We start from the raw sequence: 55842 nt of genomic DNA, 5'->3' as shown, positions 1-55842 counted from the left end.
TCTATTGGAAACCCGATGCGGATCCGACAATTGTTGGTGTAGCAGTGGGTACTTTGGCTGACCCAAATTTCCCGGCGCCGACGATGTCAGTTTTCGAGCAATCAAAACATCATTGGGTGAGTTTTGCCGAAGGAACCGACTGTTTCCAGGCAAGTCCGGTGTAGGATTGCAATTGGCACGTCGACGCCAAAAACAACCGGGCGACCGTGCGGCGTTCGTCCACACTCAACTGTACAAGAGCGAGATTGCTCATCTGCAATTTCCTGGATGTCGTATGGTCCGGGGAGTGTGACATTTCAACTTTACAGAGCGCCTACACTTAAGTCGCATAAGATAGATTATGGAACTAATGGGATGACCAAAACCCAGCTATGACGCGGTTTTGCTTGATCAAAAACCTTGATTAATGCATCGAGATCTAAATTGTAATGTCAGCAATATGCGCTTTGGCGGCTGTTGCCAGCCTGTGTGGTTCACATGGAAAAACAAAGTTCGTTCCACCTGCTGCTGCCCACACAATATCAAACTGCATCAGGCTTTCATCTGCATATGTCTGGATTTCGATCAGATGGCCCAATGGCGATACTCCGCCGATAGCAAAGCCCGTTTCCTTGCGCACATATTTCGGGTCGGCCCGATGCAATGGCTCGCCTGTCAGTTTGGCGGCCTTGTCGAGGTCAAGCTTGCGCGGCCCGGATACAAGGAAGAGATAAAGACTATTGCTGTCTGCACCCTGAAAAACCAAGGATTTGACGATTTGCGCTACCGTAACGCCGCATTGTACTGCCGCATCTTCAGCCGTATGCGTTGAATCAGCCATTTGGCGAATTTCGATGTCGAGACCGGCGGCTACGGCGGCCTGCCGGACACGTTCAACGCTCTTGCTCACAATTCGACCTCAAAAGACAGCCCGTCATAGGCCGGTTCGACATTATCTGGAGTTTCGCGAAGCATAGTTCCATAATCCAGGGGTATATGCATATGTGTAAGATATGCTCGACGAGGTTTCAACTTATCAATCCAATCCATTGATTCTTCGAGTGAAAAATGGCTTGGATGTGGACGATACTGCAAAGCGTCGATGATCAAAGTATCAAGGTTGAAAAGCTGAGCTGCAGTTGTGTCGGGAAACGCATTCACATCGGAACAATAAGCAACATCGGCGATCCTGAAAGCCAGGGAAAGAATGTCGCCATGTATCTGAGGCAAAGGTAAAAATCTGATTGGTCCGCCCGGCCCGTCAATTTCGAAGGCTTCGTGATGGGTAATCTCATGCGGTCGCAAGATCGGCGGATAGCTTGAGCCTTCCGGTGTTTTGAAACAGTAAGAAAATCCCTCCATCAAGCGTCTTTGCGTCGCTGCGTCGGCATAGATATTCACAAGATCGCGTCTGTCGATGACAAAGGTGCGCAAGTCATCGAGCCCATGAATATGGTCGGCATGGGCGTGAGTATAGACAACGGCGTCCAGCTTGCCGTGACCAAAATCGATCATCTGCGAGCGGAAATCCGGCCCCGTATCAACAATGACTGTTGTGGTGCCATGATCGCCAATACGCTCGACAAGCATCGATGCGCGCCGGCGTTTGTTTTTTGGCTCGTTCGGATCGCAATTGCCCCAGTCACCATTAAGCCGCGGCACGCCGGGCGACGAACCGCATCCAAGGATAGTGAAGCGCAAGCGATCAGGCATGAGCTGGCCTTGGCATCTTTGTAAACAGGCGGAACACATTGTCAGACGTTATATTGGCGATTTCAGCCTCGCTTACGCCAATCGTTTCGGCCAGAACAGCAGCCGTATGGCGAACGAAGCTCGGCTCGTTGCATTTTCCGCGATGCGGCATGGGTGCAAGATATGGAGCATCGGTTTCGACCAACAGCCGGTCGCGCGGAACATTTCGTGCAATCTCCCGAATTTCGGGCGAGTTTTTGAAAGTCAGAATACCGGAAAATGAGATATAGCCACCAAGCTCTACACCCACTTGTGCAAGTTCGGCACCGGACGAAAAGCAATGTAGAATGAAAGGGAAGGCGCCCTTCCCTGTTTCTTCACGCAAGATCGAGATCATGTCTTCGTCGGCGCTGCGCGCATGGATGACCAATGGCAGCTGCGTTATTCTGGATGCCGAGATATGTGTCCGGAAACCCTGATCCTGCGCTGCGGGCGGCGCATAATCATAGTGATAATCAAGTCCTGCCTCGCCAATGGCCACGACCTTTGGATGTTTTGACAACTCGACAAGCTCGTCAACCGTCACATCCAGCTCTTCGTGGGCATTATTGGGATGCGTGCCAACGGAGGCGTAAACGCTCTCATAGGCCTCCGCGATCGCAATGATGCTATCGAAACGGCGAACACGCGTGCAAATCGTTACAAGGCGCTTGATGTCATTATCAAGCGCCCGCTGAACGATGGCATCGCGTTCCTCGGCGAAATCTGCAAAATCCAGATGGCAGTGACTATCAACAAGCATCAGTCTATTCCGCTTTGTCTGCTTCGACGTAGCGAGGGAAAATAGGCTGCGGTGCAGGCAAATCGCCACCCGGAACAAGTTGGCTTTCCACGAGGTCAGTAAAGTTGCGCTCGTGGGCCGGTACCGCCAGAATATCGAGCAATTTCTCAGCCGAACCCGGAATGAATGGCTGGCAAAGAATACCGACACGCCGGATCACTTCTGCTGTCACATAAAGAACAGTTTCCATGCGGGCTGGATCGGTTTTCTTCAGCGCCCAAGGCTCCTGCCCTGCAAAATAGCGGTTTGCTTCGGCCACGACGCCAAAGATTGCCGCCAAGGCCTGATGCAGTGCCTGAACGCCAACAGCTTTGCGTGCCGTATCCAATGCCGCGATTGCCTGATCGAGAATTGCCTTGTCGGCTTCAGTCAATTCGCCAGGTTTTGGCACTTTGGCCTCGCAATTCTTGGCGATCATCGACAGCGAACGCTGCGCCAGATTGCCAAGATCATTGGCAAGATCGGCATTTGTACGATTGACGATCGCTTCATGGCTGTAATTGCCATCCTGACCGAACGGTATTTCCCTCAGCAGGAAATAACGCAACTGATCAAGCCCGTAATGTTCCACGAGCGCAGTTGGATCAATCACGTTGCCAACCGATTTCGACATTTTCTCGCCGCGGTTAAAGACAAACCCATGCCCGAAAACCCGCTTAGGCAATTCGATCCCGGCAGACCAGAGAAATGCTGGCCAGTAAACCGAGTGAAAGCGGATAATGTCCTTGCCGATAATATGCACATCAGCGGGCCAATAATGCCAAAGATCTGCATTTTCGTCCGGGTAACCTGTTGCCGTGATGTAATTGGTCAGGGCATCCACCCATACATACATCACATGCTTTTCGTCGCCGGGAACAGGGACGCCCCAATCAAACGTGGTTCGTGAAATTGAAAGGTCTTTCAGTCCGGATTTGACAAAGGACACAACTTCATTGCGTCGCTCATCGGGTCCGATAAAGCTTGGATTCTCGCTGTATAGTGCAAGCAGGCGGTCCTGATAGGCTGACAGACGGAAGAAATAACTCTCTTCTTCAAGCCATTCCACAGGCGTGCCCTGCGGGCCGTAACGCACATTGTCCGCACGCAGCTCCGTCTCTTCTTCCTGATAATAGGCTTCGTCGCGCACGGAGTACCAGCCGGCATAACCGCCCTTATAAATGTCGCCCGCATCGGCCATTTTCTGCCAGATCGCTTGCGAAGATTTATAGTGGCGCTCTTCCGTCGTGCGAATGTAGTCATCAAACGAAGCATTCAAAAGATGCCCCATGTCACGGAAAAGTTTAGCATTTCTATCAGCGAGTTCACGCGGGCTGATGCCTTCTTTGCGCGCCGTCTGCAGCATCTTGATACCGTGCTCGTCCGTTCCACTCAGGAACATGACATCCTTGCCGTCATGGCGGTTGAAGCGTGCAATAGCGTCGGTAGCAATCACCTCATAGGCGTGACCGATATGCGGGCTTCCGTTTGGATAAGCGATGGCAGTCGTGATGTAGAATTTTTCGCGGCTCATGGGTACCTGACTCTGTCTCTTCTTTCCGCATCTTGGGAAAAGTTGACATAACGCAAGTCAGACGTGATTGCCATAGTGGGCGGGTTCGCTGTGCGGCTCTAATTGAATGCCCGCTGGCTACGCTCAAGAAAAATCAATACGGTTTGTTTGCGATCAAGATTGAAGGCCGCAGCATCCCTCGCCTCATTCTGGATTTCCCGCCATAGCAATGACCAGCGATTGGCTTCGTCGGCACTTCCCCGCTCGGCGGCAAGTCGTGCTTTTACGGCGATCCGCGCCAGCAAATCATCGAGGAACAAGTCATATTGAATCTCCGCGTCACGGCCCGAGAGGGCTGTTGCCAGAGCGTGAGCCTTTGGCACGTCAAAAACGCGTTTTGCCAGTATGCTGTCCACCGCCGCCGAGATTTCGAGCCCGCCAAAGGCGAGCAATAGCGCGGCCTTGCGCACGCTGCCATCCGCATGAGCCATCAATTGATCTGCATCGGGCAGTGTTTGGGTGTCGAGATTAATCGCCTGTAATGCCGCTGATAGATCCTCGTTCGCCAGTGGTTCGAAACGAATCGATTGGCAGCGCGAACGAATTGTCGGCAATAGCCGCCCTGAAGAATGCGATATCAAAATGAAAAGTGTTCGTTTGGGTGGTTCTTCAAGAGTTTTTAGTAAGGCATTGGCAGCATTACGATTCATGTCATCAGCTGGATCCACGATTACAATGCGCCATGCGCCATCATGCGATGTCCGGTTTAGAAAATGTCCTACGCGCCGAATTTCTTCAACCGGTATTCCGGTCTTGAATTTTCCGCCTTTTGCATCAAATGGCCGGCTTATATGCAGAATGGAAAGATGCGTTCCGGTCGCAATTTGCCTGTAGGGTGCGGTTGCGAAATCAGGTGTTGCAAGCGTCAATGGTGCGGTTTCAGGCTGGGGATATCTCAGCATATGTCCAGCGAGATGAAATGCCAGCGTCGCCTTGCCAACACCTGTAGGACCTTCAAGAAGCAAGGCGTGGTGCATTTGGCCGGACTGATAGGCTTGAGCCAAAAAGGCTCTTATCCCCACATGACCAAACAGTGCTGGATTTGCTGAAGGCGACGGAACGCCATCAATAGCGTCATGTGTGGCTGGTACGTCCAGAACTGGCTCGCTCACTTCGCCGCCTCAACTGTTTGAGTGTCTTTGTGCTTGTTTGCAGCCCTCACCTGATCAACATAAGCGATGATCTCGGCCGATATTATATCGATAGGCCGATCCGCAGCGATAACTTTGCAGCGCTTCGGCTCTGCATTGGCGATAGCAAGATATGCCTCGCGCCGTTTTATATGCAGTTCCACGGTCTCTTTTTCAAAGCGGTCCGCAATGTCAGCGCCGCGCCGCTTATTGGCCCGCTGAAGGCCAAGTTCCGCAGGCAGGTCGAGAATGATCGTCAGGTCCGGAATCAGGCCGTTAATAGCTGTCCGTTCTATGGCACGCATAAGCTGAGGGTCCAGATTTCCCGTAACACCCTGATAAACGCGGCTTGAATCAATATAACGATCGCATAACACCGTGCGCCCAGACTGCAATGCCGGACGGATAACCTGCTCCACGTGGTCATTTCTCGCAGCGGCAAACAAAATTGCTTCCATTGCGGGCCCCAGTGATTCTGCCGCACCGCTCAGAATAACGTGGCGGGCAGCTTCAGCTCCTGGCGTCCCGCCGGGCTCGCGCGTTACCAGCACGTCTTCGCCGTCAGAACGCAAATACTCGCTCAACCGGGCAATCTGGGTGGATTTGCCAGCGCCCTCGCCGCCTTCAAATGTAATGAACAATCCCTGCACGCCTCGATCTCTTCGTTACTGGCATGAACCACGTACTGCAAACATGCAATATGGCATGTCTACTGATATTGGGAGGCAATTGCCAAGAAGTTTAAAAGTTCAATCGACGCATCCAGCCCGTGGTCAGCTCGAATACCGCATTCAGCGAGCGTTCCGTGAGATCGCCGCTTTCTACGGCTTCCGCTGTATAGACCGGCGTTTCCTGCACGAGCGCATCGCCAATCCAGATACGTAATGTGCCAACTTTTTGATCCGCTTCGAGCGGCGCCACCAATGGTCCATTATAGACCACATGTGCCTTGAGGCGGTCGCGGTTTGCCACGGGAACAAGTATGCTCACTTTCTCATGCGCTTTTAGTGGAACGCCGGACTTTACGCCGCCAAATACGCTGGCCTCGCCAACAGATTCGTTGGGTGCGAAAATGTCGACTTCTTCAAAGGCCTGATAAGCCCATTCAAAGATGCGCTTGGCTTCCTCGGCACGTTCTTTGTCTGTCGCAAGGCCGCTCAATGCAACGATGTAACGCCGACCGCCCCGCTCTGCCGCACCGACAATGCCATAACCGGATTGCTCGGTGTAGCCGGTACCCATGCCGTCTGCGCCAATATCAAGCCTCAACAGCGGATTGCGGTTGCGCTGAAAAATGTTGTTCCAGGTAAAATTGTCCTGCGCATAGGTTTTGTAATATTCGGGGTATTCCTTTTTTATGTGTCGCGCCAACTTCACAAGATCGGTTAGCGATACCCGCTGCTTTGGGTCCGGCAGCCCGGTGGAGTTGACGAACGTCGAAGTGGTAAGCCCTATTTCCTTGGCGCGCGCGTTCATTAATTCGGCAAATTTCGCCTCTGAGCCCGCAATTCCTTCCGCGAGAATGATGCAGCCATCATTAGCCGACTGCACGATGACGCCTTGTACCAGATCGCCGACCGCGAGCTGGGATTTAAGTTTGGCGAACATGGTCGAGCCACCGGATGGCGCGCCGCCCGTGCGCCAGGCATTCTCGCTGACAGTATATTGCGTCGTCTGCGAAATCCTGCCCGCCTTCAACTCATGAAACACCACTTCCATCGTCATGAGCTTTGCCAGAGCCGCCGGCTCGATCAGCGTGTCGGGCGATTTGGCGAATAATATTGTTCCGGTCTGGTCTTCAACCATAAGAGCCTGTTTGGCTTTGGTGTCAAACAGCGCTTCCTCGGCATTGGCAACCAAGGGCGTGAGCAAAATACCAATACTCAAAGCACAGGTATGAATATGCTTTGTCAGATAAGAGAATGTCCTGCCGGGCTTAGCTTCTGTCATCGCGAACAACAAATGCGTCTGTTGCGCCAGCCTTCCAGGCTGCCTGTAACAATGCATCAGTCTGTTTTGCGGTGTCAGCCTTCGCGGCGAGCGCGATACGGCTACCTGCCGGGCTGGCGACTTCGGAAAGTTTTATTTTGCCAAGTGGCGCAAGTGTGTTCATCAAGCGCGTGGCTTCTTCCTTGTCGGCAAAAAGGCCAATATCAACATACTCGCCCTGGAATGCGCTTTGCGAGGCGCTCATTGATTTCCAAGCGCTTGTTACAGCTTCCGGCGTCAACAGCATTTCCGTCGCTGCGGCAGGCGCATGCGCCATTTCTATACGCTCGCTGGCATAGGAATTGACGAAGGGTGAGGATGTAGGCTTCTGGGCCTTATATGAGCCTACGAGTACCGCAGGTTTATCGGCAATAAATGGCCCGATCAGAGGCAGAACCGGATCGATATCCGTGTTGAACGACAGGCCCGTGTCATCGACCAGACTTGGCTGGGATTGCGGCATCGCCAATTGGTTGGCCTGCTCCCCTAAAGAAACTGGCTGTGTGCCAAGGCTCGCGACCTGAATACCGGCTGGTTCAGGACGCACCATACCGGGAACGGGCGTCTGCTTTCTCGCTGTTGGCGTGGTGCCATTCATTGCGATCATGACGCCGGATGCCGGTTGCCCCCAAGGATCAGATGCGCCTGGTCCGCGATAGGATGCCATGAGAAAACGATCATCATCGCCCTCAAGCGGTGCGCGGCCAACATATTCAACTTTTACATCCGCTGTGCCGGTATGCTGATAGTCCAGCATAGTGGCAGCACGCTGCGACAGATCGATTACCCGGTCGCTATGATAGGGTCCGCGATCATTGACGCGCACAATAACTGACGCGCCATTTCCAAGATTGGTGACGCGTGCATAGCTTGGCAGCGGCATAGTTGGGTGCGCTGCGGAAAGTTGTGCCGTGTCATAGACTTCGCCATTGGCGGTCAAGCGCCCGTGAAATGCCGAACCATACCATGAGGCCCTGCCCTTGCGCACATAGCCCGGCTCTTCCTTGGGGTAATACCACTTGCCTGCAACCTGATATGGACGTCCGACCTGATTGCGGCCACCGCCGCGTGTGATCTTTCCGCCGGTCCAAACGCGCGGGCTTGCCTTCACACCATATTTGGATTCGGCAAAATATTCCTTGCCGTGGGACTTCTTGGCGATTTTGGCCTTTGGCGAAGCGCAGGCTGTCATGAGAACACCCATGGCCACGACGCCCGCAATGCGGCTGAACTCGAAAACTCGGAAGGTTTTGGCTTTTGGCAATGCAAACCACCGGCCTGCACGGCCGTCCCCACAATTTTACATCAAGGCATAAATACCAGATTGAAACATCTGCGCAAAGCCGAGACACATAACCGGATTTGTACGACGTCCATCAATGTCATCCAGAGGTTGATACGTTGTTAACAAATGCTTTGCGGGATTGATAATATTACGCATGTTTATGGATGGATTTGCAAGCGTAAGGCAGGTGATCTTGAGCACGCGCCCCGACGTCTAGGCGATGGCCTCCAGACTGCCATCTCCATAAACAATTGTTAATGCTGTTCCCAACTGAAAATGACGTCTGGTCGCATTCTCCCAATGACGACAACCCTTTTCCAAGCGTTGCAGTATATTTCTGAGAATCTGAGTGCCCTATGTCAGTCTCTTCCGCCCCGTAATCATCGCTGCGACGAGATTTTCCTTGTGACGAACACTGGCGAGAAGGACGCCGGCCAAATGAAGCGCCACAAGAAAAATGACACCGTTGGCAAGAAACTGGTGCACATCTTCAAGTAACTCTTCGCCAAAGAAACGATCCGTTGTTAACAGCCAGCCGGTCAGCCCTGTCATGCTTATGGTGAGCAATAGCGCCAGGATCATTGCGCCACCGGCAGGATTATGCCCGATATGACGCTCTTCTTTTCCCCGCCAGATTTGCTTGAGATACCCAACTGTCTCGGCAGGTCCTTTCACAAAGTTTGTAAATTTGACAAAGCCACCATCCAAAAAACCGGCAAAAATACGGATGGTAACGATGGTAACGGCGCCATAGCCCAGATATTCATGAACCCAGCGGATATTCTCGGACATTATCCAGGCGCCCAATACACAGGATGCGAGTGTCCAGTGCATGGCCCGGATATATCCGGGCCATGTCTTGATGGATTGTCGCTCTTGCGACGCTATTTCTGATAGCTCACTTGTCATCGCCCATGGCCTTGAAGCTTACTGGATCAAAGAACCTTTCCAGTTTCTCACCACTCGCTTTGGTCGCATAGGCTTCATAGCAACCATTCTCTGTCTTGATCTTTTTGACTTTCCATCCCTCACCCTCAAGCTGTTTCTGCAGCGCCTCTTTTGGCTGCCACTTCTCTTTAGGGGTATCGCATTTGGGGGCAGCCATTGCGGTGCTGGCAACGAGAGAAAGTGTCAAAGCGGCAAAAATGGATTTCATGGTCTTGTCCTTCTTCAGGTTGTGACGTGACCTGTCTGAAGGCAATTGCTGACACGACACTGAATGGTGAGCGCTGGTCCCTTCATAATTGAACGTGCTGATTTTCGCCGATTTTTTTTGGAATCAGAAAATTCGTCAATAGTGAATTAATTACTGGAACCAATCGTGCGGAAATGGATTTTACTAATATCAGGACGGCATCGAACATGTTTCGGAAAGCATCCTGATAGAGGCTCAGTATCGTCCATGAATAAAATCATGCGGCAATCTGGGCCTCACTTTTGTATGGTTTCAGTCCCATCTTGAGAGCCTGACATTGTTTCCCATTTGGGGCTCGTCTGGCCTTTATTCACATCTAATATCGCCAATGCAAATAGTCGCTGCAGAACAGGTTGACGCGGCAATCCGAAAGGCTATAAAGGCCCCCGAACAACATTCGGCAGACAAGTAATTGCAATTGCTTTATCCCCGAAATGACCCTGAACCAGGTCATCAAGTGTTTTCAACAGGTTGGAGGGGTGGCCGAGCGGTTTAAGGCACCGGTCTTGAAAACCGGCGTAGGTGAGAGCCTACCGTGGGTTCGAATCCCACCCCCTCCGCCATTTTATTGCAGTAAATGATAAAAAGGCAGGTTAGCGGACAAAGGCAGAGTTTACTTTCGTTCGGCTTTTTCTAATCGTTCCAATCCGGCTGCTACCTCGCGCGCGAAACATGCGCTGCCAAGTCGAGGCAACGGCAGGCATATCCCCATTCATTGTCATACCAGGCAACGACCTTGGTCAGTCCGCTTTCAATCTGCATGCCGGCGAGCGCGTCGATGATTGAAGAATGCGGATTACCGCGCATATCGGTAGAGACGACAGGCTCATCGCAATAAGCGAGAATGCCATGCATCGCGCTTGCCGTCTGCTCGCGGAGCATCGCGCAAATGTCCTTATAAGACACGCTTTCCCTAAGCCGGCATGTAAGATCAATCATCGAGACGTCCGACACCGGCACGCGCACCGCCATGCCGTTGATCCGTCCATTCAGCTCGGGGATAACTTTGCCCACCATGCGCGCCGCACCGGTGGTCGCCGGGATGATGTTTTCAAGGATGCCACGCCCGAAACGCCAATCCTTGCGCGCCACGCCATCGACCGTGTTCTGGCTCGACGTTGTCGCGTGAACCGTAAGCATCAGCGCTTCCTCAAGGCCGAAAGCGTCATTCAGTGCTTTGGCGAGCGGCGCTACACAATTCGTCGTGCATGACGCATTCGAAACAACGTTTTCACCGGCGTAGTTGACCGCATTGACACCCATCACAAAGACAGGTGTGTCGTCCTCTGGCGGTGCGGAGAGCAATACTTTACCTGCACCGGAAGCAAGGTGTCCTTCCACGGCCTTTTTTGTCAGGAACAGACCGGTGGACTCAATGACGAGATCGACGCCGACGTCGCCCCAACGGATCGCGCCCGGTTCCCGTTCGCCGAAAGCCCTGACCTTGCTACCATTGATATCGAGGGCGTTATCCGCAGCGGCTAGACTGGCCCCGAAGCCGCCATGCACGCTGTCATATTTGAGGAGATAAGCCAGATGATCGATTGGCAGCAGATCGTTGATTGCCACGACCTCGACGTCGTCGCGCGCCATGGCAGCCCTTAGAACTGTCCGGCCAATACGTCCGAACCCGTTAATGCCGATGCGGATTTTATCAGTCATGGATTGTCCTTTTCCGGGGCGGTCCGCCGCTTGCGTATGCGGCCTGAGCGCTGCAGGGCGAAATGCAAGCGCCTATTCGCCCGACTTCTTCCAGAGGGGTGTTTTTTCCGAGTCACTTATTTTATACTAGTTCGCATAAAAATATGGCGCAACGAATTTATTGCGATACGGTACAAAAATGAATGAGAAATCCACCCGTGGGCGTCCACGCAAATACGACACCAGGGCAGCGCTCGACGCTGCGCTCCTGGAATTTAGGCGCCATGGCTACACCGCCACGTCGCTGGATCATCTGTCGGAGGCCACGAAAATGGCGCGGCCGAGCCTTTATGCCGCCTTCGGTCACAAGCGCAGCATCTATCTGCGGGCAGTCGGACAGTATGTCGAGGACAAAGCCGTAGACTGGAACCGTGCCCTCTTCGACGAACCTTCGTTTGCAAAAGCGCTCGAAGCCTATTTCCTTATACTTGTTGCTATCTATTCGGAAGGTGATGATCGCCCGCTCGGTTGCCCCATGCTCAGCGTCATAGCCGGCGAAGCTACGGCCGATCCTGTGATGAGCGCGGAACTGTCTGCCGCTCTCGAACGCACCGACGCGCGGTTTCGCAATCGTATCGCGGTGGCACGCGACGACGTTCAGTTACCGCCTGAAACCGATGTAGATGCCCTCGCCGACCTGCTCGCCGCCTTGCAGCACAGTCTTGCATTGCGCGCCCGTGCCGGGACAGAACAGCCGGAACTTGAGCGCATCGCACGCAACAGTGTTGCGCTGATCCTCAGGTCCGCAGGCGCTATCCCAGTATCAGACTACGCTACAGTCGCCCCTAATCCTTGATCGGTTCGCCGAGGGTGTGCATCAGGCGGTTGGCCCAGCCGAAGATTGCGGATGAGAGAACGAGGTCAAGAACTTCGAGTTCGTTGAGCCCGACATTCGCCAGAGCCCGCACATCGGCCGCTGTTGCCTCGGGCGGTGTCGGCGATAAATGTGCTGAAAAATCAAAAATGGCTTGTAGATGCTCGTCAATCGTTGCGCTCAGCCCATCAGCGAAGATCGCGTCAATTACGTCGCTGCGTTTCGTCTGGGCGGTGAACCGCGAAGCGTGGACGGCGGCACAGTAGACGCAGCGGTTAACGATGGATGCCGCAACTGCGCCCAGCTCGCGCTCGCTGGATGCCAAGCCGTCTTTTCCATACATGATCAGGTTGAACAAGGGCGAGCGAACAGCCAGCGTTTCAGGATCGTGCGCCAGGGTAAGCACATAGGGCGAAATGCCCTTGTTCGACGGCGTTGTCTGCATCGCCGCATGCTGCTCTTCTGTCGCGGTCGCGAAATCCACCGGGACAACATAGGGCTGCCAGCGCGGAACCGTTGTAGTAAAAGTATGGACAACCTCGCTCATCGCATTTCTCCCATCAGTTTCAAGCCTGCAAGAACACGCACCTGATAATTGACAAAGGCCGCAAGCTCCGCGAGCCGAACGATATCGGCGTCGGTGACGCCGACCTGACGCAAAGCCTCGATATGAGCCTGCGTCGCATCTCGTGGCGCCACTGTCAGCCGGTCGGCGTGGCGGACAATCTCCGCGACACGTGGTTCGGTAACGGTGGCTTCGGGATCAGCAAGCGGGGCCGTGGCCGGTTCGGCAGCGCGCGCAACCAGCGTGTCATAATGGTCTGCGAGCGCGGCGTTGCGGTTCTGCCGCGCCATTCGAGCGGCAAGTGCTGCCCTTAATCCAAGCGAAAGACCACCTGGATCACGCGGTAGGACAACGGCGTCGTGCGCTGCTTCACTGAGGCGCAATATTTCTGCGCGTTTCTCCATAGCGTCCGCCAGGGCGGTGCCCGGCCTGACGGAGGCAAGGGTTTCGATGAGTGTCAAAACTAGCTCCTCATATTGATGGCTGGTGTGCCATGTAATTAGGCACGACCTGTTATCATGTCAATTTATCATGATACATCGGTAATGATGCGGAATAATAATCCAATTTCGTGACTAAATTGAGCATCATTATACTGTACGTGCATTGAGATGGGTGCTTAATATAAAATATGCATTCTAGATTATTTGACATTCGGCAACTTGAAGCATTCGCAGCAGTCATGTCTGCTGGTAGCGTGACCGGGGCAGCGAGGCTCCTTGGCCGCTCGCAACCTGCCGTCAGCAGATTGATTCAAGATCTAGAAGCCGATCTAGGCTACGCACTGCTCCATCGCAGTGGACCGCGCATCACGCCGACGTCGCGAGGCTTGCAGTTTCATGCGGAAGTCGAACGCCACCTTGCCAGCCTGACGCATATCCGCGAGCGGGCAAACGCTATTGGTCTTGATGAGCCAATCTCGCTCACCATCGCTGCCACGCCCTCGCTTGCGGCTGGCGTTCTTCCGCGGGCACTTGCGGCTGTCTCGCCGGATCTCATTCCTCGCCATCTCCATATCCAGGCATTGGCTGCCGAAAATGTCGTGCAGGCCGTTCTCGCCCGCTCGGCGGACTTCGGCATTGCCAGTCTCCCTTTGGAACATCCGGGCCTGGATGTGCACTGGATTGCCGATGCGCCATGCGTCGTCGCTCTTGCCGTAGACGATCCTCTCGCAGGAAATGACGTGGTGAGTCTCGCCGATCTTGCCGAGCGCCGTATCATCACTTTGGCCAATCCGTTCCGATTGCGCCATCGCATTGACGAAGCTTTGGCGCGGGCGGGCGTCGCGCCGCAGCGGATTATCGACGTTAATTCTTCCATGACGGCACTCACGATGGTCCGCGTCGGACTTGGGGTGGCGCTCGTTGAACCAGCGACCGTTGTTGGCGTGCCGCTGGAGGGGATCGTGATGCGAACGCTCGACCAAACTATCCCCTTTCTGTTCGGCGCGATCTCGCCTGCCGCACATCCGCTGAGCCCGACCGTCGCCGCCGTGATTGACGCCGCCCGTGCCGTCGCACTGGCCATGCCTGGCTGTCGCCTGCGCGAGTTGGGTGGCGACGGGGCATTGGCCGAAGCCATCTATGGAAATAGCATAGTGCCGGAAGGAACGCTGTCATGAGCGAGCCTTCCATTTTGCCAACCGGCCTCGATGCATTGGAGGCACGCCTGCGGCAGGATCTTGCCTGGCTGGAGCTACCTGCCAAGTCCTGGGTTCCTCCGCGCATGGCAAATGGCAAAGCAGTTGTCGATGTCGTCATCATCGGCGGCGGCATGGCTGGCCTTGTCGCCTCCGGTATGCTCAAACGGCTCGGCGTTGCCAACCACGTCGTTCTCGACAAGGCACCTGCTGGACAAGAGGGGCCGTGGATCACGTTTGCGCGCATGCGCACCTTGCGCTCACCCAAGCAATTGACCGGACCCGCCATGGGGCTGCCTGCCCTCACTTTCCGGGCATATTATGAGGCACGCTATGGTATTGAGGCCTGGGCTGCTCTCGACCGGGCACCGCGCGAAATCTGGATGGACTATCTGATCTGGTATCGCCGGGTGCTTGAACTGCCGGTCCGCAACAATATCTCGGTGGATGCAATTCTTCCGCGCGACGACGGCATGCTCGATCTGATTTGTGAGCAAGACGGCCGCACCGAAACGATAGTCGCCCGCCATGTGGTGCTCGCGACGGGTCGAGATGGTCTGGGCGGTCCATATGTGCCCCCTATCGCCGACGGCATTGAACGGAAATTCTGGGCTCATACCGCCGATGAGATTGATTTTGCGGCGCTGAAAAACAAGCGTGTCGGGGTTATAGGCGCTGGCGCATCGGCGATGGACAATGCTGCGACAGCGCTTGAAGCTGGGGCGGGACGCCTGGACATGTTTGTGCGCCGCAAGGAACTGCCACGGATCAACAAGTTCACCGGCATTGGCAGCCAAGGGGTTGTGCACGGATTTGTGGGCCTTCCGGATGAGTGGAAGTGGCGATTCCTGGACTATACGATGGGCCAGCAGACGCCGCCGCCCCGCCCGAGTGTTCTGCGGGTCAGCGCGTTCGCGCAAGCTCATCTTCACCTGGGAAGCCCCGTCACCTCGTTGGAGAAGCACGGAGACCATATCGTGGTGGTGACTCCGAAAGGGCGTTATCCCCTCGACTTCCTGATTTTCGGGACCGGCTTCAGGATCGACGTGATCAATCGGTCGGAACTCGCTGCGGTCGCACCGTCTATCCGCTTGTGGCGCGACAGGTTCCCCGTCCCGGCAGATATGCAAAACAACGAGCTGCAGGCGTCGCCCGATCTTGGAGAAGCATTCGAATTCCTCGAAAAAGAACCCGGTGCATGCCCGGCCCTGTCAAAGATTCACTGCTTTAATTTCGCGGCGACCCTGAGACACGGCAAGCTCACGGGCGACATTCCCGCAGTCAGCGAGGGCGCCGATCGTCTCGCGCGCGGCATCGTAAAAGCGCTCTTCGTTGAAGATCGCGAGCGTCACTTCGCTGATCTTCAGGCGTTCGACACACCCGAACTAAATGGAGACGAGTGGGTCGACAGCGAAACCTTGGCGGATGACTGCCCGACGAATTGTGCAACACCTTCCGAAAGGACATTGATCTGAAATGCTTGAGCTCAAGAACCTAAAGCTGTCCTACGGAAAGACGCAGGTCCTCGATGGCGTTGATCTCGTTGTCAATCGCGGGGACGTGGTTTCGATCATCGGCCCCAGCGGCACCGGCAAGACCACGCTCCTGAAGTGCATCAATTATCTGGCAAAGCCGGCATCCGGCACAATCGCCTTCGATCAAATCCGCATGGACTATGAAAAACCGGATAAAAACGCGATCCAGGCGATCCGGCTTCGCACGGCCATGGTTTTTCAGCAGTTCAATGTCTTCAAGAACATGACGGTCATCCAGAATGTGATGGACCCGCTCATAGTTGTACAGCGAAAGTCAAAAGACGAAGCTCATGCCATTGCGCTGCAAGAGCTTGACCGTGTGGGCCTGTCCGACAAGATCGACAGGTATCCATCCCAGCTTTCAGGCGGGCAACTTCAGCGTACCGGCATTGCGCGCGCGCTCGCCGTCAAGCCGGATGTCATGCTGTTCGATGAACCAACGTCATCACTCGATCCTGAGCTTGTCGGCGAAGTTCTCAAGGTTATTCGTGACGTCACATCGTCTGGAATCACCTCGCTCCTTGTCACCCATGAAATGCAGTTCGCCAAGAATGTCTCGAACCGCATCGTGTTTATGGATCGCGGCGTCGTCGCATCTCAAGGTAGTCCGTCCGAAATTTTTGACGCGCCGTCAAATCCGCGTCTTACGCAATTTCTCAACTCTGAACACGCCTTTTAAAGAAAGGATACCCCGATATGTCTTCATTCCAATCAATCTCCCGTAGAGCCTTTGGCCTTGCCGTAGCTGGCGTCGCAATTGCCGTCGTTACCACTGGCGCAGCTCTTGCCCAGGATGTTCGTACGATAAAGATCGCCACTGCAGCGGAATCCAAGCCGCTGTCCTGGGGTGCAATCGGTGTCGAGCCGCAGGGTTACGAACCTGATGTGCTCAAGGCGATCAATGCCAAGCTGCCTCAATACAAGTTCGTCATGGAAGGCGCTGCAGACATTGCGCAAGAGACCGGCCTCGTCACCGGCAAATATGATATCGCGACCGGCGGCTACTACCGGGCGCCCGCTCGCGAAAAGCAGTTCCTCATCCCTGAAAGCCCAATCGGCGCAAGCCTGATTAAGATTTACAGCCGTAAGGACAGCGGCATCAACGAGATGAAAGATCTGGTCGGCAAGAAGATCGTGCCCGTCACGGCTGGCGGCGGCATCTACAAGTTTGCCACGGCGTGGCAGGAAAAGAACCCCGACACCAAGATCGAGATCACCGCATCCAGTGCCGGCATCCCTTATCCTGACCGTCTGAAAGAAGTCGAGAACGGCAAGTATGATGCCCTCGTCCTGCCTTCCAATCTCGGTGAGCAGACTGTGATCGACCAGCAGAAGCTCAACATCAAGGCGAGCGAACCAGTTGCGATCAACAACACCTTTATCCTGATCCATCGCTCCGAAGAAAATCAGGCTCTCTCCGAGGGCATCGACAAGGCTTTGAAGGAACTCAAGGCGGACGGCACACTCGCCAAGCTGTCGCAGAAATGGTTTGGCGAAGACATCACCACCTACATGAAATAACGCCGCGCCTGACGGTCAAAGCCCAAACTGAAAGAAGGAGTGCAAGGTGGATCTTTCGATAATGGTTCCCGAGTTGTTGAAGGCATTGCCGCTGACGCTCGCGATAACATTCACGGCCATGATCGTCGGCTTCTGCCTGGCGTTGATCGCAACGACGTTCCGGGTGCGCAGGATACCAGTGATCAGCCAACTGGCTGACCTTTACGTGTCCTATGCCCGGAGCGTCCCTGTGGTGCTCCAGTTGTTCGTAGCATTTTACGGGCTTCCTCTGGTGGTAGCCCTATTCGAGGTTGAGGATTTCGTGTCACCGAACGTCGCTGCGATTGTCGGTCTCAGCCTCTATCACGGAGGTTATCTGTCGGAGGTCCTGCGTCCAGCCTACCTCGCCATTGACCGGGGCCAGCATGACGCAGCCGACAGTCTCGGCTACACATTTCTAAAGAAGCTTTTGCGCGTCGTCGGCCCGCAGGCTATCCACATCGCCCTGCCCGGCTACGGCAATGCCATCATCTATCTCATCCATAACGTGGCACTGGTCATGTATATCGGCGCGGCTGATGTGATGGCGACGGCGCACCTTGTCATGGAGCGGGACTACAACCAGTACCAGTTCGAAACCTACCTCGTGCTGGCGGTAATTTATTCGCTCTTATGCCTGGTGGCATGGCTGATCGTACGCTTTTTTGAAGCGCGAAACGCAAAGTTTACCTCCAACACCACGCCGGCCGCAGCCACACTGATGCCAAGCGTCTGATTGAAGAGAAGTTCATCACATGTTCGCTTCCGAAGTCCTCCTCCCCGATCTGTACGACATTCTTGGCGCTGTTCCCGTTACACTCGGCATGGCGCTGATCATCTTTGTTTGCTCAACGATTATCGGCAGTCTGTTCGCGATGATCGAATACCGACGGATTCCCGTACTGCGTGAAATTGTGGTCGCCTATAAGGTCGCCTTCAAGGGTGTCCCAATGGTTATCGTGATCTTCCTCGCCTATTACGGGCTCCCGCCAGCCACGCGTTTCCTCGCTTCCCTTGTCGGATTAGATTACAATGGCCATGCAACTCCGAACTGGGTGACGCTCATTGTCGCCTTGACCGCTTGTGTTGCAGCATTTCAGGCGGAGGTCGTGAAGGGTGCGCTGAATTCTTTTGACACTGGCCAAGCTGATGCGGCCTACTCGTTGGGCTACAAGAAGAGCCAGGTGTTTCGGCGTGTCATGCTTCCGCAAGTGATTGTTGCGGCCATCCCGGACCTTGCCAATTCAATCATGGTGATCATGAAGGCGCTATCCCTGGGGTTTGCAATCGAGGTTGTCGATATTTTTGCCCAATCACAATTGAGCGCTGCGCTGAATTTCTATTATCTGGAAGCGTTTCTGATCGCCGTTGTGGTTTACATGGTCATTGCCTATATCGTCACATATGCAGCAGACCGAATGGAACGTGCCCTTAGGGTTTGGGCGTAGCGACCAAAGATTACAGGGTCGAGGGTGTTGCGCTTTCGCGCATGCGCTGACGCTCTGCGACCACCAGCATGTCCAGAAATGCCTTGACCTTGGCGGGGCGAAACCGGGCGGCAGGAAATACGGCATGAATACCTCCTTGCGGCAATGACCATTCCGGGAAAAGTCGTACGAGTTTTCCAGCTTGCATATCGACCTTGGCCAAGTAGTCGGGAAAAACCGAGACTCCAATTCCTGCCAGCGTGCAGGCATAGGCTGACGGTGTCTTGTCCGCCATCATGATGGGACGAATTTCAACGGTCAAAGCTTTCGTTTGTCCGCGTGAAAACGTCCAGCGAAAAGGGTTCTTCAAAGCCCCATTGGCGATCCATGGTAGGTTGCCTGCGTCTGCTGGGGTCAAGTCAGCTGGAATGCGAGCGGCAACAGACGGTGTTGCGGCAAGTATCTGTTCAAACGTGCCAATCCGACGTGCCTGATGACTGGTATCGGTTAGCCATCCGACTCGAATCGATAAGTCGATTTGGTCAGCGATCAGATCGCTCACGCTGTCGTCGAAGATCACGTCGACCCGCATCTGTGGATATGCCTGCATATACGATGCAATCGTGGGTGCTACGACAGCAGTGCCATAGTCGAGCGGGGCCGTTAACGTCAGCGTTCCTGACGGCTCCGTGCTGCGAAGCGACAATTCCCCGTAGGCGGCTTCCGCCTCTCTTAAGATGAGTATGCAACGCTTATAGAACAGATTGCCCTCTTCGGTTGCATGTAGACGGCGTGTCGTACGCAAAAGCAGCGTTACGCCCAGTTCCTCCTCAAGGCGCGCGATTTGATGACTGACGACCGCCTTGGCGACGCCGAGACGATCAGCAGCCACTGTGAATGAGCCCGCTTCGATAACCGAGGTAAAGAAGATGAGCCGGTTCAGATTGAGAAGATCACGCATGTTTGTCTCATTAAATCGTACAGTCTGTATGATTGATTGATATTTATTACCGCATCAAGGCGTGAAATAAAGCGGGAAGAGAAATCAGCCTCGGGAAACATCTCATGATCACGCGCCGCGAAACCTTTAAGCTCGCCGCTATTGCCGGCTTGGCGACAGTCCTGCCCCTCGCCTCCGCTCGCTCTAGCAGCAGTGCCCTTGCATGGACGTTTTTCCAGGCAAACGAAGCTGGATTCCGCCGCACGCCGGTGCTTTTGACCGGTGAGAAAGACGCAATTCTGATCGATGGTGGTTTCACTCTTTCCGACGGTAAAGCCGTCGCGGCTGCCATCAAGGCGACTGGCAAGAACCTGACAACGATCTATGTGAGCTGCAACGACCCGGATTATTATTTCAGCCTACGCCCGATTGTTGAAGCCTTTCCGAAGGCGGCGGTCATTGCCAAGCCGGTCACTGTCGCGGCGATCAAAGCCAATGTTGAGGCCAAGCTGGGTGTTTGGGGACCGCAATTAAAGGAAAACGGTCCGCAGACACTCGCAGACGTCGTGATTCCGGAAGCATCGAGCGCTGCCTCGCTTGACCTTGAGGGAAATACGATCGAGATCGTTGAAATCCCGGACATGCACGACCGTCGCTATCTGTACGTTCCCGCACTCGAAGCGGTGTTCGGCGGCGTGCTGGTCGATTCCGGGAATCATGTCTGGATCGCAGATACAGCAACGACCGAACTGCGCGCGGCATGGGTCAAGGCGCTCGACGGAATCATCGCGCGCGCACCGAAAATCGTCGTTCCTGGACATCAGGTCGAAGGGGCCCCGCAAGGCATTGATGCCGTCATGTTTACGCGTGATTATCTTATTGCTTTTGACAAAGAAATGGCTCGCACGAAAAACAGCGCGGAACTGATCGCAGCCATGACCAAGCTTTACCCGAACCTCGCCGATGTCTCTTCGCTCGAACTCGGCGCGAAGGTGGCAAAGGGCGAGATGAAGTGGGGCTGAACCTCTATTATATTCATCCAATATTCATCTGAAAAAGCTCATTCTGGACGCCTCATTCAGGAGGAATAAGCATGAGGAAAATAGTATCTGGAATTTTCGCAGGCGCTTTAAGCTTAGCAATGGGCGTCACCTCCATCATTCCGGCATCGGCGGCTCCATTTGTCCCTGCCCCGCTCGAAATCAAATCGAGTGTCGAGCAGGTTCAATACCGTCATGACAGGCGCTGGCGTGGCCATCATTGGCGGGGCCATCGCGGTTATCGCCACTCCCGTCCAGGCTATCGCCGCCACAATGATGGCTGGTGGTATCCATTGGCTGCCTTTGGCGCGGGTGCGATCATTGGAGGTGCAATCGCCAATCAGCCTCGCCGGGTTGCCCCGGCCCGCGGCAGCGCCCATGTGGAGTGGTGCTATAACAAATATCGCTCGTACCGTTCATCGGACAATAGCTATCAGCCCTATGGCGGCCCGCGCGCCCAGTGTTATTCACCCTATAATTGATAGCGATGCGTGAGAGGCGGCTTTTCGAAGCCGCCTTTTCCTTTGTTTTCCTCTCGCAAATACCTCCCCGACGAGACCATTTGTTGAATATAGCCCCTGCCCGCCACATATGCGGATGACTGCCGGAAAATGACCAGAATCATATTGGCAGTGTGATTGATGAATTTAATCCCCAATCTGGAGACCGGTTTGACAGCGAAAAGAGCTTTGGTTCTGGTGAACCCCTATGCACGCCGTGGCAAGGCCGGCATTGTTCAAGTCCGGCAACTGCTCGATCAGGCTGACATTGATGTCATCGAAGATACGCCCAGCCGCGGCCAACCCCTTTCCGACCTTATTCACAAACATTCCGGAAACATTGATCTGGTGATTGTCGGAGGCGGTGATGGTTCGCTGAACGACTGCGCCAAGGCTTTGCTCGATACCGGTCTTCCGTTGGGTGTCCTACCGCTCGGTACCGCCAATGACTTTGCCCGTACAATTGGCATTCCTCTGGATATTCCCGCTGCCATCAACAGCATCGTCAAGGGCAAAACGACACTGGTCGATCTCGGCGACGCCAATGGATTTCCGTTTTTCAACGTTGCCAGCATTGGTTTCAGTGCAGATCTGGCTATGTCACTGACAGAAAAAGCCAAGAAATATTGGGGCAAACTTGGTTATGGTCTGGTTGCAGCGCGGCTTCTGGCGGACTCCCGCCTTTTTACCGCAACTCTCGAACATGATGGGATAAGCGAAGAGCTGCGCACCTTACAGATCGCGGTAGGCAATGGCAGGCATTATGGTGGCGGCATGACTGTTCATGAGGATGCGACGGCGACCGACGGCCTGCTCGATTTTTACAGTCTTGAGGTTGATCACTGGTGGCGTTTGCTCACTCTGCTGCCAAGTCTGCGGAAAGGCACCCATGGTCAATGGGATGATGTGCGGGCCTTTTCCACCAAGGATCTGACGATTCGCACACGCAAACCACGTCGCGTTAATCTCGACGGTGAGTTGAAAACAGAAACGCCGGTTCGCTTTACCATCCGTGAAAAGGCAATCGCCGTTTTTGTGCCCTGAGCCGGCCGCACGCCAGTTAAGGCAGAACCAGCAATACCGGCAAATGGCCGGATGCGTGCAGCGCTTGCAGCAATAGCCAGTGGCGCAATCCGGGAATGAATCGCCGGACGTGCCGCCTGTAATATTCATATTCGGTACCGTGCAAGTTAGCCAGAAAGCGCTCTTCTCTGGCGATTTTCGATGAAAAGATCATCATTGCTGTGAGGCCCGCAGCAAAGCCATGACATATTTCCCCCGACCACTATGAACTACACAGTCAGATAGAGCTGTCAGATTGCGCTTGCATTACGCTGAAGCGATTGCGCCTATCAAAAAGCAATGTTATCCATGCGTCGAACATTGAGTATTTTACCAAGAAAGGAGGGCTGCACATGAACGGACCATTTCACCAGCATCGTCGGCGCGGCCCTGTCTACGCCCTGCAATCGCGTTTGCAGGGCTGACCGGAAATCTATTTCAACTTCATATCCTGGTCTGCCCTTCGTTGAGAGCAGCGCCCAACCTGAAATTCAGGCGCGCTGCCAATCGATAATCACCGAGTAATCGCGGGAATATCCCGCATGGATTCGCATCAGAGATGCAGTATCTGCTCGGCAGACCAGAGAATGAACATGACTTTGATCAACGTCAGAAACCTCGGCATCACCCTTGGTGCGCCACTTTTCTCCAAACTTAATCTTTCCATCGCAAATGGCGACCGCCTGGGTATTGTCGCGGCCAATGGGCGGGGTAAATCCACCCTTTTACGCTGTCTTAACGGCGATCTCGAACCAACGACCGGCGATATCACCCGCATACGAGGTCTGCGGGTTGGGCATGTCGAGCAGGTCGTTCCGCACAAACTCATGGGCGTGGCTTTTTATGAGGCGGTGCGCCTTGCCCTGCCCGCTGACCAGATCGACAGTGAGAGTTGGCGGGTTGATATTGTACTGGACTCGCTCAATGTGCCCGAAGAGCTTCGCCAGCGTGCGCTATCGAAACTCAGCGGAGGCTGGCAAAGGCTGGCCATGCTTGCCCGCATTTGGGTGACAGAGCCGGATGTTCTGTTGCTGGATGAGCCGACAAATCATCTTGATCTCTCCAAGATCAACCAGCTGGAGCGTTGGATCAATGATCTGCCGCGCGATGTGCCGCTTGTCATCTGCAGCCATGACCGCGCATTTCTCGATGCGACGACAAACCGGACGCTGTTTCTTCGACCTGAGAACTCGCAGATATTCTCGCTGCCTTATAGCCCTGCCCGCCAGGCTTTGGACGAGATTGATGCATCGGAAGCGCGCCGTTTCCAGCGCGATATGAAGGTCGCGCAGCAACTGCGCCAACAGGCTGCAAAACTCAACAACATCGCCATCAATTCGGGTAGCGATCTGTTGACAGTCAAGACCAAGCAACTCAAGCAAAGGGCGGAGCGGCTGGAGGATGCCGCCCGACCGGCGCATCAGGAACGCTCTTCCGGGGCAATCAAGCTTGCCAATAGCGGCACTCATGCAAAGGTTCTGGTAACGCTGGATGAGGCAGCCGTGTCAACGCCCGACGGTATGCTTCTGTTCAACTCGGGAAAACGCTGGATATGTCAGGGTGACCGTATCGTCCTTCTGGGCTTGAACGGCGCGGGAAAGTCACGGCTTGTCGATATGATCCGCAAGTCTATCATTGATCCGGCAACATCTCAGGTTGGGGTAAAGGCAACGCCTTCTCTGGTTCTTGGCTATGGCGATCAAGCATTGTCAGACCTCTCTGACAGCTCAACGCCGTTCAATACAATCAGCCGCCGGTTTGATATTGGCGATCAGCGGGTTCGCACGCTTCTTGCAGGCGCTGGCTTGGGAATCGATATCCAAAACAAGCCAAACAGCATTCTTTCGGGCGGACAAAAAGCCCGGCTTGGAATGCTGGTTCTGCGCCTGTCAAACCCCAACTTCTATCTTTTGGATGAGCCGACAAATCATCTGGATATTGACGGTCAGGAAGCATTGGAAAACGAATTGATGGCGCATGAGGCAAGCTGCCTGGTTGTTTCGCATGATCGCAGTTTCGTTCGGGCAATAGGCAATCGCTTCTGGCTTATCGAAAAGCGTCGCCTGATTGAGGTTGAAAGCCCGGAAGAATTTTTCGCGTCCTTTGCCAAGACCGCCTGATGACGCAAAAATGTTCCGGCGAAGCCCCCATTTCGCCGGAACATTTTAGTGGATGATTGTGGTAGCTTTTCCACGAGTCGCACACACCAGAACAGGTCTTTTCAAGGGAATATCAAATGACTGATCTATCGTCCTTCCCCATTACTAAAAAGTGGCCGGCACAACATCCTGATCGCTTGCAGCTTTATTCCTTTGCCACGCCCAATGGTGTGAAGGTTTCCATAGCCTTGGAAGAACTTGGCCTCGCCTATGAAGCCCACACGGTCAATATCGGTGCCAATGAGACATGGACGCCGGAGTTCCTGTCGCTAAACCCAAATGGCAAGATTCCGGCGATTATTGATCCGAACGGGCCTGGCGGCGAGCCACTAGCCTTGTTTGAATCAGGCGCGATCCTGCTTTACCTTGCCGAGAAGACCGGCAAATTGCTTCCCGCTGATCCTGCCAAGCGCTATGAAACCATCCAATGGGTATTCTTCCAGATGGCAGCCATCGGGCCAATGTTCGGTCAGGTCGGTTTTTTCTACAAGTTTGCCGGTCGTGAGTATGAAGACAAGCGGCCGCTTGAGCGCTACCGCGCTGAATCGCAACGTCTGCTTGGTGTTCTTGAAACGCGCCTCGAAGGGCGTGAATGGATTATGGGCGAAGAATACACAATCGCAGACATTTCGATGCTTGGTTGGGTGCGAAACCTTATCGGCTTTTATGGAGCTCGCGAAATCGTGCAGTTCGACGCGCTCAAGAATGTTCCAGCTTGGCTGGAGCGTGGCCTGGCTCGCCCCGCTGTGCAACGTGGTTTGGATATCCCCAAACGTCCAGCATGAAGCTCACAATCAGGCAGTGTTGAAACTGTTTGCATTGAGAAGCGTTATCCTACACCATAAATAATCTGAGGCCGGGGTCGTTATAATCCCGGTCCCGGCCCATCCCGAAAGGATTGGATATTTGGTAGTAGATGATTTTGATGAAGACGATGAAGATGCATGGGCTGTTCATAATTCCCAGGGTTGGTATCTTGCGATCTTCGGTATCGGTGTCGCCTTCGCAGCTTTGGTCGTCTATATTTGCTGAATTGCCGGTCGCAATTCAGCCCGCACTAATCCAGTGCTGCACGCGCATTTTCTAAAGCGCGCATTGCCGCAAACAGCACTTCCCTGTCGCGCTGATGAGCCTCAAATAACTCGACAAAGGCGGGGTTGCTGATTTCATGCGGCCGTGGTGCAGATTTTGCGCGCAAAAGGCTTTGATCGGCCGCAATTTTAGCAATGGAAACCTGATGTTTGGCCGCGTCGATGCGGGAAAGCGCCTGACGCATTTTGGTATTGATGGTCGTGCGTATTGCCTGCCCTGACAGCACAGATGCCAGAAGCTTTTCGCCGGCCACCGCCGGATTTTCATTTGGAACGACTCGTTCGTTCATCTTGGTTACGCTTTCTGTCCATGATTCAATTTTCCCTAATTATAGGCATTGTTCATGACAGCAGAACGATGGGCCGGTTAAATTCCATGACAAATGGGGTAGGCAATTCCTGTTTTTGTGCAAATTGTGGAATTCAGTTGCAGTTGCTGGACGAAGCCGGGCAAGAGCGCAAACTGATTTGACTGTGTAGACTTATTCAGTTGTAATCGCCGCCGATTGATACGCATGGACTGCAGGAGTGAAATATGGACCGCTATGAAACTTTCGCAACGTGGATATTTATTGTCTTCGGGGCGCTCATCATTGCTGGCCTGATGGCTTTCGCCATTTCCACCGGCGACAAGCCGGCATTTATCTTCGCGCTTGCTGCAGCCTGCAGTGCCTTTTTTCTCGGTTTCGCAGTTATTTTCGACCGGCCGCGGCTTTACGGGCTGATCTTGTTTGTTTCATTTGTAATGATTGCCGGTTCAGTGACCAATATTGTCACTTGAGACGCGGTGTGACGGACAGCAGATCGCCCGAATCCTTCTGCTAACCGCCCTCAAACTGCAATTCTCCAGTGAATTTTTTCGCTGTTTGGTCGTTTAGTGAAAAATTTGTTCGATAATACAGGGTGCGGGGTAATCTCTATCGTTTCAATCGTGTATCAACTGTTGCATATTGCCTCCAACTCAATGTGAGATCTCGGCATGGCACTGATTGATGTTACCTCCTGCGAAACGTCACCTTTGAAAAGGCAGCAACTTATTCGCACGGATCGTCTCGGCGTTATTCTCATTTTCGCCGGTGCTGTGGTGTTCCATCTGGCGATACTCTTCAATCTTTTGCCATCGGTGTAAATTAACCAAATATTTTTTACCAAGGCCGGAACCAATTTTCGGCACATGCATTCTGCATGTACTGGTTCCCCCAAACCAGTTTTGGCTAGACCCCACAAGCCAATAGCCCAATCCTCATGCCCCTGAGGGTTGGGCATTTCTTTTTGGGCTGGAGCGCTCTGGCAGGCGCGGTTTTAACGGACCAATTTACAGGACCTTGGAGGAGAAAGATGTCGCTCGAAAATGCCAGACAGGCAATTGAAGCTGCAATTCACAGTGGAGACTTCAAAAGTATGGGCGTGGCAGTATTTAAGGCCATCAATGCTTTGGAAGAAAGAATTAAAGCGTTAGAAGAAGAAAATGAACGGCTAAAGGCGCAATTGAAATAATACGTGCTCAAGCTGATTGTTGAATCTACTGACGATTGTGCTAGACTATAGTTAAGTTGAGTGTAGCGGTGTCTTGAGCCTGAGCCGCACTGAAACGATGCGCGATATATTTATCCAGAGTCCAGTTTGTTAGAGCCGAATCAAGCCTCAACTTGCAAAACCCTTGACCGATTGGCCAGGGGTTTTGTTTGACTGCTTTATATTTGCGATGAATTCATTACGCCGCGAGAATTGACTGAATATCGTTGATCGAATGGTTGGTCAGCGTTTTTGGAATTTCGCTTACGATTTTGTCTGAAACTTCCTTATGAAATTCCTGACGCATCTGGCCGAGCACGACGGGCGGTGCGATAATTATAAGCCGCTCGAAGTCTCCTTTGTGAGCGAAACCGTAAAGTTCGTCGGCGACTTCCTTTGCAAACCGTTTTTTTGAAATTGCATGCCAGTTTGTCTCTTCAGTGGCGCTCCTATGTGCGCTTGGTCCATCGGAAAAGCGGCCCGGTTTATCTGTCCCCTGCTCGCGCGTTGCCGGATTAGACTGGTTCATTTCATGGATTGTATGTAATTCGACATTGTTTACCTCGCGCTCGTTGCGGAGAAATAAAGCCTTCTCACCGTCTGCCACTATAACCCACGTGTGACGGTTCAGCATGACGTCCACCATTTTACGCTCCACCTTTCCTGTTTGGGTCTTGGATAAATTTCATTAGGAGTTTCCTTCCATTTGAGGTTGGTTGTGAGCGCCGCTTTGAAATAAGCGGATAAAAACTAACGTCTCGAATCTTGAGATGTTCCAGATTTTTTAGACAGACTGATTGCGCCGAGAGCGTAGTGGGGGACCGAATGAAAATGGTTTTACGCGTTGTTGCAGCCTTGCTGATCATCGCTGGTTGCATATGGACGTTGCAAGGACTGAGTCTGATTGGCGGCAGCTTCATGGTCGGGCAGACGCGTTGGTTGGTCATTGGCCTATGCACGATGATCATGGGTGCGCTTTTGTTGATTTTCCTCCGCCGGCAATAAGCCCTTGTCTGGATTTAAGCCACCTCGCCTGTTAGAAAACAAAGAGTTAGAACCGCGACTCTGTTGCGGCTAAAAATTCCGGGGAGAGAAAAATGACGGCATGGACCATTATCGTTGAGTTTGAAACGAACGAGGGCAAGGAAGAGGAGTTCCTGACGCGCATTCGCGAACATGCCAGAAAGACGCTTGAAGAAGAACCCGGTTGTCTGCGTTTTGAGGTTATCAAGCCGGTCCAACGTGACGGAACGCCCATACCCAACAAGGTAATGGTCAATGAGCTTTATGCAAATGAAGCGGCTGTGACCGCCCACGAATCCAATCCTCGGATGCCCAAAGTGCGCGAGGCGAACAAGCCTTTGTTGAAGTCGAGCAGGCTTATTTATGCGCAAGCTGTAGATGGAAAAGTCGCAGCCGAAGGTTTGCGGCCGCAAGAACTCAATGCCAGCAATGATGATTGATTTCGATCATCTGCAACGAAAGTATCATGGTGCAAGTTGCACGTTATGTGTCATGCTTATTTCAAGCCTTGTCATGTTTGCGGGCGGCCATATTGAGAGTCTGGGACGATGAAAATACTTGCCACGGTTGTTATCTTGCCATGTGTATTGGCGCTGACGGGATGCGGAGCAATGCGTTGGGCCGATAAGAACCCGCCAAGAACTTCGAACTGCGCAGGCTGGAACAAGATAAGAATTAAAGCTGAAACAGCGGTTTATCTGGCGAAGAATGATTTTTCTGCGGGTATCGACATCGATTCACACAATTTGAATGGTCAGAATAATGGCTGCTGGAAATAGCTCTCCAGCTTTGTGCGGAACCAAACATATCCTTCGACGTTTTCCAAACGATAGAACAGCGGAGCGAAATGCCGAATTTCGGTTTTCGACTAATTTGCTGTTTGAATAAATGAACGATCACCATTTGCCGCAGAAAGGCATTCGGCGATCGGGAAATCACAAAGGAATGTTTGGAATGGCAACGAATACATCGAAAGTTCGCGACGCAATTGAAGATGATCTGGAAACGCAGATCGCCTCCTTGCGCAAAGAGCTTTCCACAATCAGCAAATCTTTGTCTGACCAGGGATATGATCTATATGATCAAGCCAGTTCTACATATGATAGTGTGAAGCAAGGTGGGCGCAAGGCAGTGCGGTTTGTTGGTGATGAAGCGCAATATGTGGCGGAAAAAGCCAAGGAAAACCCTTTGACAGCTGTTGCTATTGTGTCTGCCGTGGCCGCAGTCGGGCTGCTGATTGGCCTTAGCGCATATCGCCGCTAAAGCAAATTCCGGGAACGCAAAGCTGGGTTTTTTTCGCCCGCATCGTGAGTAACAACATTGGTTTATACGTTACGAGGCCGGGGCTTTGCCCGGGCCTTTTTTATGTTGATACTGAACCTGCCACTATTTTACCGGCTTGCATCGCCAATATTGCTTTCGCAAGGCTGAACAGTTTATGTATTGCGAAATTCATCGGCTTCGTACCGAGGTTGTGTTTGGAAGGCTATGTTTTCAAAATAGCCAGTTCGAGAGTGAGTTATATCCGCGATGGACAAGTTCGAGAATTATGCACTGGCTCTGATGGTCGTGTTCGGTGCACTGATCATTGGCGGCCTTATGGCTGTTCACATAGCCATGATGCATAAGGCTGGCTTTATTCTGGCTCTGAGTGCTGCCGTAGTCGTGTGGGCCGCCGGGTTCGCCGTGCTTTTTGACAAGCCGCGGCTCTACGGTCTTTCGCTCCTCGTTGCAATTGGTTTGATCGCTGGTTCTATAGCAGTACTCGTTGTCTGACGTATTCAACATCATAATCGTACAATGGCGATAATATGAATATTGGCGTCATATTTTTTTATTTACTTTATTGAGAATAGTTCTAAAGTAGAATGCGTAGAGAGTGAACGTACCTGAAACTTCAGGTTGAGAAAGACATTCCCATGCGACTGACACGTCAAACAAATTACGCCATCCGTATTCTCATGTATTGCGCTGCTAATGATGGCAAGCTCAGCCGTATTGGCGAGATCGCGCAGGCCTATACAGTCTCGGAGCTTTTTCTTTTCAAGATCCTCCAGCCGCTCGTAGAAAATGGTTTCATTGAAACAGTGCGCGGCCGCAATGGCGGGGTGAAGCTTGGCAAGCCTGCGACCGACATTACGCTGTTTGATGTTGTTCGCGTGACTGAAGAGAATTTTGCAATGGCCGAATGCTTTGAAGCTGATGGCGCCGATTGCCCGTTGATCGATAGCTGCGGTTTGAACTCGGCGCTGCGCAAGGCGCTCAACGCGTTCTTCGAAGTGCTGGCCCAATACTCAATCGACGACATCGTGGACAAGCGTGATGTTCGCGCTTTGCTTGGAATAGATGCGCTTGCGCCGCGCCTAGCCACCGCGAGTTGAGTTGGCATTAGCCGGGCGCCCTGCCCGGCATTTTGAAAATCGCGGCGCCATTTTTGTGGCGACTCGCCAGATGCTTCCAGCGATTCGGGGAAGATCGAAGTGTTTTTGCTCAAAAATTGATTGTTTTTGCTGAAGAATTTCCATCAGAAGTGGTAAAAAGATTGTGCCGGGTTGCATGCTTCGGCATTCGCAGCTGGAAATGACGCCAATTTTCACCGGTTGAGACGTTATGACACACGCCATCTCGCGTTAAATTTTACAACCTTTTACAGCCCATTTTGGTCAAATATGATTGAAATGGTTATGTTATTTTCCTAGTTTAGAACTATTCTAAGTTATTGAAATCATGGCGCAATCTGGCCTCCCCGTTTGACACATTGCCCAAAAATCCGTTTTATAGAGCCAGCGTTGCACAAACGCACAACCTTTAATGTTTGGGCCTTGAACCCTTGCGATTGGAGGAACCATTGTCTGGTTCGGAAGTATTACCCGCTTGCGGGAACGTCTTTACAGGTACAAAAAACTGGCTTGAGATCAATTCTCGGCTTATTTTTCGTATTGTTGAGAAAAGATTCAACATTTCCAATAGTTTGTCTACTTTGCAAAACGGCATTGAACCACGATGCTAGTTTGCCATTGCAATATCATTACCCAGAAAGAGATCGAGAATACTATCATTGAGTTTCTCGATGCTGATCCTTGGCAGCTTCTTGTCCCTGCAAAAATTTACCATGCCCTGAAGAAGCGCGGTCGCTGCTGCGGTTGCTTCCCAAACGTCGTTGAAACCATCATAAAGGTGACGGAAGATTATCACCTCCGCCATGGTCCGAACGACTCCAATGCTGTGTTGTTCATAGACCGTGTGCGGTCATTACGGCACGAATACGGGAGTTCACGACATGAAGGGCGATCCAAGGGTCATCGAGCGGCTTAACGAGGCACTTTTCCTCGAACTGGGAGCCGTCAATCAGTATTGGTTGCATTACCGTCTGCTCGACGACTGGGGCTTCAAAAAGCTGGCCAAGAAAGAACGCGCTGAATCCATTGAAGAGATGCAGCATGCGGATCGTATTATCGAACGCATTATTTTTCTTGAAGGCCACCCAAACCTGCAATCCATTGGCGCATTGCGTATCGGCCAGAACATCAAAGAAGTTCTGGAGGCGGATCTACAAGGCGAGATGGATGCTGTGGCATCCTACAAGAAGTCCCGTGAGATTTGCTCTGAATTGGGCGACTACGTCAGCAAAGAACTCTTTGACGAACTTCTTAAAGACGAGGAAGGTCATGTCGACTTCCTGGAGACCCAGCTTGATTTGCTGAACTCGATTGGTATCGAGCGCTATGGCATGCTCAATGCCGCTTCGGCTGACGAAGCCGGCTGATATCGTTTTTACGAGTTCCGGGAAAAATGCCTAAGGGCTTTTCACCCGGAGTTGTAAAAACAAAAAAGGGCGCCAAAAGCGCCCTTTTTATTATGATTGGTTCAAGCTCAATTGGGCAGCTTGTCGTCCACGCCTGCGACGTAGAAATTCATGCTCAAAATGGTCTTGTCGTCGGCAGTCTCACCGGCCTTCAGCCATTCGGAACCATCCTGCTTTTTCAGCGGGCCGGTAAACGGCTTCAGTTCGCCGGAAGTGATCTTCGCCTGTGTTTCTTCGGCGAGCTTCTTCACATCCTCTGGCATATTTGTGTAGGGCGCCATGACGACCAGCCCTTCCTTCATGCCTTCGAAAACATTGTGCGACTTCCAACTGCCGTCGATAACAGCCTTGGCACGTTCAATGTAGTATGGGCCCCAATTATCGACGATTGATGTCAATTGAGTTTCAGGACCGAATTTGATCATATCGGAGGCCTGACCGAAGGCTTTGATTTTGCGCTCAGATGCCACCTGCATTGGTGCTGTCGAATCCGTGTGCTGGGTGATGATATCAACGCCCTGATCGACGAGCGCCTTAGCTGCGTCGGCTTCCTTGCCAGGATCAAACCAGGAGTTCGCCCAGATTACTTTGACCTTGAAATCTGGATTGACCGACTGCGCGCCAAGCATGAATGCGTTAATGCCCTGCACGACTTCCGGGATCGGGAATGAGCCAATATAACCGGCAATGCCTGCCTTCGACATTTTCGCAGCTATGACGCCCTGTACGTAGCGGCCTTCGTAAAAACGCGAATTATAGACCGAAACATTTTCAGCAGTTTTATATCCCGTAGCATGTTCAAACTTCACGTCCGGGAACTTCTGCGCGACTTTGATAGTCGGATCCATATAACCGAAAGATGTTGTGAAAATCAGCTTGTTACCAGCACGGGCAAGGCGTTCAATTGAACGCTCTGCATCAGCGCCCTCTGGAACGCTTTCAAGAAATGTCGTCTCAACCTGATCGCCGAGCGCCTTCTCCATCTCTTTGCGGCCTTGATCGTGCTGGTATGTCCAGCCAAAATCACCGGGCGGTCCGATATAGATAAAGCCAACCTTCAGCTTTTCCGCTGCGAAGGCAGCGCCTGTCACAGCAAAGCTGGTAACCCCAAGGGTCGCAGCTATTGTCAGCCCCATAATCAGTTTTTTCATTAAAGTTCACCTCTCTGTTAAAGCAATGCGTTGTTTTGGTCCTGTTCCCGCGCGAGGGATGTGAATGTTAATTCACTCCACTAGCGATCAGGTACAAAAGCTTTGCCAAGCGATGTTGGCGTATTCATCAGCGTCAGGCGCTTGTTTCGAGAAATCAAGACAAGAACGATGATCGTTGCAAGATAGGGCAATGCTGACATGAGCTGCGACGGGACACCGATACCTAAAGCCTGAGCATGCAACTGCCCAATGGTAACTGCTCCAAACAGATAAGCACCTGCCATGATGCGCCAGGGCCGCCACGAAGCAAAAACCACCAGCGCCAATGCAATCCAACCGCGCCCGGAACTCATATTTTCAACCCATTGCGGCACGTAAACCAGCGATAGCTGTGCACCGGCAAGACCGGCGCAGGCGCCCCCAAACAGCACGGCGAGGTAGCGAATCCGGATTACCGGAACCCCCAAAGCATGGGCTGAAGTGTGGTTGTCGCCGACAGAGCGAAGCGTCAATCCGGCGCGAGTTTTGAACAGGAACCACGCGACGCCGATGGTCAGAAAAATGGAAATGTAGAAGATAGGGTCCTGTCCAAAGAAGAACTTTCCGATATAGGGTAAGTCTGTAAGCCCTTGAATATAAAGAGACTGCATGCGTATTCCGGGCAATCCCACAAAGCTTTCACCGATCATTGCGGAAGCTCCGAGGCCAAGCAAGGTGAGTGCCAGACCGGTAGCAACTTGATTGGTCGCCAGGGTCAATGTCAGAAAACCGAAAAGCAGTGAAAAGGCAGCGCCGGCAAGCACGGCAGCCAGAAGGCCAAGCCAAGCAGAGCCGGTCATTTGCGCGGCAGCAAAGCCAGAAACCGCCCCCATGATCATCATGCCCTCAACGCCGAGATTGAGAACGCCCGAACGTTCAACGACGAGCTCGCCCAAGGCAGCGATCAGCAGCGGTGTGGCAGCCGTTGCAATCGTCAGAAGAATGGCCTCGAACATCGTCATTTCACGCGCCTTTCGCCGCTGCATCGCCCAAATGGGACACAATCCGGATGCGATAATAAATCAAGGTGTCACTGGCGAGGATAAAAAACAGCATTATCCCTTGGAAGATTCGGGCTGATTTTTCTGAAATACCCAATGAAATCTGGGCTGCTTCGCCACCAAGATAAGTTAGGGCAAGCACTAAACCTGCAGCAACTATCCCCAGCGGGTTGAGTCGGCCGAGAAATGCCACGATGATCGCCGTAAAGCCGTAGCCCGGCGAAATACTGGTGCGAAGTTGCCCGACGGCGCCGGACACTTCAGCTATTCCTGCAAGTCCCGCCAGGGCACCTGAGATCAGGAATGCAAAAAAGGTTAGTCGCCCTGCGCTGAATCCAGCAAAACGCCCTGCCCGAGCACTACGCCCGAATACCTTTATTTCAAAGCCGCTTAGCGTGCGCGAGAGCGTGAACCACACGGCAAGGGCAGCAATCAACGCCAGTATAAAACCCCAATGGGCCCTGCCCGATTCTGTCCAGATTTCCGGAAGAACCGCACTTGCGTTGAACTGTATTGTTTCGGGAAAATTATATCCTTGCGGATTGCGCCATGGGCCGCGCACCAGCCAATCCAAAAACAGCTGCGCCACATAAACCAACATCAGACTTGTCAGGATTTCGTTGGTGTTGAACCGCACTTTCAGGAAAGCCGGTATTGTTGCATAGGCCGCGCCACCGGCCATGCCCAGCAGAAGCATCAGTGGCAAGACGTACCAGCCTTGAAAGCCGGGAAAAACAATTGGAAGAAACGAACCAGCAATGCCACCGGCGATAAACTGCCCTTCCGCACCAATGTTCCAATTGTTCGAAAGAAAACAAACCGATAGGCCAACCGCAATAAGGATCAGCGGCGCTGCTTTTATCAGTAGCTCGTGAATGGACCAGACTTCGGTCAATGGCTCAATGAAATAGGAATAAAGAGCAGCAAACGGGTTTTTGCCAAGAATGGAAAACAGGATCGCGCCTGCGATCAGAGTCAGGAATAGCGCGATGAAAGGAGATAATGCGCTGAACAAAGCCGAATGCTGCGGGCGCCTGACAAGTTCTATCCGCATCAAGCCGCTCCTGCATGTGAAGTAGCCGATATATCCGCGCCGCCCATCATCAGCCCTGCGCGCTCCATTGTCATGGCTTCGATTGCTATGGGCTGGGACAATCTTCCATGGACCATGGCTGCCATCATGTCGGAAATTTCAAACAATTCATCAAGATCCTGGCTTATGACCACGACAGCGGCGCCGTTACGGGCAAGATTGACCAAGGCCTGCCGAATGAGCGCAGCAGCACCCGCATCGACACCCCATGTTGGCTGATTGACGACCAGCACTGACGGATTGCGGTCAAGCTCCCTACCGATGAGGAATTTCTGCAAATTTCCGCCTGAAAGTGCCGAAGCATCGGGATTATCGGCGCTTTTGCGTACATCCATGCGAGACACTATACGTTTGGCTGCCATTGCAAGGCTTGATTGGGCAATAAGTTTGAACAAACCGCCGGAAACGAATACTTTCTTATCGGTAGAATGGCGCGACAACAGCAAATTTTGCGTCAATGCCATGTCCGGCACGGCTCCATGCCCGAGGCGCTCTTCCGGTACGAATGCTGCGCCAAGTTTGCGACGCGCGGAAATACCGATCTGACTGGCATCAATCCCGCGAATTGTCACTTTGCCGGATTGTTCCTGTCGTATCTCGCCGGAAATTGCGTCGAATAATTCACCCTGCCCATTGCCGGCAACGCCAGCAATACCAAGAACTTCCCCCGCATTCACTACAAGGTTGATGTCGTGCAACGCGATGGAAAAAGGTCCGCGTGGTCTTTGTGAGAGGCCGTTTATCTGCAATAGCGGCAGCGGCTTGTTATCCGATTTTTCTACTGCCGGTCGTTCAATGATATGAATGTCGCTTCCAACCATCATTCGTGCCAGTGAAGAGGCTGTTTCGCCACGCGGGTCGCAATGACCGACTACTTTACCGTGCCGCAATACCGTTGCCCGGTCGCAGAGCCGCCGCACCTCTTCGAGCCTGTGGCTGATGTAAAGGATCGACTTTCCTTCAGAACGCAGCCGCTCCAGCGTGAGGAATAGCAGATCAGCCTCCTGTGGCGTGAGCACTGAAGTAGGCTCATCAAGAATGATCAGGTCGGGGTTTTGCAGGAGGCAGCGAATAATCTCGATCCGTTGACGCTCCCCAACGGAAAGATCACCCACCAGCGCTTCCGGATCAACCGGTAATCCATAGGTTTGACCAATCTGTCTGGCGCGCTCGGCAATGCTATCGAGCGGCGCTTTCTCGTCGAGCGACAGGGCAATATTTTCCGCTGTAGTCAGCGCGTCGAAAAGCGAAAAATGCTGGAAAACCATGCCGATACCGAACGATCTTCCCACAGCAGGGCTTGCGACCGTGACCGGCTGCCCCTTCCAGAAGATTTCGCCGGATGTTGGCTGCAATGCACCGAATAGCATTTTAACGAGCGTGGATTTGCCCGCACCATTTTCCCCAAGCAACGCATGAATCTCACCGGCGCCGATTGATAAATCGATACCGTCACACGCTTTCAACGTTCCAAAAATTTTGGTGAGCTTGTTTGCTTCCAGTAGCGGATTTTTAGAGCCGTCTTTTGTTGTTGTTGTTGTCATCGTTCCCCGCGGCCAAGACCGGGATTGATCCTACGTCAGGCATATTCCGCTTGGGAAGTGCAAACTGTAAGTTGCGGCTATTTGCGCACATTATTCGTGCATCAACAAAAAGGGATTAAGGAATAAGCACCGTCGTGCCTGTTGTTTTGCGCGATTCGAGTTGCTGATGTGCTTCAGCAGCGTCTTTTAACGGAAAGCTCTGCCCCACCTCTATGCGAATAATGCCTTTCGCAACAAGGTCAAACAGTTCGCTTGATGCTTTCACGAGCGCTTCGCGCGCAGCTACATAAGTTACCAGTGTTGGGCGAGACAGGAAGAGAGAACCTTTCCGTGCCAGCACGCCAAGGTCGAATGGCGGAACCGGTCCTGAAGATTGCCCAAAACAAACCAGCATGCCCAGGGGCCTCAGGCAATCCAGCGAGCCTTCAAATGTATCCTTGCCGACAGAATCATAAACGACATCGACACCCTTGCCGCCGGTTAATTCTCGAACCCGCTCAACAAAGTTTTCGGTTCGGTAATTGATGACATGGTCGTAACCATGTTCCAGCGCCAGCTTGACCTTTTCATCAGAGCCGGCAGTCCCGATCACTGTCGCTCCGAGGTGTTTTGCCCACTGCCCTGCGATTAATCCCACGCCTCCCGCGGCAGCGTGAAACAGAATAGTGTGGCCTTGTTTTACCGGAAAAGTCTGCCGCAAAAGATATTGCGCGGTCATTCCCTTAAGCATCATGGAAGCGGCCTGCTCAAACGCTATAGCGTCGGGCAGTTTGACGAGCCGTACCGCCGGGATCAGCCGTTCTTCGGCATAGGAGCCCATTGGATCGGCATAGGCCACGCGGTCACCAGGTTTAAAATCTTGCACGTCAGCTGCAACAGACAAAACGACACCGGCACCCTCATTGCCCGGGACAAAGGGCAAGCCCTTAGGCGCGGGGTAGAGTCCAGTGCGAAAATAAACATCGAGGAAATTCAAGCCTATCGCTTCATTGCGGATATGAACCTCGCCGGGCCCGGGAGCGGCAATCGATATATCTTCATAGGTTAGAACCTCAGGACCGCCTGTGTGATGAACTCGAATAGCTTTAACCATTATGCCTTCTCCGTCCGTCCCAGATTGGGAAATAGCTGCATCACCGCGCCGATGCAGAAGAGATAAATACCGGTCGCCGAAATGCCGACGCGCACCCATAGTGGCGAATCCAGCTGCTGATACAGGGATAGAGCACCAAGTGCGCACCAGATGAAAAATATCGCCAGATTAAGCGGGCGTAGCCGCTGAACGCGCACTGGATGAAGAAAATAAATCGGCAGGAAGGAAACGATTGCGGCAGCCAGTACGATGGCGAATGCGACCCATTCGCCGGGCCGAACTATGAACAAGGTGAAAACCACCATATTCCAAACAACAGGAAACCCCTTGAAGAAGTTCTCTTTGGTTTTCATGCCCGTATCGGCATAGTAAATTGCACTTGAAACGACGATAATCGCAGCGGCAAGAAATGACAGCCCCTCGCCCATGAAACCACGCTGATAGAGCGCGAAGGCGGGTATGAGCACATAGGTCATATAATCGATAATATTGTCCAGCAATTCGCCAGACCAGTTGGGAAGGACATATTTCACGTCCAGCTTACGGGCAATCGGCCCATCAATCCCGTCGACAAAAAGGGCCAGCCCCAGCCACCAGAACATTGCAGTCCAGCTTTCTTCGCTGGCGGCGACTACGGATAAAAAAGCCAGGAAAGAGCCGGAAGCTGTAAGGAGATGGACGGAAAATGCCTTTGCCTGCGGTGCGGTGACCTTCTTTGGCTTCATGCCTTTGGGTAAAGTCGGTTTTTTCACAGTCCGCACCAATCTGCTGCATGATAATTTTCTGCTCACCATCATATCTTATGAGGAGATGAGCAATTTATGAGAAGCTTTTCTTGAAAACGGCCCAAAGTGCAAGCAAAGAAGCTTATATAAGCTGTTGAAAGCTATGAAATGGAGAAAACCATGACCGATATCAGAACCGATCCGATTATTGTCGCCGGCGCAGGTCATGTTGGATTGATTGCTGCGCTTTCCTTGGCGCGCTCTGGCCATAACGTTGTCAATCTTGGCGAAACACCCGGTCAAAGCGATAAGCGGACCACCGCTTTGATGATGCCGGCCATCCGTTTTCTTCAAAGCGTTGATCTTTGGCAGGATATTGAGCCGCATGCTGCGCGCATGACGACCATGCGAATCCTCGACGGTACGAGGCGGCTGGTCAGAAGCCCTTCGGTCACGTTTGAGGCCAGCGAAATAGGTGAGACTGCTTTCGGCTACAACGTACCGAACAGCACACTTACCGCAGTGCTTAGTGATGCGTTGAAGAGATCGACGGTAGACCATAAGCCAGTGTCGGTCGTGAAATATAGCCATGTTGGCGATACAATTCGCGTGGAAACCCGCGATGGTTCAACATTAACGGCGAATATTGTCATTGCTGCTGATGGGCGCTCTTCGCTGGCCCGGGATGCCGCGGGGATCGACGCGCGTACATGGAGCTACAATCAGACCGCTGTCGTGCTGAGTTTCGCCCATACCCGCGATCACCATGATATTTCAACCGAATTTCATACCGAATATGGCCCCTTTACCATTGTTCCGTTGCAAGGGCAGCGCTCCAGCCTTGTCTGGGTTACAACGCCGGAAATGGGAGCGGAACTGCTTGCCATCAGCCATGACGAGCTTGCAAGACGCGTAGAGGATCGGATGCAATCCATGCTCGGGGCCGTGACCATTGAAGTTGCGCCGCAGAGTTGGCCGCTATCGGGTCTCGTACCAACTTCGTTTGCGCGTAACCGGATATTTCTGGCTGGAGAAGCGGCCCATGTATTTCCGCCCATCGGCGCACAAGGTCTCAATCTCGGCATTCGTGATGTCGAAGCGCTGACCGAAATATTGCCTGAAGACGGTAGTGACCTTGGCGGTGCAAACGTAATTTCGGCTTATAACCGCAAGCGTAGTCCCGACATTCTTGCGCGAACAGGGGCAGTCGATGCCTTGAACCGTTCCCTGCTCTCAGATTTTTTACCCGTTCAGATGGTTCGCAGCGGAGGCTTGGAACTCTTGCGGGCTTTTTCGCCATTGCGCAGCTTTGTCATGCGCGAGGGTTTGCGGCCCGGAAGTGGCTTTCGCCTTTCCGGCCGCGGCGCGGACCAGCAGTGATCAGCCGATAACAAAATCGCTTAGCAGCTTCACATTCAGCAAAGCGATAACGATCGCGATAAACATGGCAAAGGTCGAAAGCCAGCGCGGCGAAACCAATTCGCCCATCTTTGACTTGCTTGCCGTGAATATCACCAATGGAAACACGGCAAATGATAGTTGAAGACTAAGCACCACCTGCGTCAGGATCAATAGTCTGGCCGTCCCCTCATCGCCAAACCAAATGGTAACGATAGCTGCGGGAACGATGGCAATGCCACGGGTGATCAGTCGGCGTAACCAGGGCGACAACTTGATGTGAAGAAAGCCTTCCATCACAATCTGGCCAGCCAATGTCGCTGTCACGGTCGAATTGATACCGCAGCAGAGCAATGCAATGCCAAACAGCGTTGGTGCAAGTGACCAACCCAGCAAGGGCGCAAGTAGCGAATGAGCATTGCCAAGTTCGGCAACCTCGGTTTGACCGGTTTTATGAAAGGTAGCTGCCGCGAGAATAAGGATCGATGCGTTGATCAGCAGAGCAAACATCAGGGCGACGGTCGAATCTATCGTGGCATATTTCAATGCCTGCCGCTTTTCAGGAATTGAGTGCCCATAGTCGCGCGTTTGTACGATACCTGAATGCAAATAGAGATTATGCGGCATGACGGTTGCGCCAAGAATCCCTAAGGCCAGATAGAGCATTTCCGGGTTGCGGACAATTTCAGTTGTCGGCGCGAAGCCTTTGATAACTTCGCCCCATACGGGATCGGCAAGGAAAATCTGTATACCGAAGCAGACGGCGATGACGCCGAGTAAAGTGATAACCAGCGCTTCAACCCAACGAAATCCGAGTTTTTGCAGATAAAGAATGAGAAAAACATCAAGCGCAGTGATCAGAACGCCAATTTCCAGCGGTATTCCGAATATCAGATTGAGGCCAATTGCTGTCCCGATTACTTCAGCAATATCCGTCGCGATAATGGCTATTTCCGCCAGAAACCAAAGGATATAGGCGACCGGCCGGGGGAAACGCATCACGGCAAGCCTGGGCAAGATCCCTTCCAGAGCCTATAGCCAGTCGGGCGCATAGCGCTTGCAGAACAATAGCCATGATATTCGAAACAAGCGCGACGACCAGCAGCGTATAACCGAATTTTGAACCGCCAGCGAGCGAAGTCGCCCAATTACCGGGGTCCATATATCCGACCGCGACGAGATATCCCGGCCCTACAAAGGCAGCGACCCTACGCCAACCGGGGCCGCGGGTCTGGACAGCGATGGAGCGGTGGACATCCGACAACGAGGCCTCACCTCTCTTGCGCAGCCAACCTTCCGGCTGGACGTCCAACTCTTTCTGCTGATCCATGATATTTATCCGCAACTGCAAATCATTTGCAATTATAAGCATTCCAAACTGCCGACTGCAAGTTATCGCCGGAAGAATCTGAATATTTTATGGGATAAGTCCGTTCGTCATGGCATAGAGCCAAAGCGTCAAAGTCAGGATCGAAAAAAGAGTGGTGGCAAGAATGCTGCTTGATGCGCGCTCGACCCAAACTCCATATTGTTGCGCTATGACAAATACATTCGTGGCTGTAGGTAGTGCAGCCATGAGCATTGCCGTATGAATCCAGACTGGTGGGAAATCTCCGGCCAGATTCAGCATGCCGTAAATCATGAGCGGTTGGACCAGGAGCTTTAGCGGTACAATGAGATATAGCTCCTTTGGTACTCTTTTGAGCGGCCGCAATGCGAGAGTGGCACCCATTGCAAATAAGGCGCATGGCGCGGCGGCTGCTGCCAGCAAGTCGATCATTCTGGTCATTGCCAATGGAGGCGTTAGCCCGGCAACGGCAGCTCCAATGCCCAAAATTGTAGCAATAATAAAGGGATGGAAGAAAATCTTCTTCAAGACACCGAGCATCAACTCAGATTTTGAACGCTTGTCATTTCCGGAGATAGCCATCATCAGAGGTGATATGACAAAATGAAATATATTGTCGAAGCAAAAGATTAGCGCTACCGGCACAGCGGCGGGAGCGCCAAACGCCAATATCGCCAGTGGTGGCCCCATATATCCAATATTGCCATATGCGGCAGCCAGCCCCTGAATTGTGCTTTCATCAATCCTGCGAGTTCGTACCATTCCGATTAGGAACATGATCGCGAAAATGCAGAAAGTGGATGCAGTGCAACCAATAATGAAACCCCATTGCGTCAATTCAGATACTGGCGTGCGCGACAATATCTGGAAAAACATGGCAGGAAGCGCCACATATACGATGAAGGTGTTCATCCATCCCAGCGCTTCAAGCGGCTGGCGATTGATTCGCGCCACGAAAAAGCCGAGAAAAATCAGTCCAAAGAACGGCAGTACAAGATTGAAAACGCTGAGCATGATGGGCTTTTATCGTTGTGGCGGGCAAGAACCCATGATTTATGCTCGCGTGTTTTAACAGAAACCGATAGTTATAACGAATGAACACAATGACACAGATACGACATGCAAAATTTCAGATCGGCCAGGTGGTCAGCCATCGAATCTTTGCGTTTCGCGGCCTGATTTTCGATGTTGATCCGGAATTCAACAATACGGAAGAGTGGTATCGCTCAATTCCTGAGGATATCCGTCCTCGGCGCGATCAGCCCTTCTATCATCTTTTTGCTGAAAATGCAGAGAGCGAATACGTGGCGTATGTTTCAGAACAAAATCTGGTGGCTGATACGACAGGAATACCGCTCAGGCATGCCCAAATAGCGGCAATGTTCGATAAATCCGAAGACGGCTCCTACCGCGTAAAGAGGCCGCATATCAACTGAAAACCCTTTTAGGCCAATAAAAAAGGGGATGCAGATGCATCCCCTTTTTTATTGCAAGACTAAATTATTGCGGTGCTTTTGCTTTTTCCTGCTCCGCCTTCATTTTTTCCTCAAACTCTTTTTGACGCTTCTGCACTTCATCCTGAAGTGTCTTTTGGCGTTGTTCGAGTTCATTTTGCTGAAGGCCGGGGCCATCATAAGCCTGTGTGAAACCCGTCAGCGCAACATTGATCGGATTTGGCTTGTTCTGGAAATTGACCGAAGTCAGCGTAAGCTGGCTGCCCTTCTTGAAGGAAGCAAGCAATTCGTCGGACAGGGCAACTTCGGAAATGCAGCGATCCGGGAAGCAGATGGCGTAATCAACCTTGACCGCCTTGGCACCATTAACCTGAAGTCCGACGCCAGGACCGATCAAGCGCCCGGTTGGAACTGAGATCTGGAAGATTTTGCGGTTAACTTTGCCCTTGATCTCAATGAGATTGACGGCTGTCAAAAGCTGGCCGCTGTCGGCAGTTACGATATTCTGCGTATTGCAGATGTCATTGTCTTCCTGCTTGGAGCAAACCTTGAACCAGCCCTGCGGCGCTCTCTGCTGCTGGGCTGATGCTGGTACTGCAGCTGCGGCGAGCAATGCAATAGCACCCGCGATAGATGTGGTTGCAGCGAAAATCTTAGGGCTGGACATGGTCAACTGGTTCCTTTCAGCGCACTTATCCGAAGTGTGACTTGGTCACGTAAAGTTGCTCGTCTGGCTTTTGGGTGCCAAATAAGGCAACAGAGTGACCCCTTGTTATCGAACGCCGTGTTACACTGCAAGACAACGCAAATCCAGCCACCTTTTGCTGTACTTATCGATTCAATCCCGGGTTAAGCGGCGTGACGCCCTATAATTGTCGTCAAATGATAGTCTTTGACACGAATCATAATAAACCGCTCGAAAGAGCGCAGACTGAACGGGCACAGGGTCCAAAGAATGATCAGGCAGAGTTTCAAGGTTTTGGCGTTGGCTTTCGCCTTTTTGGCGACAATAGCCACAGCAATAGCCGAGCCGAGTTATGGCCTTGCAATGCGGGGCGAACCCGCCCTGCCCGCTGACTATACGCATTTTCCTTACGCCAATCCTGATGCTCCCAAGGGAGGGTCTATAACCTATGGTGTGGTTGGTACATTCGACAGCCTGAATTCCTTTCTGGTCAAAAGCTTGCGAACGACGGCACGTGGTGTCTTCAACGATCCGCAGTTTGGAAACCTGGTTTACGAAACGCTGATGCAGCGGAGTGCCGATGAGCCTTTTACGCTTTACGGTTTGCTGGCGGAAAAAGTTGAAACCAATGACGAGCGGACATGGGTTGAGTTTACGCTCAATCCAAAAGCCAGATGGTCCGATGAACAACCTGTCACCACAGATGACGTGATTTTCACGTTCGAGCTTCTCGCCGAAAAAGGCCTGCCGCAATATAAACAGCGCATGGATCGCATCGAAAAGATCGAGAAGATCGGGGAGCGCGGCATCAGGTTCACGTTCAACGATCAGGCTGACCGGGAATTTCCGCTGGTGCTTGGTTTAATGCCGGTTTTACCGAAACACGCCATAGATCCAGAGAAATTCGACCAGTCTCCTTTGCGTATTCCGGTAGGCAGTGGCCCCTATATCATTTCCAAGGTTCAGCCAGGCCAGCGAATTATTTACAAGCGCAATACCGACTATTGGGCTGCCGATATACCCAGCAGACGTGGATTTAATAATTTCGATACAATTACTGTTGAGTATTTTCGAAACGAGCAATCGCAATTCGAAGCCTTCAAGAAAGGTGTCTTCGACATTTTCATGGAGGGTGATCCCAATAAATGGGCCTCTTCGTATAATTTCCCTGCGTTTAAAGAAGGCCGTGTCGTCCAGGAGACGTTCGAAACTAAAGCACCGTCCAATATGTTCGGTTTTGTTTTCAATACGAGACGGGCCAAATTTGCTGATCGTGATGTGCGCGCTGCCTTGGGATTGATGTTTGATTTTGAATGGACCAACCGAAATCTCTATGCGGATCGTTACAAGCGTCTTGCCAGCTTCTGGCAAGGATCGGATTTGTCGGCGTTGGGTGTCCCCGCCAATGAAGCAGAGCGGCAACTGCTAGCGCCTTATCCTGATGCCGTGGCACCTGACGTAATGGACGGTACCTATGTGCCCGCAAAGACAGATGGATCCGGACGCGACCGCAAGGAGATGAAGCGTGCTTTTGATATCCTGACGGATAAAGGCTTTTCCATCAAAGATGAGAAGATGCAGGATGCCAAAGGTAACGTTCTTAGCTTCGAGATATTAACCAGGTCCGTGGCGGAAGAGCGTCTTGGACTTGCCTATAAGCGCACGCTCGAACGGCTGGGCATTGGAGTCACCATTCGCACTGTTGACGATGCGCAATACCAAAAGCGGCTCGAAACATTCGATTATGACATGATATTGGGCGCTTATTCCGGTTCATTATCGCCTGGCTTTGAGCAATTCCGACGTTGGAGCAGCCAGTTCCGCGATATTAATGGCAGTTTCAATTATGCTGGCGTAGCCGATGCTGCAGTTGATGCTTTGATCGGCAAAATGCTTTCGGCGCGTAAGCAGAATGAGTTTGTCGATACAGTACGCGCGCTGGATCGAGTGCTCATGTCCGGAAATTATTTTGTACCGATCTATTTTCAGCCATCACAGTGGGGTGGCAAGATGGACTCATATCAAACATCCAGACAAGACATCGCTTAATGGCTACCAATTCACCACCTGGTGGTCAGACAAAAAATAGGCCCCTATAATGACCGAAAAGAAATTCATAATAGATGTTGTGTCCGACGTTGTTTGCCCATGGTGCTTTCTAGGTAGAAAGCGTCTGGAAAACGCCTTGGGAATGAACCCTGATATCGAGGCTAGCGTGAATTGGCGGCCGTTTCAGCTTGATCCGACCATTCCGCGCCAAGGTAAGGATCGCAATCGATATATGCAGGAGAAATTCGGCAGCTCCGACAAGATATTCGAAATCCATCAGCAACTGATTGAGCTTGGCAAGGAAGAAGGCATTGAGTTTGATTTTGAAGCGATCAAAATCAGCCCGAATACACTTGATGCGCATCGGCTGATCCGATGGGCATCGCAAGCCACGCCCAATGTTCAGGACGCAGTGGTTGGAATTCTCTTTTCGTATTATTTCGAACAGGGAAAGGACATTGGTGATCGTCAGGTTCTGCTTGAAGCTGCTGAAGAAGCAGGCATGGATGTCGCCATTGTCGATAGCCTGCTTGCTACGGATGCTGACACTGTCGGTGTCCAACAGGAAATTGATACCGCCAATCAGGTGGGCGTGCGCGGCGTTCCCTGTTTTATTCTCGACCAAAAATATGCGGTTATGGGTGCGCAGTCAGCAGATGCGCTTGCCGATGCCATTCGCCAAACAGCCGATGGATACGAGCCGCGTCCTGTTTGATCAGGATGCCTCAGCCAATTTGGCAAGCTGGGTCATTACGACTGCCGCTCCGTTAAGCCGCTTCTCCGCCGTCGGCCAATCGCGAACAAAAACAACGCTCTGGTCGGGGCGAATCTTCGCCATAGACCCCTGTTCGCCAATCATCCTCACCAAGGCAGCAGGGTTGTTGAACGTCTTGTTGCGGAACTGAATGACGACGCCCTTTGGTCCAGCATCGACCTTTTCCACATTCGCCCGGCGGCAAAGCGCTTTGATGTAGACGATTTTAAGCAGATGCTGGACCTCTTCCGGCAAGGGACCAAATCTGTCGATCATCTCCGCACCGAAGCCGTCAATGTCCTGAAGTTCTTCGAGGTCTGCCAAACGGCGGTAAAGACCGAGGCGCAATTGCAGATCAGGAACATAGGTTTCCGGTATCATCACAGCAGTGCCTACAGCAATTTGCGGTGACCAATGTCCGTCTTCAACCTCACCTGTTCCCTTGATTTCGGCGACTGCCTCCTCAAGCATCTGCTGGTAAAGTTCGAAACCGACCTCACGAATATGGCCCGATTGTTCTTCGCCGAGCAGATTACCGGCTCCGCGGATGTCCATATCGTGGCTCGCAAGTTGAAAACCTGCGCCAAGCGTATCAAGAGATTGCAGAACTTTCAGTCTGCGATCCGCCATCTGGGTGAGAACCTTGTTTGCAGGTAGTGTGAACAAAGCATAGGCGCGCTGTTTCGATCGCCCCACACGCCCACGCAATTGGTAAAGCTGAGATAGGCCGAACATGTCGGCGCGATGAATAATCAACGTGTTGGCAGTGGGAATATCAAGCCCTGACTCAACGATCGTGGTCGATAGAAGCACATCATATTGGCCATCGTAGAATGCATTCATAATGTCATCGAGCTCGCCCGGTGCCATTTGCCCATGAGCCACAGCCACTTTGAGCTCCGGCACCTGTGCATCAAGGAACTCCTTGATTTCATTGAGATCCGAAATGCGCGGGCAGACGTAGAAGCTTTGCCCGCCACGATAGCGTTCGCGCAACAATGTCTCGCGAATAACGAGCGGATCGAAAGGCGAAACAAAGGTACGTACAGCCATGCGATCCACTGGAGGTGTCGTGATAAGCGAAAGCTCGCGAACGCCGGTCAAAGCCAACTGTAAAGTCCGCGGAATTGGTGTCGCAGACAAAGTGAGCACATGAACATCCGATTTCAGTTCTTTAAGCCGTTCCTTGTGTTTGACGCCGAAATGCTGCTCTTCATCGATAATCAGAAGGCCCAGATTCTTGAACTTGATGCCTTGTCCGAGCAGCGCATGCGTACCAACCGCTATGTCGACCTGACCTTCGGCGATGCCTTTTTTGTTCTCGGCAAGCTCTTTCGAACCGACCAGTCGTGAGGCTTGCACAACATTGACTGGCAATCCCTGAAACCGGGACGTAAATGTCTTGAAATGCTGCCGGGACAGCAAGGTGGTAGGCACGACCACCGCGACCTGAACGCCGTTCAGCGCTGCTACAAAAGCTGCGCGCAGCGCCACTTCTGTTTTGCCGAATCCCACATCGCCGCAAATCAGGCGGTCCATCGGTTTTCCAAGCGATAGATCATCAATCACCGCATCGATCGCGCGGTCCTGGTCTTCGGTTTCGTCATAGGGAAAGCGAGCCGCGAACTCACCATAAAGACCCTCAGGTGGCAGTAATACCGGTGCGCCGCGCATTTGCCGTTCGGCAGCAATGCGTATCAGATGCCCCGCAATATCGAGGAGACGCTTCTTGAGCTTGGCTTTACGGGCTTGCCATGCGCCGCCGCCGAGCTTGTCCAGAATGGCAGTCGATGTCTCCGAGCCGAACCGCGATAGAAGCTCGATGTTTTCAACAGGTAGAAAAAGCCGATCATCACCAGCATAATGCAGTTCCAGACAGTCATGTGGCGCGCCCGCGGCCGTAATCGTACGCAAGCCGATGAAGCGGCCAATTCCGTGGTCAACGTGAACGACAATGTCTCCAGCATTCAGTGCAGCAACTTCGCTGATAAAGTCCCGGTCCCGCTTACGCCGCTTGGAATGGCGAATGAGACGATCACCAAGAATATCCTGTTCGGCGACAACAACGAGCTCGCCTGCATTGAATCCAGTTTCAAGCGACAAGACGCCTGCTGTAACTTTGTCGCGAGCAAGCGCTTTAACGGTGCGCAAATCTTCGACCAACTCGATCTTCTCAAGACCATGCTCGCTCAGAACTTGAACGAGCCTGTCCCGCGTTCCCTCGCTCCATGCAGCAACAAGAACTTTCTTACCGGCAGCACGTTCATCGGAAATGTGCTTGACCACACTGTCAAAGACGTTGGTATCCTTGGCGGTTCGTTCTTCTACAAAAGTACGTCCGCGATGCACACCCGCGTGAATCGTCGAGCGCCCCGTTACAAATGGCGCATCAAATGGAGTAAAGTCTATCTTTAGTCCTGAACTAAGTGCTGCTGCTTCAACCTGGTCCGGCGTTAGATAGAGCGTTTCCGGTTCAACAGGTTTGTATGGAATTGTATCGCCCGGTTCCTTGCCATCGGACTGCCGCTTGCGGGCTTCATAGTGATCGACCACCATTTTGTGGCGCTCAGCCATGGATTCATGTGCAAGATGATCGAACACAACGGGCATATCGCCTGCATGGTCGAAAACGGTCTCGAGGTTATCGTAAAATAACGGCAACCAATGCTCCATGCCCGCGAAACGGCGGCCCTCCGAAATTCGACTGATAGAGCGCGTCATCACGTGACGGTGCGCCGAATTTTAGAACATACTGAGTGCGAAAGTGGCTGATGATCTCAGGCGACAGCGTAATTTCGCTCATCGGCTGCATCGAAAATTCAGTTTTCTGGCTGGATGTACGTTGCGACGCGGGATCGAATGTGCGGATCGTTTCGAGCGTATCGCCGAAAAAATCCAGACGAAGCGGCTCTTCGGCGCCCGGTGCGAAGAGGTCCAATATGCCGCCGCGTACCGCATATTCACCAACATCACGAACTGTCGGAACACGCTCAAAACCATTGCTTTCAAGGCGTTGCACGAGAGAGTTCATATCGATTCTATTGCCTGGCTTTGCCAGAAATAGCTGTTTGCTGAGTATTTCTCGTGGCGGAAGTTTTTGCAGGACCGAATTGGCAGTCGCCAGAATTACGCCCGGATGCTTGCCCTGCCGCATGGCAGCAAGGCCAGCAAGTGCGCTCAGACGGCGAGCAGAGGTATCCGCCCCGGGGGAAACGCGATCATAGGGAAGGCAATCCCACGCAGGAAGTTGCAACACTGGCAATTCCGGCGAGACAAATCCCAATACCTGCTCAATATCCGCAATACGTTGTCCATCACGCGCGATGAAAAGCACGGGTCCACCGGCCCCCGCTTCCGCAACGACCTTTGCCAGAGCAAATGCCTCATAACCATCGACAACGCCGTCAACAACAATGTGTCCACGTGCATCCGGTTTCAGTCCGAGTTTGGTAAAAGCAGTCATTTCGATTTCAGGATTTCATTTCAGAGTCAGGCCTTGGCACGACCTCAATATTTCAGATTATGGCGAGAGGCGACAACCTTGTGAAAAATCGGCGTGTCGAATTCGGCGGGTACTTCTGCTTCGCCTGTCACCCATTTTAGCAGGTCACGGTCCAGCGCTTCCATGAGAGACTCATATTGGTCAAGTTCTTCTTCAGACAAGCTGTCAATGTTGGCGTCGGCAAATTGACCTAGAATCAGATCCATTTCACGCATACCGCGATGCCAGCAGCGAAAAAGTATCCGTCTTTGCCTTGGTGGCAAGTCAGCGGTTGTGCGACTGCTTCCAGTCATGAGCAAGCTCCGTTTGTAATATTCAAGGCACCGATCAACTGATGCGGCTGGGTATAGCCTGCCTTGTGGCATCTGTCAGCCTTGCAACGCAAATCGAACGCGTTAAACGTTACATATGCGTCCTTCCCTGCTTGATCCTTTATTCGCCTCTGTTCGTTCGCTTTCGGGTATTGGCCCGAAAGTATCCGTCCTTTTGGGGACATTGCTCGGAACACAGCCGCCGGGAGCCGAGCCGCGTGTCGGCAATCTTGTGTACTTGCCGCCCCATAGCGTCATAGATCGTCGTAATCGTCCCGGCATCGCCTATGCGCCCGAAGGTGCGATTGTGACCCTTGAAGTCCGCATCGACCGCCACCAGCCAGCGCCAGGCGGTCGCAGCAACGTCCCCCATCGCGTTTACGCCCATGATGATACAGGTGAAATCAGCCTGACATTTTTTCATGCAAAGCAAGCCTGGCTGGAAAAAGTCATGCCTGTTGGTGAAACAATTATCGTTTCCGGCACCATGGAATGGTTCAACGGACGACCGACGATGGTCCATCCGGATCATATTGCAAGTTTGGAGGATGCGGCTTCACTTCCATTGGTTGAGCCGATCTACCCACTGACAGCCGGATTGTCACCCAAAGTCCTGGCAAGAAGCGTTCAGGAGGCACTCGGCAAAACGCCAGACATGCCCGAATGGATTGATCCACCCATCATTGAAAAATACAATTTGCCCTCCCACCGCCAGGCTTTGCAAACGCTGCATAATCCGCAAGACCCAAGTGATATCGCGCTTGATCACCCCGCAAGGCAGCGGCTAGCCTATGATGAGTTTCTGGCCGGGCAATTGGCGCTTGCTCTGGTTCGTATGAAAACGCGCCGGCTTTCCGGTCGCAAGCTTGAGGGAGACGGTCATCTCAAGGCGAAGATCATCGCTGCACTTCCCTATAAGCTGACCAATAGTCAACAACAGGCAATCGAGGAAATCATAACCGATCTGCGTGCGCCGGACCGCATGCTGCGGCTGTTGCAAGGCGATGTTGGTTCCGGCAAAACTATTGTTGGTCTGCTGGCCATGGCTCATGCAGCAGAGGCTGGCGGCCAGTCAGCGCTCATGGTGCCAACGGAGGTTCTTGCCCGGCAGCACTTTGCAACAATTTCTCCCTTCGCGCAAAAGGCCGGGCTGCGGGTTGCATTGTTGACGGGGCGCGAAAAGGGCCGCGAACGGGAGGAGATTCTTGAGGGACTAAGAACCGGCGCGATCCATATTATCGTTGGAACGCACGCGCTCTTCCAGGAAAAGGTCAATTATCACGATCTGGTATTGGTGATTGTCGATGAACAGCATCGTTTTGGAGTGCACCAGCGCCTGCTTTTGACATCCAAAGGCACTGCCCCTGACATGTTGGTTATGACAGCAACTCCAATTCCACGTACCTTGGTACTCACCGCATTTGGCGATATGGATGTGTCAAAACTGACGGAAAAGCCTGCTGGACGCCGCCCGATTACCACAGCAATCCTGCCGATGGAGCGGTTGAGCGAACTTGTCGAACGCATGCGTACAGCCATCAACGAGGGGCAGAAGATTTATTGGATCTGTCCTTTGGTGGAAGAATCCGAATTGGTCGATCTTGTTTCTGCCGAGGAACGCTTTCAATCTTTGCAGCCACTGTTGGGCAGTCGCATCGGGCTGGTTCACGGCCGAATGAGCGGTGCCGAAAAAGATGCGGCAATGGCTGCTTTCAAGAGTGGTGAAACGCGGTTGCTTGTTGCCACTACCGTCATTGAAGTCGGGGTTGATGTTCCCGATGCAACCATTATCGTTATCGAGCATGCAGAACGCTTTGGCCTCGCGCAATTACATCAGCTACGGGGGCGTGTTGGTCGTGGAGACAAGCCTTCCACCTGTCTTTTGATCTACAAAGGCCCGCTTGGCGAGGTCGCGCAAGCACGCTTGAAGATCATGCGCGAGACTGAAGATGGCTTCCGTATTGCGGAAGAAGACCTGAAATTACGCGGTGAAGGTGAACTTCTAGGTACACGTCAATCCGGCGTACCCGGCTTCCGGCTTGCAAATACCGAAGCGCATGCGGAGTTTCTTGAAGTCGCCCGCAAGGATGCGCGCTATATTCTGGCGCGAGATCCGGAATTGCAGAGCGCGCGCGGTGAGGCCCTACGCGTTCTGCTATATCTTTTTGAGCGAGACGAAGCAGTCAGGCTGCTTCGCGCTGGCTAATCATTCCACTGTGACCGATTTGGCTAGGTTGCGTGGCTGATCAACATCCGTTCCCATGAAAACGGCTGTGTAATAGGCCAGCATCTGGATCGGCAGCGTATAAATGATCGGCATGATAATCTCCGGCATGTCCGGCAGGACAATCGTATGCCAGGTTTTCAAACTATTGGCCGCAGCGCCCTGTTTCGTCAGTAATGAGAATGATCTTGCCGCCACGCGCCGCTGCTTCCTGCATGTTGGATATGGTTTTTTCAAACCAGCGATCATGTGGAGCAATGACAATGACCGGCATCGATTCATCAATCAGCGCGATTGGTCCATGCTTTAATTCACCTGCGGCATAGCCTTCTGCGTGAATATAGGAAATTTCCTTGAGCTTCAGCGCTCCTTCAAGAGCCAATGGATAATTCGTGCCACGGCCCAGATAAAGCGCATGCTTGACCTGGCTGAGTTCACGGCTGATCCCCTCAATCTGGCTCTCAAGTTTCAATGCCTGGGTGGCATAACGTGGGATCTCGGATAGCTCACGCACAAGCTGGCGTTCTTCCTGATCGGTGATGGTCCCTCGCATTTTGCCAGCAGCGACGGCAAGGGAGGCCAGAACGGAAAGCTGGCATGTAAACGCCTTGGTGGATGCGACACCCACCTCTGGTCCGGCAAGAGTCGGGAAAATTGTGTCTGACTCACGCGCCATCGTCGATTCTTTGACATTGACGATGGTGCCGACTGTGAGGCCCTGCTCCTTGCAATAACGCAACGAGGCCAGCGTATCGGCTGTTTCTCCCGACTGCGAAACAAACAGAGCAAGACTGTCTTTCGACAGCGGCATTTCGCGGTAGCGGAATTCAGAGGCAACGTCGATGTCTACTGGTAACCTTGCAATGCGTTCAAACCAGTATTTACCAACGAGACCGGCATAAAAAGCAGTGCCGCAAGCCGAAGCTGCAATCCGGTCGACTTTTGCAAAATCAATCGGCGCGGCATCGGCCCGAATGGTTCCGTTGGCAAAATCTAGATAGTTGGCAAGCGTGTGAGAAATAACTTCCGGCTGCTCATGGATTTCCTTTTCCATGAAATGTCTGTGATTGCCCTTGCTGACCAAAAATGCCGAGCCGGCGGATTTTTGCATGGCTCTATGCACTGTTGCGCCGGACTCATCGTAGATCGTCACGCCGTTACGGGTCAAAACTGCCCAATCACCATCTTCAAGATAGGATAGATTATCCGTGAAGGGCGCGAGCGCTATAGCATCGGAACCCAAGTACATTTCGCCTTGCCCGTACCCTACGGCAAGCGGCGGCCCGTTGCGGGCTGCAATCAGCAAATCCTCCTGTCCCTTGAACATGATGGCGATTGCAAAAGCGCCCCGCAACAAGGGCAGTGACTCACGAACAGCTTCGATCGGGGCAAGGCCACGATCTAAAGCACGCGTCACCAGATGGGCGACAGTTTCTGTGTCTGTTTCCGTTTCGAAAACATAGCCGTCAGCTTCCAGCATGGAGCGAAGCTCAGCAAAGTTTTCGATAATCCCATTGTGAATGACAGCAAGGCGCGGCGTTGTATGTGGATGAGCATTGCGGACGATGGGCGCGCCGTGCGTGGCCCAACGCGTATGGCCAATACCAATTGTTCCGCCAAGCGGGTTTTCTTTGAGCAGGTTGTCGAGGTTTATAAGTTTGCCTTCGGCCCGGCGACGGTCAAGCAGGCCATTTTCCAACGTTGCCACACCAGCAGAATCGTAACCACGATATTCGAGCCGCTTGAGCGCATCGACCAGAAGGGGGGCAACCTGTTCCCGTCCGATGATTCCTACAATTCCGCACATATAAAACTCCGATGCCTCAATTTACCATTTCTGCCTATGACGCGTCGCCATGGCAGAAAGCCTATTACCTAACCCTTGCATGATTTAAAGGGACTGCCCTATTCTGCCTTTTTCGACAGCTTCAAGGCAGCATAACGCGCCCGCAATTGGACGGCACGCCCTTCCTTAATTTCTTGACGCGCTCTACCAAAGGCCAGCGCATCTGCTGGCACGTTTTCTGTAATCACACTGCCGGAAGCAACATATGCATTATCACCTATCGATACCGGCGCAACGAGAGACGAGTTGGACCCTACAAATGTGTTGGTTCCAATTTCAGTATGATATTTGTTGTAACCATCATAATTACACGTAATCGTGCCTGCGCCAATATTTGCGTCCGCACCAACGGTAGCATCTCCGATGTAACTCAAATGATTTAGTTTGGCGCCCTGCCCAATCTTGGCGTTCTTCACTTCAACGAAATTGCCCACTTTTGCTTTTGCCGCGAGATTTGCACCCGGACGAAGACGGGCAAACGGGCCAATACTTGCGTTTGCTCCAATGCTTGCACCTTCAATATGCGAAAATGCGTGGATTACAGTACCGGACGCAATCGAAACACCCGGGCCAAAAACAATATTGGGCTCCAGCGTAACATCTGCCTCAATCACTGTATCATGAGAGAAAAATACTGTTTCCGGCGCTTGCATGGATACGCCTGCCAGCATCATTTCGCGGCGTTTGCGGTTCTGCCAAATCGCTTCCGCTTCCGCCAGTTCCAGCCGCGTATTAATGCCGATCACATTGTCCGGAGAAATCTCAATGGCAACAACAGACTTCCCTTGCGAATTGGCGATCTCCACCACATCGGTCAGATAATACTCACCTTTTGCATTCTCATTCTTAATCATGTGAAGCAATGCCAACGCACTATCACCGCGCAAAGCCATTAGTCCGCCATTGCAAAACCCAATTTTCTTCTCGGCTTCGCTTGCGTCCTTTTCTTCACGAATCGCAATTAAGCGGCCATCCTGTTCAATAAGGCGGCCATATCCGTGCGGGTTATCAGGCCTGAATCCCATGACCACAATATCGGAGCCACCGGCCAGTTTCTCACGAGCCATTTCCAGCGCAGATGTTTCGATGAGCGGGGTATCACCAAAAACCACGATGATGTCGTCGTAACCTGCCTCTATGGCAGATTGTGCGGCAAGAACGGCATGTCCCGTGCCAAGGCGCTCCACCTGCTCGTGAACGGTGATATTGCTGACGAGCGCGCGCACGGAGGTTTCAACCTTGTCGGCGCCACGGCCCACCACTAAGGCTATATCGCTGCCTCCAGCACCTTGCACTGCCTTGGCGACGTGTCCCACAATTGGTAATCCGGCTATTTCATGCAGCACTTTCGGCAATGAGGACTTCATCCGCGTGCCCTCTCCGGCAGCGAGAATAACCGTAAGACAAGTGCGTGATGTCATGGTTCAGACTTTCAGTTTGGCCAAAGCGTTATCAGGCTGCAACATGGCACAATGCTGGTTGCAATTTGGTAACTTGCGCTTCTTTAGCCAAGTTGGCCGAGGATGGGAAATGTTTCAAGCAGCCAGAATGAAAATGTCTGCAGCCCTCCGGTCAGGAAAAGTACTCCTGTAATCACCAGCAGTCCT

At 52.7% G+C, this 55842-nt stretch carries 57 protein-coding genes, 1 tRNA gene and 4 pseudogenes (2 of these 62 running past the window's edge); 31 read left to right on the top strand and 31 right to left on the bottom strand.

Annotated features, from left to right (window positions below; genetic code table 11):
- Positions 1-164: the 3' end of a GFA family protein gene (locus tag QFZ34_RS20835; protein WP_307285044.1), read on the top strand. 238 nt of this gene lie to the left of the window's left edge; only the last 164 of its 402 coding nucleotides appear in the window; its start codon lies off the left edge, out of view; the stop codon is at positions 162-164.
- Positions 165-418: 254 nt separating this feature from the next.
- Here the strand turns inward: QFZ34_RS20835 and QFZ34_RS20830 are convergent, their stop codons facing one another.
- The 10 genes from QFZ34_RS20830 to QFZ34_RS20785 all read right to left on the bottom strand — a co-directional run bounded on the left by QFZ34_RS20830 (position 419) and on the right by QFZ34_RS20785 (position 9624).
- On the bottom strand, positions 419-889 hold the full coding sequence (locus tag QFZ34_RS20830) for a YbaK/EbsC family protein (RefSeq protein WP_115053069.1): 471 nt from the start codon (positions 887-889) through the stop codon (positions 419-421).
- Entirely contained in the window at positions 886-1692 is an 807-nt protein-coding gene (locus QFZ34_RS20825; protein WP_307285039.1) for an MBL fold metallo-hydrolase, read from the bottom strand. The genes QFZ34_RS20830 and QFZ34_RS20825 overlap by 4 nt, the downstream gene beginning before the upstream one ends.
- On the bottom strand, positions 1685-2473 hold the full coding sequence (locus tag QFZ34_RS20820) for a TatD family hydrolase (RefSeq protein ID WP_307285036.1): 789 nt from the start codon (positions 2471-2473) through the stop codon (positions 1685-1687). The genes QFZ34_RS20825 and QFZ34_RS20820 overlap by 8 nt, the downstream gene beginning before the upstream one ends.
- Before the next feature lie 4 nt (positions 2474-2477).
- The gene (gene metG, locus QFZ34_RS20815) at positions 2478-4025 is read right to left on the bottom strand and encodes a methionine--tRNA ligase (protein WP_307285031.1); all 1548 of its coding nucleotides are present in this window, start codon (positions 4023-4025) and stop codon (positions 2478-2480) included.
- Positions 4026-4123: 98 nt separating this feature from the next.
- Positions 4124-5176 carry a DNA polymerase III subunit delta' gene (locus QFZ34_RS20810; RefSeq protein WP_307285027.1) on the bottom strand — a complete coding sequence of 351 codons (1053 nt, stop codon included), beginning with the start codon at positions 5174-5176 and terminating at the stop codon, positions 4124-4126.
- Positions 5173-5844: a dTMP kinase gene (gene tmk, locus QFZ34_RS20805; protein WP_307285024.1), complete on the bottom strand. Its 672-nt coding sequence runs from the start codon at positions 5842-5844 to the stop codon at positions 5173-5175. Before tmk ends, QFZ34_RS20810 begins: the two co-directional genes overlap by 4 nt.
- 91 nt (positions 5845-5935) lie before the next feature.
- Entirely contained in the window at positions 5936-7144 is a 1209-nt protein-coding gene (locus tag QFZ34_RS20800; protein ID WP_307285021.1) for a D-alanyl-D-alanine carboxypeptidase family protein, read from the bottom strand.
- Positions 7131-8387, bottom strand: coding sequence for a septal ring lytic transglycosylase RlpA family protein (locus tag QFZ34_RS20795; RefSeq protein WP_442439618.1), 1257 nt, complete (start codon positions 8385-8387; stop codon positions 7131-7133). The genes QFZ34_RS20800 and QFZ34_RS20795 overlap by 14 nt, the downstream gene beginning before the upstream one ends.
- Before the next feature lie 435 nt (positions 8388-8822).
- The gene (locus tag QFZ34_RS20790) at positions 8823-9377 is read right to left on the bottom strand and encodes a cytochrome b/b6 domain-containing protein (protein ID WP_307285017.1); all 555 of its coding nucleotides are present in this window, start codon (positions 9375-9377) and stop codon (positions 8823-8825) included.
- The gene (locus tag QFZ34_RS20785) at positions 9367-9624 is read right to left on the bottom strand and encodes a PepSY domain-containing protein (protein ID WP_307285014.1); all 258 of its coding nucleotides are present in this window, start codon (positions 9622-9624) and stop codon (positions 9367-9369) included. Before QFZ34_RS20785 ends, QFZ34_RS20790 begins: the two co-directional genes overlap by 11 nt.
- A gap of 512 nt (positions 9625-10136) precedes the next feature.
- On the opposite strand from QFZ34_RS20785, the gene QFZ34_RS20780 reads away from it, so the two are divergent.
- Positions 10137-10226, top strand: a tRNA-Ser gene (locus tag QFZ34_RS20780).
- Between the two features lie 91 nt (positions 10227-10317).
- Here the strand turns inward: QFZ34_RS20780 and gap are convergent.
- A complete protein-coding gene (gap, locus tag QFZ34_RS20775) occupies positions 10318-11325 on the bottom strand; it encodes a type I glyceraldehyde-3-phosphate dehydrogenase (protein WP_307285010.1) in 1008 nt (335 codons plus the stop codon).
- Positions 11326-11503: 178 nt separating this feature from the next.
- Here gap and QFZ34_RS20770 point away from each other — a divergent pair, with 178 nt between their 5' ends.
- Complete coding sequence (locus tag QFZ34_RS20770) at positions 11504-12160, top strand: TetR/AcrR family transcriptional regulator (RefSeq protein WP_115053078.1); 657 nt, start codon at positions 11504-11506, stop codon at positions 12158-12160.
- Here the strand turns inward: QFZ34_RS20770 and QFZ34_RS20765 are convergent.
- Together QFZ34_RS20765 and QFZ34_RS20760 are read right to left on the bottom strand one after the other, a co-directional pair.
- A complete protein-coding gene (locus tag QFZ34_RS20765; protein WP_307285005.1) occupies positions 12150-12725 on the bottom strand; it encodes a peroxidase-related enzyme in 576 nt (191 codons plus the stop codon). The genes QFZ34_RS20770 and QFZ34_RS20765 overlap by 11 nt on opposite strands.
- On the bottom strand, positions 12722-13204 hold the full coding sequence (locus QFZ34_RS20760) for a CMD domain-containing protein (protein WP_307285003.1): 483 nt from the start codon (positions 13202-13204) through the stop codon (positions 12722-12724). The genes QFZ34_RS20765 and QFZ34_RS20760 overlap by 4 nt, the downstream gene beginning before the upstream one ends.
- A 170-nt stretch (positions 13205-13374) precedes the next feature.
- Between QFZ34_RS20760 and QFZ34_RS20755 the strand changes: the two genes are divergently transcribed.
- The 6 genes from QFZ34_RS20755 to QFZ34_RS20730 are packed head-to-tail and all read left to right on the top strand — an operon-like array spanning position 13375 to position 18904.
- Positions 13375-14364 carry a LysR family transcriptional regulator gene (locus QFZ34_RS20755; RefSeq protein ID WP_307284998.1) on the top strand — a complete coding sequence of 330 codons (990 nt, stop codon included), beginning with the start codon at positions 13375-13377 and terminating at the stop codon, positions 14362-14364.
- Positions 14361-15857 (top strand): NAD(P)-binding domain-containing protein, encoded by a 1497-nt coding sequence (locus tag QFZ34_RS20750; RefSeq protein ID WP_307284995.1) that lies wholly within the window; start codon positions 14361-14363, stop codon positions 15855-15857. Before QFZ34_RS20755 ends, QFZ34_RS20750 begins: the two co-directional genes overlap by 4 nt.
- A 1-nt stretch (position 15858) precedes the next feature.
- Positions 15859-16596: an amino acid ABC transporter ATP-binding protein gene (locus QFZ34_RS20745; RefSeq protein WP_307284992.1), complete on the top strand. Its 738-nt coding sequence runs from the start codon at positions 15859-15861 to the stop codon at positions 16594-16596.
- Positions 16597-16613: 17 nt separating this feature from the next.
- Positions 16614-17438 (top strand): amino acid ABC transporter substrate-binding protein, encoded by an 825-nt coding sequence (locus QFZ34_RS20740; protein WP_307284987.1) that lies wholly within the window; start codon positions 16614-16616, stop codon positions 17436-17438.
- A gap of 46 nt (positions 17439-17484) precedes the next feature.
- The gene (locus QFZ34_RS20735) at positions 17485-18192 is read left to right on the top strand and encodes an amino acid ABC transporter permease (RefSeq protein WP_307284984.1); all 708 of its coding nucleotides are present in this window, start codon (positions 17485-17487) and stop codon (positions 18190-18192) included.
- Between the two features lie 19 nt (positions 18193-18211).
- Entirely contained in the window at positions 18212-18904 is a 693-nt protein-coding gene (locus QFZ34_RS20730; RefSeq protein ID WP_115053086.1) for an amino acid ABC transporter permease, read from the top strand.
- 10 nt (positions 18905-18914) lie between these two features.
- Here the strand turns inward: QFZ34_RS20730 and QFZ34_RS20725 are convergent, their stop codons facing one another.
- Positions 18915-19844 carry a LysR family transcriptional regulator gene (locus QFZ34_RS20725; RefSeq protein ID WP_307284980.1) on the bottom strand — a complete coding sequence of 310 codons (930 nt, stop codon included), beginning with the start codon at positions 19842-19844 and terminating at the stop codon, positions 18915-18917.
- A gap of 104 nt (positions 19845-19948) precedes the next feature.
- Here QFZ34_RS20725 and QFZ34_RS20720 point away from each other — a divergent pair, with 104 nt between their 5' ends.
- The 3 genes from QFZ34_RS20720 (at position 19949) to QFZ34_RS20710 (ending at position 22407) form a co-directional block, all read left to right on the top strand.
- On the top strand, positions 19949-20845 hold the full coding sequence (locus QFZ34_RS20720; RefSeq protein WP_307284975.1) for an MBL fold metallo-hydrolase: 897 nt from the start codon (positions 19949-19951) through the stop codon (positions 20843-20845).
- A gap of 71 nt (positions 20846-20916) precedes the next feature.
- A complete protein-coding gene (locus tag QFZ34_RS20715) occupies positions 20917-21345 on the top strand; it encodes a BA14K family protein (protein WP_115053089.1) in 429 nt (142 codons plus the stop codon).
- 189 nt (positions 21346-21534) lie between these two features.
- Complete coding sequence (locus tag QFZ34_RS20710) at positions 21535-22407, top strand: lipid kinase (RefSeq protein WP_115053308.1); 873 nt, start codon at positions 21535-21537, stop codon at positions 22405-22407.
- A 16-nt stretch (positions 22408-22423) separates the two neighbouring features.
- Here QFZ34_RS20710 and QFZ34_RS20705 read toward each other — a convergent pair whose 3' ends face one another.
- On the bottom strand, positions 22424-22603 hold the full coding sequence (locus tag QFZ34_RS20705) for a hypothetical protein (RefSeq protein WP_307284966.1): 180 nt from the start codon (positions 22601-22603) through the stop codon (positions 22424-22426).
- 415 nt (positions 22604-23018) lie between these two features.
- Here QFZ34_RS20705 and QFZ34_RS20700 point away from each other — a divergent pair, with 415 nt between their 5' ends.
- From QFZ34_RS20700 to QFZ34_RS20690, 3 genes are all read left to right on the top strand, one after another.
- Positions 23019-24545, top strand: a complete 1527-nt coding sequence (locus tag QFZ34_RS20700; RefSeq protein WP_307284963.1) for an ABC-F family ATP-binding cassette domain-containing protein — start codon at positions 23019-23021, stop codon at positions 24543-24545.
- A 116-nt stretch (positions 24546-24661) separates the two neighbouring features.
- Positions 24662-25369, top strand: coding sequence for a glutathione S-transferase N-terminal domain-containing protein (locus QFZ34_RS20695; RefSeq protein ID WP_115053091.1), 708 nt, complete (start codon positions 24662-24664; stop codon positions 25367-25369).
- Between the two features lie 121 nt (positions 25370-25490).
- On the top strand, positions 25491-25616 hold the full coding sequence (locus QFZ34_RS20690) for a hypothetical protein (RefSeq protein WP_307284959.1): 126 nt from the start codon (positions 25491-25493) through the stop codon (positions 25614-25616).
- A gap of 25 nt (positions 25617-25641) precedes the next feature.
- Here QFZ34_RS20690 and QFZ34_RS20685 read toward each other — a convergent pair whose 3' ends face one another.
- Positions 25642-25965, bottom strand: coding sequence for a hypothetical protein (locus QFZ34_RS20685; RefSeq protein WP_115053092.1), 324 nt, complete (start codon positions 25963-25965; stop codon positions 25642-25644).
- A 245-nt stretch (positions 25966-26210) separates the two neighbouring features.
- On the opposite strand from QFZ34_RS20685, the gene QFZ34_RS20680 reads away from it, so the two are divergent.
- The 3 genes from QFZ34_RS20680 to QFZ34_RS20670 all read left to right on the top strand — a co-directional run bounded on the left by QFZ34_RS20680 (position 26211) and on the right by QFZ34_RS20670 (position 27172).
- Entirely contained in the window at positions 26211-26456 is a 246-nt protein-coding gene (locus tag QFZ34_RS20680; protein WP_115053093.1) for a hypothetical protein, read from the top strand.
- A 198-nt stretch (positions 26457-26654) separates the two neighbouring features.
- Positions 26655-26804 carry a hypothetical protein gene (locus QFZ34_RS20675; protein WP_162802492.1) on the top strand — a complete coding sequence of 50 codons (150 nt, stop codon included), beginning with the start codon at positions 26655-26657 and terminating at the stop codon, positions 26802-26804.
- A 209-nt stretch (positions 26805-27013) separates the two neighbouring features.
- Positions 27014-27172: a DUF5320 domain-containing protein gene (locus tag QFZ34_RS20670; protein WP_162802493.1), complete on the top strand. Its 159-nt coding sequence runs from the start codon at positions 27014-27016 to the stop codon at positions 27170-27172.
- A gap of 217 nt (positions 27173-27389) precedes the next feature.
- Here QFZ34_RS20670 and QFZ34_RS20665 read toward each other — a convergent pair whose 3' ends face one another.
- Positions 27390-27836 (bottom strand): host attachment family protein, encoded by a 447-nt coding sequence (locus QFZ34_RS20665; protein WP_307284950.1) that lies wholly within the window; start codon positions 27834-27836, stop codon positions 27390-27392.
- A gap of 179 nt (positions 27837-28015) precedes the next feature.
- On the opposite strand from QFZ34_RS20665, the gene QFZ34_RS20660 reads away from it, so the two are divergent.
- From QFZ34_RS20660 to bfr, 8 genes are all read left to right on the top strand, one after another.
- Positions 28016-28195 (top strand): hypothetical protein, encoded by a 180-nt coding sequence (locus QFZ34_RS20660; protein ID WP_115053095.1) that lies wholly within the window; start codon positions 28016-28018, stop codon positions 28193-28195.
- Between the two features lie 92 nt (positions 28196-28287).
- Positions 28288-28653: a putative quinol monooxygenase gene (locus QFZ34_RS20655; protein ID WP_115053096.1), complete on the top strand. Its 366-nt coding sequence runs from the start codon at positions 28288-28290 to the stop codon at positions 28651-28653.
- A 108-nt stretch (positions 28654-28761) separates the two neighbouring features.
- Positions 28762-28992: a hypothetical protein gene (locus tag QFZ34_RS20650; protein WP_115053097.1), complete on the top strand. Its 231-nt coding sequence runs from the start codon at positions 28762-28764 to the stop codon at positions 28990-28992.
- 175 nt (positions 28993-29167) lie between these two features.
- On the top strand, positions 29168-29476 hold the full coding sequence (locus QFZ34_RS20645) for a hypothetical protein (protein WP_307284942.1): 309 nt from the start codon (positions 29168-29170) through the stop codon (positions 29474-29476).
- Positions 29477-29743: 267 nt separating this feature from the next.
- Complete coding sequence (locus QFZ34_RS20640; protein ID WP_115053099.1) at positions 29744-29989, top strand: hypothetical protein; 246 nt, start codon at positions 29744-29746, stop codon at positions 29987-29989.
- Positions 29990-30132: 143 nt separating this feature from the next.
- A complete protein-coding gene (gene rirA, locus QFZ34_RS20635) occupies positions 30133-30594 on the top strand; it encodes an iron-responsive transcriptional regulator RirA (protein ID WP_115053100.1) in 462 nt (153 codons plus the stop codon).
- Between the two features lie 622 nt (positions 30595-31216).
- On the top strand, positions 31217-31528 hold the full coding sequence (locus QFZ34_RS20630) for a (2Fe-2S)-binding protein (protein WP_307284937.1): 312 nt from the start codon (positions 31217-31219) through the stop codon (positions 31526-31528).
- Positions 31494-31979 carry a bacterioferritin gene (bfr, locus tag QFZ34_RS20625; protein WP_115053103.1) on the top strand — a complete coding sequence of 162 codons (486 nt, stop codon included), beginning with the start codon at positions 31494-31496 and terminating at the stop codon, positions 31977-31979. Before QFZ34_RS20630 ends, bfr begins: the two co-directional genes overlap by 35 nt.
- A 107-nt stretch (positions 31980-32086) precedes the next feature.
- Here the strand turns inward: bfr and QFZ34_RS20620 are convergent, their stop codons facing one another.
- From QFZ34_RS20620 to pcsA, 6 genes are all read right to left on the bottom strand, one after another.
- Entirely contained in the window at positions 32087-33169 is a 1083-nt protein-coding gene (locus QFZ34_RS20620; RefSeq protein ID WP_115053104.1) for a BMP family ABC transporter substrate-binding protein, read from the bottom strand.
- A gap of 80 nt (positions 33170-33249) precedes the next feature.
- Positions 33250-34170: an ABC transporter permease gene (locus tag QFZ34_RS20615; RefSeq protein ID WP_307284932.1), complete on the bottom strand. Its 921-nt coding sequence runs from the start codon at positions 34168-34170 to the stop codon at positions 33250-33252.
- Between the two features lies 1 nt (position 34171).
- Positions 34172-35263 carry an ABC transporter permease gene (locus tag QFZ34_RS20610; RefSeq protein WP_307284927.1) on the bottom strand — a complete coding sequence of 364 codons (1092 nt, stop codon included), beginning with the start codon at positions 35261-35263 and terminating at the stop codon, positions 34172-34174.
- A complete protein-coding gene (locus tag QFZ34_RS20605) occupies positions 35263-36846 on the bottom strand; it encodes an ABC transporter ATP-binding protein (protein WP_307284923.1) in 1584 nt (527 codons plus the stop codon). The genes QFZ34_RS20610 and QFZ34_RS20605 overlap by 1 nt, the downstream gene beginning before the upstream one ends.
- 115 nt (positions 36847-36961) lie before the next feature.
- On the bottom strand, positions 36962-37939 hold the full coding sequence (locus QFZ34_RS20600) for a quinone oxidoreductase family protein (RefSeq protein WP_115053108.1): 978 nt from the start codon (positions 37937-37939) through the stop codon (positions 36962-36964).
- Positions 37939-38664, bottom strand: a complete 726-nt coding sequence (pcsA, locus tag QFZ34_RS20595; protein WP_115053109.1) for a phosphatidylcholine synthase — start codon at positions 38662-38664, stop codon at positions 37939-37941. The genes QFZ34_RS20600 and pcsA overlap by 1 nt, the downstream gene beginning before the upstream one ends.
- Before the next feature lie 180 nt (positions 38665-38844).
- On the opposite strand from pcsA, the gene QFZ34_RS20590 reads away from it, so the two are divergent.
- The gene (locus QFZ34_RS20590; protein ID WP_307284916.1) at positions 38845-40044 is read left to right on the top strand and encodes a UbiH/UbiF family hydroxylase; all 1200 of its coding nucleotides are present in this window, start codon (positions 38845-38847) and stop codon (positions 40042-40044) included.
- Here the strand turns inward: QFZ34_RS20590 and QFZ34_RS20585 are convergent.
- A pseudogene (locus QFZ34_RS20585) lies at positions 40045-41392 on the bottom strand (Nramp family divalent metal transporter).
- Between the two features lie 87 nt (positions 41393-41479).
- Positions 41480-42424 (bottom strand): AEC family transporter, encoded by a 945-nt coding sequence (locus QFZ34_RS20580; RefSeq protein ID WP_115053111.1) that lies wholly within the window; start codon positions 42422-42424, stop codon positions 41480-41482.
- Between the two features lie 89 nt (positions 42425-42513).
- On the opposite strand from QFZ34_RS20580, the gene hspQ reads away from it, so the two are divergent.
- Complete coding sequence (hspQ, locus tag QFZ34_RS20575) at positions 42514-42846, top strand: heat shock protein HspQ (protein ID WP_162802495.1); 333 nt, start codon at positions 42514-42516, stop codon at positions 42844-42846.
- A gap of 64 nt (positions 42847-42910) precedes the next feature.
- Here hspQ and QFZ34_RS20570 read toward each other — a convergent pair whose 3' ends face one another.
- Positions 42911-43531, bottom strand: coding sequence for an invasion associated locus B family protein (locus QFZ34_RS20570; protein WP_115053113.1), 621 nt, complete (start codon positions 43529-43531; stop codon positions 42911-42913).
- Between the two features lie 288 nt (positions 43532-43819).
- On the opposite strand from QFZ34_RS20570, the pseudogene QFZ34_RS20565 reads away from it, so the two are divergent.
- Together QFZ34_RS20565 and QFZ34_RS20560 are read left to right on the top strand one after the other, a co-directional pair.
- Positions 43820-45638: pseudogene (locus tag QFZ34_RS20565) on the top strand (extracellular solute-binding protein).
- Between the two features lie 9 nt (positions 45639-45647).
- A complete protein-coding gene (locus QFZ34_RS20560) occupies positions 45648-46313 on the top strand; it encodes a DsbA family oxidoreductase (protein WP_307284910.1) in 666 nt (221 codons plus the stop codon).
- On the opposite strand, the pseudogene mfd reads toward QFZ34_RS20560, so the two are convergent.
- Both mfd and QFZ34_RS20550 read right to left on the bottom strand, forming a co-directional pair.
- A pseudogene (mfd, locus tag QFZ34_RS20555) lies at positions 46314-49815 on the bottom strand (transcription-repair coupling factor).
- A gap of 44 nt (positions 49816-49859) precedes the next feature.
- Complete coding sequence (locus QFZ34_RS20550; RefSeq protein ID WP_115053117.1) at positions 49860-50147, bottom strand: FAD assembly factor SdhE; 288 nt, start codon at positions 50145-50147, stop codon at positions 49860-49862.
- Positions 50148-50262: 115 nt separating this feature from the next.
- Between QFZ34_RS20550 and recG the strand changes: the two genes are divergently transcribed.
- Positions 50263-52371, top strand: coding sequence for an ATP-dependent DNA helicase RecG (gene recG, locus QFZ34_RS20545; RefSeq protein ID WP_307284905.1), 2109 nt, complete (start codon positions 50263-50265; stop codon positions 52369-52371).
- Here the strand turns inward: recG and glmS are convergent.
- The 3 genes and pseudogenes from glmS to QFZ34_RS20530 all read right to left on the bottom strand — a co-directional run.
- A pseudogene (glmS, locus tag QFZ34_RS20540) lies at positions 52372-54196 on the bottom strand (glutamine--fructose-6-phosphate transaminase (isomerizing)).
- Positions 54197-54294: 98 nt separating this feature from the next.
- On the bottom strand, positions 54295-55656 hold the full coding sequence (gene glmU, locus QFZ34_RS20535; RefSeq protein ID WP_307284902.1) for a bifunctional UDP-N-acetylglucosamine diphosphorylase/glucosamine-1-phosphate N-acetyltransferase GlmU: 1362 nt from the start codon (positions 55654-55656) through the stop codon (positions 54295-54297).
- 83 nt (positions 55657-55739) lie between these two features.
- A protein-coding gene (locus tag QFZ34_RS20530; protein ID WP_307284899.1) for a cytochrome c biogenesis CcdA family protein crosses the window boundary here: on the bottom strand, positions 55740-55842 show its 3' end. It continues 644 nt past the right edge of the window; 103 of the gene's 747 nt are visible here — the last part of the coding sequence; the start codon falls outside the window, past its right edge; it ends in the stop codon at positions 55740-55742.

It is taken from the genome of Phyllobacterium ifriqiyense (assembly GCF_030817885.1).
Classification (GTDB): domain Bacteria; phylum Pseudomonadota; class Alphaproteobacteria; order Rhizobiales; family Rhizobiaceae; genus Phyllobacterium; species Phyllobacterium ifriqiyense.
Note: the sequence above shows the minus strand (reverse complement) of the source record. Positions and strands in the feature narration are given on the sequence as shown.

Excerpts from the sequence above, each read along its gene's own strand:
- QFZ34_RS20730 (WP_115053086.1), top strand. The coding sequence starts at position 18,212 with ATGTTCGCTTCCGAAGTCCTCCTCCCCGATCTGTACGACATTCTTGGC.
- metG (WP_307285031.1), bottom strand. The coding sequence starts at position 4,025 with ATGAGCCGCGAAAAATTCTACATCACGACTGCCATCGCTTATCCAAAC.
- hspQ (WP_162802495.1), top strand. The coding sequence starts at position 42,514 with ATGACACAGATACGACATGCAAAATTTCAGATCGGCCAGGTGGTCAGC.
- QFZ34_RS20620 (WP_115053104.1), bottom strand. The coding sequence starts at position 33,169 with ATGAAAAAACTGATTATGGGGCTGACAATAGCTGCGACCCTTGGGGTT.
- QFZ34_RS20720 (WP_307284975.1), top strand. The coding sequence starts at position 19,949 with ATGATCACGCGCCGCGAAACCTTTAAGCTCGCCGCTATTGCCGGCTTG.
- QFZ34_RS20630 (WP_307284937.1), top strand. The coding sequence starts at position 31,217 with ATGCTAGTTTGCCATTGCAATATCATTACCCAGAAAGAGATCGAGAAT.
- QFZ34_RS20580 (WP_115053111.1), bottom strand. The coding sequence starts at position 42,424 with ATGCTCAGCGTTTTCAATCTTGTACTGCCGTTCTTTGGACTGATTTTT.
- QFZ34_RS20740 (WP_307284987.1), top strand. The coding sequence starts at position 16,614 with ATGTCTTCATTCCAATCAATCTCCCGTAGAGCCTTTGGCCTTGCCGTA.
- QFZ34_RS20795 (WP_442439618.1), bottom strand. The coding sequence starts at position 8,387 with ATGGGTGTTCTCATGACAGCCTGCGCTTCGCCAAAGGCCAAAATCGCC.
- bfr (WP_115053103.1), top strand. The coding sequence starts at position 31,494 with ATGAAGGGCGATCCAAGGGTCATCGAGCGGCTTAACGAGGCACTTTTC.
- pcsA (WP_115053109.1), bottom strand. The coding sequence starts at position 38,664 with ATGAAGCCAAAGAAGGTCACCGCACCGCAGGCAAAGGCATTTTCCGTC.
- QFZ34_RS20550 (WP_115053117.1), bottom strand. The coding sequence starts at position 50,147 with ATGACTGGAAGCAGTCGCACAACCGCTGACTTGCCACCAAGGCAAAGA.
- QFZ34_RS20655 (WP_115053096.1), top strand. The coding sequence starts at position 28,288 with ATGACGGCATGGACCATTATCGTTGAGTTTGAAACGAACGAGGGCAAG.
- QFZ34_RS20695 (WP_115053091.1), top strand. The coding sequence starts at position 24,662 with ATGACTGATCTATCGTCCTTCCCCATTACTAAAAAGTGGCCGGCACAA.
- QFZ34_RS20725 (WP_307284980.1), bottom strand. The coding sequence starts at position 19,844 with ATGCGTGATCTTCTCAATCTGAACCGGCTCATCTTCTTTACCTCGGTT.
- QFZ34_RS20680 (WP_115053093.1), top strand. The coding sequence starts at position 26,211 with ATGGACCGCTATGAAACTTTCGCAACGTGGATATTTATTGTCTTCGGG.
- QFZ34_RS20705 (WP_307284966.1), bottom strand. The coding sequence starts at position 22,603 with ATGATGATCTTTTCATCGAAAATCGCCAGAGAAGAGCGCTTTCTGGCT.
- QFZ34_RS20645 (WP_307284942.1), top strand. The coding sequence starts at position 29,168 with ATGGCAACGAATACATCGAAAGTTCGCGACGCAATTGAAGATGATCTG.
- QFZ34_RS20610 (WP_307284927.1), bottom strand. The coding sequence starts at position 35,263 with ATGCGGATAGAACTTGTCAGGCGCCCGCAGCATTCGGCTTTGTTCAGC.
- QFZ34_RS20590 (WP_307284916.1), top strand. The coding sequence starts at position 38,845 with ATGACCGATATCAGAACCGATCCGATTATTGTCGCCGGCGCAGGTCAT.
- QFZ34_RS20665 (WP_307284950.1), bottom strand. The coding sequence starts at position 27,836 with ATGGTGGACGTCATGCTGAACCGTCACACGTGGGTTATAGTGGCAGAC.
- QFZ34_RS20660 (WP_115053095.1), top strand. The coding sequence starts at position 28,016 with ATGAAAATGGTTTTACGCGTTGTTGCAGCCTTGCTGATCATCGCTGGT.
- QFZ34_RS20755 (WP_307284998.1), top strand. The coding sequence starts at position 13,375 with ATGCATTCTAGATTATTTGACATTCGGCAACTTGAAGCATTCGCAGCA.
- rirA (WP_115053100.1), top strand. The coding sequence starts at position 30,133 with ATGCGACTGACACGTCAAACAAATTACGCCATCCGTATTCTCATGTAT.
- QFZ34_RS20650 (WP_115053097.1), top strand. The coding sequence starts at position 28,762 with ATGAAAATACTTGCCACGGTTGTTATCTTGCCATGTGTATTGGCGCTG.
- QFZ34_RS20700 (WP_307284963.1), top strand. The coding sequence starts at position 23,019 with ATGACTTTGATCAACGTCAGAAACCTCGGCATCACCCTTGGTGCGCCA.
- QFZ34_RS20800 (WP_307285021.1), bottom strand. The coding sequence starts at position 7,144 with ATGACAGAAGCTAAGCCCGGCAGGACATTCTCTTATCTGACAAAGCAT.
- QFZ34_RS20765 (WP_307285005.1), bottom strand. The coding sequence starts at position 12,725 with ATGAGCGAGGTTGTCCATACTTTTACTACAACGGTTCCGCGCTGGCAG.
- QFZ34_RS20825 (WP_307285039.1), bottom strand. The coding sequence starts at position 1,692 with ATGCCTGATCGCTTGCGCTTCACTATCCTTGGATGCGGTTCGTCGCCC.
- recG (WP_307284905.1), top strand. The coding sequence starts at position 50,263 with ATGCGTCCTTCCCTGCTTGATCCTTTATTCGCCTCTGTTCGTTCGCTT.
- QFZ34_RS20570 (WP_115053113.1), bottom strand. The coding sequence starts at position 43,531 with ATGTCCAGCCCTAAGATTTTCGCTGCAACCACATCTATCGCGGGTGCT.
- glmU (WP_307284902.1), bottom strand. The coding sequence starts at position 55,656 with ATGACATCACGCACTTGTCTTACGGTTATTCTCGCTGCCGGAGAGGGC.
- QFZ34_RS20675 (WP_162802492.1), top strand. The coding sequence starts at position 26,655 with ATGGCACTGATTGATGTTACCTCCTGCGAAACGTCACCTTTGAAAAGG.
- QFZ34_RS20715 (WP_115053089.1), top strand. The coding sequence starts at position 20,917 with ATGAGGAAAATAGTATCTGGAATTTTCGCAGGCGCTTTAAGCTTAGCA.
- QFZ34_RS20750 (WP_307284995.1), top strand. The coding sequence starts at position 14,361 with ATGAGCGAGCCTTCCATTTTGCCAACCGGCCTCGATGCATTGGAGGCA.
- QFZ34_RS20820 (WP_307285036.1), bottom strand. The coding sequence starts at position 2,473 with ATGCTTGTTGATAGTCACTGCCATCTGGATTTTGCAGATTTCGCCGAG.
- QFZ34_RS20670 (WP_162802493.1), top strand. The coding sequence starts at position 27,014 with ATGTCGCTCGAAAATGCCAGACAGGCAATTGAAGCTGCAATTCACAGT.
- QFZ34_RS20790 (WP_307285017.1), bottom strand. The coding sequence starts at position 9,377 with ATGACAAGTGAGCTATCAGAAATAGCGTCGCAAGAGCGACAATCCATC.
- QFZ34_RS20745 (WP_307284992.1), top strand. The coding sequence starts at position 15,859 with ATGCTTGAGCTCAAGAACCTAAAGCTGTCCTACGGAAAGACGCAGGTC.
- QFZ34_RS20605 (WP_307284923.1), bottom strand. The coding sequence starts at position 36,846 with ATGACAACAACAACAACAAAAGACGGCTCTAAAAATCCGCTACTGGAA.
- QFZ34_RS20600 (WP_115053108.1), bottom strand. The coding sequence starts at position 37,939 with ATGGTTAAAGCTATTCGAGTTCATCACACAGGCGGTCCTGAGGTTCTA.
- QFZ34_RS20685 (WP_115053092.1), bottom strand. The coding sequence starts at position 25,965 with ATGAACGAACGAGTCGTTCCAAATGAAAATCCGGCGGTGGCCGGCGAA.
- QFZ34_RS20785 (WP_307285014.1), bottom strand. The coding sequence starts at position 9,624 with ATGAAATCCATTTTTGCCGCTTTGACACTTTCTCTCGTTGCCAGCACC.
- QFZ34_RS20560 (WP_307284910.1), top strand. The coding sequence starts at position 45,648 with ATGACCGAAAAGAAATTCATAATAGATGTTGTGTCCGACGTTGTTTGC.
- QFZ34_RS20615 (WP_307284932.1), bottom strand. The coding sequence starts at position 34,170 with ATGACGATGTTCGAGGCCATTCTTCTGACGATTGCAACGGCTGCCACA.
- gap (WP_307285010.1), bottom strand. The coding sequence starts at position 11,325 with ATGACTGATAAAATCCGCATCGGCATTAACGGGTTCGGACGTATTGGC.
- QFZ34_RS20640 (WP_115053099.1), top strand. The coding sequence starts at position 29,744 with ATGGACAAGTTCGAGAATTATGCACTGGCTCTGATGGTCGTGTTCGGT.
- QFZ34_RS20770 (WP_115053078.1), top strand. The coding sequence starts at position 11,504 with ATGAATGAGAAATCCACCCGTGGGCGTCCACGCAAATACGACACCAGG.